The sequence below is a fragment of the Occallatibacter sp. FHG110214_02 genome, from assembly GCF_059115385.1.
In genome coordinates, this window is sequence record NZ_JBZYWK010000007.1 from 1 (window position 1) to 57,671 (window position 57,671).

At 51.9% G+C, this 57,671-nt stretch carries 41 protein-coding genes and 1 tRNA gene (1 of these 42 running past the window's edge); 13 read left to right on the forward strand and 29 right to left on the reverse strand.

Annotation, left to right across the window (positions count from 1 at the left end):
* Positions 1-414 precede the first annotated feature (414 nt).
* Complete coding sequence (locus tag AC5S3R_RS08180) at positions 415-1,539, forward strand: hypothetical protein (RefSeq protein ID WP_494266532.1); 1,125 nt, start codon at positions 415-417, stop codon at positions 1,537-1,539.
* Positions 1,540-1,636: 97 nt separating this feature from the next.
* Positions 1,637-4,723, forward strand: coding sequence for a TonB-dependent receptor (locus AC5S3R_RS08185; protein ID WP_494266533.1), 3,087 nt, complete (start codon positions 1,637-1,639; stop codon positions 4,721-4,723).
* Between the two features lie 144 nt (positions 4,724-4,867).
* Here AC5S3R_RS08185 and recN read toward each other — a convergent pair whose 3' ends face one another.
* Positions 4,868-6,550 carry a DNA repair protein RecN gene (recN, locus tag AC5S3R_RS08190; RefSeq protein WP_494266534.1) on the reverse strand — a complete coding sequence of 561 codons (1,683 nt, stop codon included), beginning with the start codon at positions 6,548-6,550 and terminating at the stop codon, positions 4,868-4,870.
* 138 nt (positions 6,551-6,688) lie between these two features.
* Between recN and AC5S3R_RS08195 the strand changes: the two genes are divergently transcribed.
* The 6 genes from AC5S3R_RS08195 (at position 6,689) to AC5S3R_RS08220 (ending at position 12,170) form a co-directional block, all read left to right on the forward strand.
* Positions 6,689-7,495: a MotA/TolQ/ExbB proton channel family protein gene (locus AC5S3R_RS08195; RefSeq protein WP_494266535.1), complete on the forward strand. Its 807-nt coding sequence runs from the start codon at positions 6,689-6,691 to the stop codon at positions 7,493-7,495.
* 5 nt (positions 7,496-7,500) lie between these two features.
* Entirely contained in the window at positions 7,501-7,923 is a 423-nt protein-coding gene (locus AC5S3R_RS08200) for an ExbD/TolR family protein (protein ID WP_494266536.1), read from the forward strand.
* A 5-nt stretch (positions 7,924-7,928) separates the two neighbouring features.
* Positions 7,929-8,762 carry a TonB family protein gene (locus AC5S3R_RS08205; protein ID WP_494266537.1) on the forward strand — a complete coding sequence of 278 codons (834 nt, stop codon included), beginning with the start codon at positions 7,929-7,931 and terminating at the stop codon, positions 8,760-8,762.
* A 97-nt stretch (positions 8,763-8,859) separates the two neighbouring features.
* A complete protein-coding gene (tolB, locus tag AC5S3R_RS08210; protein ID WP_494266538.1) occupies positions 8,860-10,230 on the forward strand; it encodes a Tol-Pal system beta propeller repeat protein TolB in 1,371 nt (456 codons plus the stop codon).
* A gap of 142 nt (positions 10,231-10,372) precedes the next feature.
* Positions 10,373-11,113 carry a peptidoglycan-associated lipoprotein Pal gene (pal, locus tag AC5S3R_RS08215; RefSeq protein WP_494266539.1) on the forward strand — a complete coding sequence of 247 codons (741 nt, stop codon included), beginning with the start codon at positions 10,373-10,375 and terminating at the stop codon, positions 11,111-11,113.
* Between the two features lie 115 nt (positions 11,114-11,228).
* On the forward strand, positions 11,229-12,170 hold the full coding sequence (locus tag AC5S3R_RS08220; RefSeq protein WP_494266540.1) for a tetratricopeptide repeat protein: 942 nt from the start codon (positions 11,229-11,231) through the stop codon (positions 12,168-12,170).
* Between the two features lie 86 nt (positions 12,171-12,256).
* On the opposite strand, the gene AC5S3R_RS08225 is transcribed toward AC5S3R_RS08220, so the two are convergent.
* From AC5S3R_RS08225 to galA, 4 genes are all read right to left on the reverse strand, one after another.
* Positions 12,257-13,291 carry a 2-oxoacid:ferredoxin oxidoreductase subunit beta gene (locus tag AC5S3R_RS08225; RefSeq protein ID WP_494266541.1) on the reverse strand — a complete coding sequence of 345 codons (1,035 nt, stop codon included), beginning with the start codon at positions 13,289-13,291 and terminating at the stop codon, positions 12,257-12,259.
* 3 nt (positions 13,292-13,294) lie between these two features.
* Positions 13,295-15,136 (reverse strand): 2-oxoacid:acceptor oxidoreductase subunit alpha, encoded by a 1,842-nt coding sequence (locus AC5S3R_RS08230; RefSeq protein WP_494266542.1) that lies wholly within the window; start codon positions 15,134-15,136, stop codon positions 13,295-13,297.
* Positions 15,137-15,348: 212 nt separating this feature from the next.
* Complete coding sequence (locus AC5S3R_RS08235; RefSeq protein WP_494266543.1) at positions 15,349-16,734, reverse strand: MATE family efflux transporter; 1,386 nt, start codon at positions 16,732-16,734, stop codon at positions 15,349-15,351.
* Between the two features lie 593 nt (positions 16,735-17,327).
* Positions 17,328-19,859, reverse strand: coding sequence for a beta-galactosidase GalA (gene galA / locus AC5S3R_RS08240; protein ID WP_494266544.1), 2,532 nt, complete (start codon positions 19,857-19,859; stop codon positions 17,328-17,330).
* A 228-nt stretch (positions 19,860-20,087) separates the two neighbouring features.
* On the opposite strand from galA, the gene AC5S3R_RS08245 reads away from it, so the two are divergent.
* The 4 genes from AC5S3R_RS08245 to AC5S3R_RS08260 all read left to right on the forward strand — a co-directional run bounded on the left by AC5S3R_RS08245 (position 20,088) and on the right by AC5S3R_RS08260 (position 24,109).
* A tRNA-Ser gene (locus AC5S3R_RS08245) sits at positions 20,088-20,177 on the forward strand.
* A gap of 505 nt (positions 20,178-20,682) precedes the next feature.
* A complete protein-coding gene (locus tag AC5S3R_RS08250) occupies positions 20,683-21,420 on the forward strand; it encodes a response regulator (RefSeq protein WP_494266545.1) in 738 nt (245 codons plus the stop codon).
* Positions 21,421-21,726: 306 nt separating this feature from the next.
* Complete coding sequence (locus AC5S3R_RS08255) at positions 21,727-22,038, forward strand: hypothetical protein (RefSeq protein ID WP_494266546.1); 312 nt, start codon at positions 21,727-21,729, stop codon at positions 22,036-22,038.
* 961 nt (positions 22,039-22,999) lie between these two features.
* Positions 23,000-24,109 (forward strand): sigma-54 interaction domain-containing protein, encoded by a 1,110-nt coding sequence (locus AC5S3R_RS08260; RefSeq protein WP_494266547.1) that lies wholly within the window; start codon positions 23,000-23,002, stop codon positions 24,107-24,109.
* 191 nt (positions 24,110-24,300) lie between these two features.
* On the opposite strand, the gene AC5S3R_RS08265 is transcribed toward AC5S3R_RS08260, so the two are convergent.
* From AC5S3R_RS08265 to AC5S3R_RS08290, 6 genes are all read right to left on the reverse strand, one after another.
* Entirely contained in the window at positions 24,301-25,191 is an 891-nt protein-coding gene (locus AC5S3R_RS08265; protein WP_494266548.1) for an exosortase/archaeosortase family protein, read from the reverse strand.
* Between the two features lie 48 nt (positions 25,192-25,239).
* Complete coding sequence (locus tag AC5S3R_RS08270) at positions 25,240-26,508, reverse strand: carboxylate--amine ligase (RefSeq protein WP_494266710.1); 1,269 nt, start codon at positions 26,506-26,508, stop codon at positions 25,240-25,242.
* A 5-nt stretch (positions 26,509-26,513) separates the two neighbouring features.
* Entirely contained in the window at positions 26,514-27,704 is a 1,191-nt protein-coding gene (locus AC5S3R_RS08275) for an FAD-dependent oxidoreductase (protein ID WP_494266549.1), read from the reverse strand.
* A gap of 23 nt (positions 27,705-27,727) precedes the next feature.
* Entirely contained in the window at positions 27,728-29,086 is a 1,359-nt protein-coding gene (locus tag AC5S3R_RS08280) for a polysaccharide deacetylase family protein (protein WP_494266550.1), read from the reverse strand.
* Positions 29,087-29,203: 117 nt separating this feature from the next.
* Positions 29,204-30,244, reverse strand: a complete 1,041-nt coding sequence (locus AC5S3R_RS08285; RefSeq protein ID WP_494266551.1) for a GNAT family N-acetyltransferase — start codon at positions 30,242-30,244, stop codon at positions 29,204-29,206.
* Between the two features lie 243 nt (positions 30,245-30,487).
* Positions 30,488-33,922, reverse strand: a complete 3,435-nt coding sequence (locus AC5S3R_RS08290; RefSeq protein ID WP_494266552.1) for an alpha/beta hydrolase-fold protein — start codon at positions 33,920-33,922, stop codon at positions 30,488-30,490.
* Positions 33,923-34,583: 661 nt separating this feature from the next.
* Here AC5S3R_RS08290 and AC5S3R_RS08295 point away from each other — a divergent pair.
* Entirely contained in the window at positions 34,584-35,309 is a 726-nt protein-coding gene (locus tag AC5S3R_RS08295) for a hypothetical protein (protein ID WP_494266553.1), read from the forward strand.
* Between the two features lie 103 nt (positions 35,310-35,412).
* Here AC5S3R_RS08295 and AC5S3R_RS08300 read toward each other — a convergent pair whose 3' ends face one another.
* The 18 genes from AC5S3R_RS08300 to AC5S3R_RS08385 all read right to left on the reverse strand — a co-directional run.
* Entirely contained in the window at positions 35,413-36,894 is a 1,482-nt protein-coding gene (locus tag AC5S3R_RS08300) for a lipopolysaccharide biosynthesis protein (RefSeq protein ID WP_494266554.1), read from the reverse strand.
* A gap of 138 nt (positions 36,895-37,032) precedes the next feature.
* Positions 37,033-38,106, reverse strand: coding sequence for a glycosyltransferase family 2 protein (locus AC5S3R_RS08305; RefSeq protein ID WP_494266711.1), 1,074 nt, complete (start codon positions 38,104-38,106; stop codon positions 37,033-37,035).
* Between the two features lie 3 nt (positions 38,107-38,109).
* Positions 38,110-39,462: a polysaccharide pyruvyl transferase family protein gene (locus AC5S3R_RS08310; protein WP_494266555.1), complete on the reverse strand. Its 1,353-nt coding sequence runs from the start codon at positions 39,460-39,462 to the stop codon at positions 38,110-38,112.
* Between the two features lie 101 nt (positions 39,463-39,563).
* Positions 39,564-40,901 carry a protoporphyrinogen/coproporphyrinogen oxidase gene (locus AC5S3R_RS08315; RefSeq protein ID WP_494266556.1) on the reverse strand — a complete coding sequence of 446 codons (1,338 nt, stop codon included), beginning with the start codon at positions 40,899-40,901 and terminating at the stop codon, positions 39,564-39,566.
* A 33-nt stretch (positions 40,902-40,934) separates the two neighbouring features.
* Entirely contained in the window at positions 40,935-42,065 is a 1,131-nt protein-coding gene (gene rfbG / locus AC5S3R_RS08320; protein WP_494266557.1) for a CDP-glucose 4,6-dehydratase, read from the reverse strand.
* Between the two features lie 2 nt (positions 42,066-42,067).
* Positions 42,068-43,405 (reverse strand): NAD(P)H-dependent oxidoreductase, encoded by a 1,338-nt coding sequence (locus AC5S3R_RS08325; protein WP_494266558.1) that lies wholly within the window; start codon positions 43,403-43,405, stop codon positions 42,068-42,070.
* 107 nt (positions 43,406-43,512) lie between these two features.
* Complete coding sequence (locus AC5S3R_RS08330) at positions 43,513-44,166, reverse strand: PIG-L deacetylase family protein (protein ID WP_494266559.1); 654 nt, start codon at positions 44,164-44,166, stop codon at positions 43,513-43,515.
* Entirely contained in the window at positions 44,154-44,990 is an 837-nt protein-coding gene (locus tag AC5S3R_RS08335; RefSeq protein WP_494266560.1) for a sugar phosphate nucleotidyltransferase, read from the reverse strand. Before AC5S3R_RS08335 ends, AC5S3R_RS08330 begins: the two co-directional genes overlap by 13 nt.
* A 71-nt stretch (positions 44,991-45,061) precedes the next feature.
* A complete protein-coding gene (locus AC5S3R_RS08340) occupies positions 45,062-45,592 on the reverse strand; it encodes a dTDP-4-dehydrorhamnose 3,5-epimerase family protein (protein WP_494266561.1) in 531 nt (176 codons plus the stop codon).
* 105 nt (positions 45,593-45,697) lie between these two features.
* Positions 45,698-46,636, reverse strand: coding sequence for a CheR family methyltransferase (locus AC5S3R_RS08345; RefSeq protein ID WP_494266712.1), 939 nt, complete (start codon positions 46,634-46,636; stop codon positions 45,698-45,700).
* A gap of 189 nt (positions 46,637-46,825) precedes the next feature.
* The gene (gene asnB / locus AC5S3R_RS08350; protein ID WP_494266562.1) at positions 46,826-48,736 is read right to left on the reverse strand and encodes an asparagine synthase (glutamine-hydrolyzing); all 1,911 of its coding nucleotides are present in this window, start codon (positions 48,734-48,736) and stop codon (positions 46,826-46,828) included.
* 17 nt (positions 48,737-48,753) lie between these two features.
* Complete coding sequence (locus AC5S3R_RS08355; protein ID WP_494266563.1) at positions 48,754-50,010, reverse strand: AGE family epimerase/isomerase; 1,257 nt, start codon at positions 50,008-50,010, stop codon at positions 48,754-48,756.
* A gap of 12 nt (positions 50,011-50,022) precedes the next feature.
* Entirely contained in the window at positions 50,023-50,946 is a 924-nt protein-coding gene (locus AC5S3R_RS08360) for a glycosyltransferase family 2 protein (RefSeq protein WP_494266564.1), read from the reverse strand.
* Positions 50,947-50,977: 31 nt separating this feature from the next.
* Positions 50,978-52,072 (reverse strand): GHMP family kinase ATP-binding protein, encoded by a 1,095-nt coding sequence (locus AC5S3R_RS08365; RefSeq protein WP_494266565.1) that lies wholly within the window; start codon positions 52,070-52,072, stop codon positions 50,978-50,980.
* A gap of 54 nt (positions 52,073-52,126) precedes the next feature.
* A complete protein-coding gene (locus AC5S3R_RS08370) occupies positions 52,127-53,653 on the reverse strand; it encodes a lipopolysaccharide biosynthesis protein (protein WP_494266566.1) in 1,527 nt (508 codons plus the stop codon).
* An 82-nt stretch (positions 53,654-53,735) separates the two neighbouring features.
* Positions 53,736-54,998 (reverse strand): glycosyltransferase family 4 protein, encoded by a 1,263-nt coding sequence (locus AC5S3R_RS08375; RefSeq protein WP_494266567.1) that lies wholly within the window; start codon positions 54,996-54,998, stop codon positions 53,736-53,738.
* 120 nt (positions 54,999-55,118) lie between these two features.
* A complete protein-coding gene (locus AC5S3R_RS08380) occupies positions 55,119-56,129 on the reverse strand; it encodes a glycosyltransferase family 2 protein (RefSeq protein ID WP_494266568.1) in 1,011 nt (336 codons plus the stop codon).
* Positions 56,130-56,195: 66 nt separating this feature from the next.
* Positions 56,196-57,671: the 3' portion of a hypothetical protein gene (locus AC5S3R_RS08385; RefSeq protein WP_494266569.1), read on the reverse strand. The gene runs 87 nt beyond the window's last position; only the last 1,476 of its 1,563 coding nucleotides appear in the window; its start codon lies beyond the right edge, outside the window; its stop codon occupies positions 56,196-56,198.

Here is a 57,671-nt window from a genome sequence, read left to right on the forward strand (position 1 = left end):
CCCCAAAATGCGCCCAAGCCACAGCGCATACCTGCTTAATCGAAAGGACTTAGCTAAAACACAGGGGAAGAGATTCCCTCCGGGATCGGGCTGCTTTTTGCTCTGAAAATATATAGAACACAACCGTCGAAATAACACGCAAATGCGGCGGAAAAATTTCTGTAATAGGGGCGCATTCCAGAACCACAACCTATATAGCTTGATAATGAAGTCAGTACTCCCCCGCGCCCTTCCTGTTCACCCCATGCAAGGCTCAAGCGAACCGGCATGTTCTTAAGGGGATCTTAAGGAAATTCAACTATTCTTTTAGTTGTCGTCCTTTTAGCACACTTCTACGTCTACATGTTTGGATGCAATGAATTTTTTAGTTGCAGTTGCGAGCCAGTTGTAAAGGGCTTGCCTGCAGGGGAAGCAATGACACGCAAGGCACGCATTACGACTTCCGCTACGGGGCTGGCTTCCCTACTGGCCGCCCTGCTGATTTTTGTCGCAACCTCCGGCGCGCATGCGCAGGCCGCCGCACGCTTTCTCGGCTCCATAACCGCCATCAATAACGGCACGCTGACCATAAAAACTGACGCAGGCGAAGTACATGATGTAGCAACTCCCGAAGCGGTGGTGGTCAAGCGCATTGAGCCCGGCCAGACAAGCCTGAGCTCTGCGGCAACCATTGCTCTTACGGATTTGGCCGTGGGCGATCGCGTGCTCGTTCTGCTGGACCCCAGCGCCTCTTCCCCCACGGCCCGTCAGATTGTCGCCATCAAGGCGGCGGACGTTGCTCAAAAGCAGCAAAAAGAGCGTGAAGAGTGGCAGCGCAACGGAATAGCCGGCCTCGTAAAGAGCGTCGATGCCTCCGGCGGCGTAATCACCGTTGGAACCGGCGCGGGTCCCACCGCGAAGACGGTCACCATCAAGACAACGGCCTCCACCGTTTTGAAGCGCTATGCCGCGGACTCGGTGAACTTCGACCAGGCGCAGGCAGCTCCCATCGGCGCCATTCATGAAGGCGACCAACTGCGCGCCAGGGGCGACAAGAGCCCCGATGGAGCAACGCTCACGGCAGATGCCGTGGTTTCCGGCACCTTCAAAAACCTTTCGGGAACGATTGCCGCGATTGACCCGGCGGCCAAGACTGTTTCCATTAAAGATCTGGCATCCAAGAAGAACTTCACCATTCACATTGGACCAGACGCGCAGATGCACCGCATTCCGGACCGGATGGCGCAGATGATTGCTGCTCGCCTGAAAGGTGGCACGGCGGAAGGCGGCGGAGGCCAGGGACAAAATCCCGGCGGCAATGGCCGCGGCCCCGGTGGCGGTGGCGATACTTCGCAATTTCTAAACCGCACGCCCGCAATTCAACTTTCCGATCTGCAAAAAGGCCAGGCCGTCATGGTCGTAGCCTCGGACGGCACAACGGACGTAAACGCCATCATGCTGCTGGCGGGCGTGGAACCACTGCTCGAAGCGCCCGCAGCCCGCGACCTGCTCTCAAGCTGGAGCATGGGCGGCGGAGAAGGTGCAGCCGGCGTTCAGTAATTCAGCAATACACCTTTGGTGGCCATTTTTCGTACCAAATTTTGCACGGCAACGTGCACTTGACTTGATTTGTCTCAAGAGAATAACGAGGGGAACTTTGCATTCCGCATTTCAACGTTTCTTTTTGCTTCCGCTGTCCCTGGCGCTAGCTTCCACTGCAATACTGACGGCGCAGGCGCCTGCGCCCGCCGCGACGGACACCGTATCCGCATCGCAGGCCGCTACTCCCGCAACCACGGTAACCATTCGCGGACGCATCACCGACCCCGATGGCGCACTGATTCCCGGCGCTAAGGTGACCATTGCCACTCCCGATGGTAAGACCGTAACCTCCACCACCGCTGACCAGTCCGGCAACTACGAGATTCACGGACTGAAGCCGGGCACCTACGTTGTGCGCTCGGATTTCGCGGGATTCGCACCCTTCCAGTCGCCGGGGATTCCCATCGCCGCAGGCGCAGCCAAGCGCGTCGATATCAAGATGGCCATCCAGGTGGAGCAGCAGAACGTAATCGTCACCGACGATGCTCCGACGGTCAACGTAGAGGCCAGCGGCAACTCGAACGCGATTACGCTCAAGGGCAAAGACCTCGATGCCCTTTCCGACGACCCCGATGAGCTTTCCAACGAGCTCTCCGCACTTGCCGGCCCTTCGGCAGGCCCGAACGGCGGACAGATTTATATCGATGGCTTCTCCGGCGGACAGCTTCCGCCCAAATCGGCTATCCGCGAAATTCGCATCAACCAGAACCCGTTTTCCGCTGAGTTTGACCGCCTCGGCTATGGCCGTATTGAAATTCTGACCAAGCCCGGCACCGACAAGCTGCACGGCCAGTTCTACATCCAGGGCAATGACAGCGGCATGAACACCGGCAATCCGTTCGTGCAGAGCGTGCCCTCGTATTACAGCTACCAGTTCAACGGCACGGTAAGCGGAGCCATCAACAAGAACACCTCGTTCTTTGCCAGCGCGGAGCGCCGCAACATCGGCGACGTAACCTCCTTTCTGCTGAGAGAAGCCGCATTTTTGCAGGATGGCAGCTACCAGGTTTTTGACAACTATTCCGTCGGACAGCCCACGCAGCATAATCGCACCAACGTCTCCGGGCGCATCGACTGGCAGATTGGCGAGAAGAACACCTTCACCGCTCGCTATGGCTTTTATGACGACGAGCAGGAAAACAACCTGAAATCCGGCGCACTGCCCAGCGCGGCCTATCACTCCTCTTCAACCGACCACACGATACAGATCAGCGATTCCTACGTAATCAATGACCACATCGTGAACGAAACGCGCCTGCAGTATCAGCGTACCAACGGGACGGTCACGCCCTACTCCACCGCCCGCACAATTCAGGGCGGCGGAGACTTCGTCGGCGGCGGCTCTTCCACGCAGGCCAGCAGCGACCACACAACGCACCTCGAACTGCAGAACCTGACCACGTGGAGCGCCGGAACGCACGCCATCAAGTTCGGCACGCGCCTGCGCGACGGACGCGATGCCAACTTTACCGACTCCAACTTCAACGGCTCGTTCGGTTTCAGTTCTCCCGACCAGGGCAAGACCACCGCAGGCCAGGTTTACGCCGCGCTGGCCAACGGCCTGCTCGCAGGCCAGACCTACCAGTCGCTGGTCAACCAGGGCTACGCGCCGACGACAGCCACCTACACCACTGGCCAGCAGCACGCCGTGGCGAACATGTTCGACCTCGCGCTGTTCTTCCAGGACGACTGGAAGGTGAACCAGTTCCTGACGCTCTCCGGCGGCGTTCGCTTTGAGTCGCAGAACCACGTTGTCGACCACAATGACTGGGCTCCGCGCTTTGCGCTTGCCTACGCGCTCGACGGCCACAAGGGCGGACAGCCAAAGACTGTTCTTCGCGCCGGATGGGGCATCTTCTACGACCGCTTCCAGACCACCAACCTGCTCGGCATTCAGCACGCCAACATACAAAACAAGATTGTGCTGAACAAGCCCATCTGCGGCGAAACAACTCCCTCCAGCGCAACCTCCTGCGCCGCTCCCGGCGTGTCGCTCGAAAACATGGACCTGAGCACGCTGGTCAGCACCGCTGGTGCAACCGCAAACAACAGCGGCATTCCGCTGCGCTACCGTCTGGATGCACAGTACAAATCGCCCTACACCGGACAGGCCGGTGCAAGCCTGGAACGCCAGGTGACCAAGACGCTGAGCGCGACGTTAACCTACCTGCACTCGCTCGGCGTGCACCAGATGGTAACCACCAACGCCAACCAGCCTGATGCCGATGGCGTCTACCCGGTCAATCCCGCGGGCGGTTATGTCTACCAGTACACGCCCGAGGCTGTCTTCAAGCAGGACCAGTTGATTGCCAGCGTCAATGCGCGCATCAGCCCCCGGCTGAACTTCGTAGGCTTCTACACGCTGGGCTTTGCGCACAGCGACGGCGGCGCGGGCTCGAATGCGTCGAACGCCTACAACATCAGCGAGGATTACGGCCCGGCGACCTTTGTTTCGCGGCACCAGATTTTCGCAATGGCCAACTACACAGGACCATGGCAGTTGCACTTCAACCCCTTCCTGATTGCGCAGGCTGGCAAGCCCTTCAACGTTGTTCTGCAGAACGACTTCCTGAACGGCTTTGGCAACCAGCGCCCCGGCGTAGCTACGGACGCGGAGTGTAACCAGGGCGGACAGTATGTCTCCACGCCGTTCGGCTGCATGGACGCCGACCCGGTATCCGGCGAACAGTTGATTCCGGCCAACATTGGCATGGGACCGGCAGCGGTTGCCTTCAACCTTCGCGTAAGCCGCAGCTTCGGATTCGGTCCGGAGACAGGCGGACGCAGAAATGGCCAGAATGGCGGCGGACCTCCTCCGGGCGGTGGTGGCCCCGGCGGTGGCGGTGGCCGTGGAGGCGGTGCTCCGGGAGGCGGCCTTGGTCCAGGCGGCTTCGGCGGTGGTGGTGGCCGTGGAGGCGGAGGCATGCGCGGAGGGGGTGATGGCGGCACAAACCACCGTTACTCACTGAACCTCAGCGCACAGGCCCTCAACCTGTTCAACAACATCAACTACGGCGGCCCCAATGGAACACTGGGCTCTGATGGCTTCCTGCACTCGACGACGCTGGCTGGCGGCATCTTCAACAGCCCGACAGGTTCAGCGGCACGGCGAATCTTCCTGCAAGCAGTCTTCCAGTTCTAACTTCCCTGCTTCAATGTGGGATAACAGCAAAGGCCGGAGCAATCGCTCCGGCCTTTGTTATTTAAAACTAGAAAGATACACCCTAAAACTATATGCGAATTCGCGAAAACCGCTACAATGTCCAGAAAATAAAAGCCTTCGCAGCTAGCGACTAGCTGCAATCATCTGCGCGGCATGCTGAAGGCTGGTATCGGTAACCTTGGCGCCGCTCAGCATACGGGCAACCTCATGCGTACTGGCGCGCTGGTCGAGCAGGCGAACATTCGTCTTGGTGCGGCCATCCGCTTCCCTCTTTTCAATCAGGAAGTGCTGATCCGCAAAGGCGGCAATCTGTGGCAGGTGGGTCACGCAAAGAAGCTGCTGCCCCCGGCTGAGAGCCTTGAGCTTTTGTCCCACGGCTTCTGCGGCACGCCCGCCAATACCGATATCGATTTCGTCAAAGACCAGCGTGCGAGGCGTGGGAATCTTCCTGTTGTTCTTCGACGAGTGCTCTTCAACCGCAACTTTGAGCGCCAGCATGACGCGGCTCATTTCGCCGCCCGAGGCAATCTCGTGCAGCGGCTTCAGCGGTTCCCCGGCGTTAGTGGCAATGCGGTACTCCACCTCATCCCAGCCGTTGGCGCTCCAGTTCTGCTCGTCGCGCAGGTCAAGAACAGCAATCTCAAACTTCACCTTCATCGCAAGCGAGTTAATCTCCGCTTCTGCCTGTTTCGCAAGCTTTTCCGCGGCGGCTTTGCGAGCTTCTGTCAGGGTGGAAGCGGCCTTTTGATACTCATCAGAAGACTTTTGAACCGCCGCACGCAGCGTCTTCAGTGCCTCGTCGCGGTTCTCCACTTCGCCCAGCTTGCGGCTAATCTCTTCTCCAAATGCAATCACCTCGGCAACCGACTTGCCGTATTTGCGCTTCAAGCGGTCCAGAGCAGCCAAGCGGTCTTCAATCTCGGAAAGCCGGTCAGGGCTGGCGTTGATGCCCTCGGCATAATCGCGCAAGCTGGAGGCAACGTCCCCCACAGTGGCACGCGCCGATTCAAGCTGCTGCGCAGCCTCTGAAAATTTGCTGTCATAGCGGGCCAACTCTTCCACGTTGCGCACAGCCGCACGCAGGCTCACCTCTGCTGAAGAACTGCCTTCATAAAGCTGCTCAAACGCGCCCATCGCGGCGGCATAGAGCTTTTCCGCATTCGCCAGAACGCGCTTTTCCGTTTCGAGCGCATCGTCTTCCCCGGCTTCCAGGTTGGCCGCTTCAATCTCCTTGGCCTGGTAGCTCCACAGGTCCACCATCTTCAGCCGCTCCGCCTCGCCCTGCTGCAAGTCACGCAGCCTGTCAGAGGCATCCTTCCACTTCGCATAAGCCTTTTCAACGGCATCCGTCGAGATGTTGTTAAAGCGATCCAGAAGATGCTTCTGCTGCCCCTGGTCAAAGCTGGTAAGCGTCTCGCTCTGCGCGTGAACCAGCGCAAGCTCCGGCGCAAGCTGCTTCAAAACAGTTACCGTTGCAGGCTGATTATTGATGAATACGCGCCCCTTGCCATTGGAAAGCACCTCGCGGCGCAGAATAATGTCCGCGCCCTCGGAATCGATGCCATTCTCTTCCAGCACAGCCTCTGCCGAAGCAGTGGACTCAAAAACGCAGGAAACGACAGCTTTTTCCGCGCCATGGCGGACGATTTCCGCCGACGCCTTGCCGCCCATCAGCAGCGCAAGTGCATCTACGAGAATAGATTTACCCGCGCCCGTTTCGCCCGTGAGCAGGTTGAGCCCAGGGCCAAAAACAGCGATGGCGTGATCGATAACAGCGTAGTTTTCCGCGCGCAACTCAACTAGCATTTTTTGACCGAATCCGAGCACAGCGTAGCATGAACGGCACAATGTTTTCTTTACGATAGGCTACGAATCGCACAAGATGCACCATCTCGATAACTTGGACGCACCCGCTGCGTCTGTTAACGTAAATCCGAGAGGTCTATGTCTATTTTTACCGCAGCATTATTTCTGTTCCAGCAGTCTGACAGCGATGCAGCAGCGGCTCCGGCAGCTCACAGCTCCGCCTTAATGGAGATGGTGAACAACATGGGTCCGGTTGCCATCTTCGTGTTGATTGTCCTGCTCATCTGCAGCCTCTATTCGTGGACAATCATCCTCGGCAAGCTTTCCCTCTTCAAAAAAGTTACGAATGAGAGCCGCCGCTTCGTCCGCTCCTTCCGCAAGGCCACGCGCCTGCAGGAGATTTCGACGCTGGCTGCGGATTTCAAATCCAGCCCCCTGGCCGCAGTCTTTGAAGACGTCTATGAGACCTACAAGCGCCAGACAGGCGGCTCAGGCCCGCCGCGCAACATGGCAACGCTGGAGCGCTCCGCACAGACCGCCGCAAGCGAGGCCGTCACCAAGCTGGAATCGCGTCTGACGTGGCTCGCAACCATTGCCGGCGTCAGCCCCTTCGTCGGTCTCTTCGGCACGGTCATGGGCATCGTGGAAGCCTTCCACGGCCTCGGCACCGCGGGCGCGGCCACGCTGCGCGCTGTGGCTCCCGGCATCTCAGAAGCGTTGGTTACCACCGCCGCCGGTCTCTTTGTCGCCGTGCCCGCGCTGGTGGCTTACAACCAGTTTGCGTCGCGCCTGCGTGTCTTTGCCTCCACCATTGATGACTTCAGCCGCGAGCTGTTGAACTCGATGGAAGAGATTCCCTCACGGGCCGCGGCTCCTGCTGCTCCGGCAGCCCCTGCGCCGCGCTTTAGTGCGGAAGGTGGGCGTGACCTGCCCACGCGAGGTTAAGCCGCATGGCCTTTACCACTGCCAATGGACGAACGCAGACCTCGCTGGCGGAAATCAACATCACTCCGCTGGTAGACGTGGTGCTGGTGCTGCTCATCATCTTCATGATTACCGCGCCAGTGCTGCAATCCGGCATTGAAGTAGCCGTGCCGAAGACGCGCACGGTAAAAGAAATCACCGAGCAGCGCATCGTGCTGTCAATTGACCGCGAAGGCTCGCTCTTCCTCGGCGATAAGCCGGTAAACATTCACCAACTGCCGGATTTACTGCGCGCAGGCACAACCGACCCGGCGCACAAGGTCATCTATCTGCGCGCCGATGAGCGCGTACAGTTCGGCGTCTTTGCCAGCGCAATGGACGCGGTGAAGCAAGCCGGCATTACCAATATCTCGATTGTGACGCAACCGCTCGAAGGCAAGACCCGATAAGGACGATGAGCACTCTATACGAAGGCGAGCATCTGGAGCGAGAGCTGGCGGGAGAGTCCTTTGCGGCCCCGGCCACAGGCTCCGTGTTGCTGCACCTTGCGCTTGTTGGCGTAGTGATTGCCCTCGGCCTGCTGCGCGGTCTCTTTCATCCTGCAACATGGGGCGGACCTGCCGCAGGCGGCGCAATTCGCGCACAGATTACAAGCACAATTCCCTTGCCCAACGACCAGCCGCCCAACGAGAACGTGCTGGCAACCGAGCATCCAAGCCCCGCGCCTGCTCCCCCTGCTCCTGCGCCTAAAACCAAGGAAGCGGTCGACGAGACAGCGATTCCGGTTCTCGGCAAACAAAAGCAATCCGCACCCAAGGCAGCGCCCAAGACGAATCCGGTCAAGCAGCCCGTCAAGCCCGACACGCGCCCCACGCCAAACAAGCAGCCCATTACAAAGCCCACCAACAAGGCCGAGTACGGCGAGCAGGCCGCCAATAATATTCCGCGCGCCGTGCAGGGCGTAACAACGCCGGGCCCCACATCCGTTACCGAAGGTGACTTCGGCACGCGCTTTGGCTGGTACGTAAACCAGATCAACCGCAAGATGGGGCAAACATGGAACAAATTTGAGGTAAACCCCGCTACGCCAAAGGGCGCGCGCGTTTACATGACATTCACCATCGCCCGCGATGGAACCCCATCGAACGTGCAGTTGGACAAGTCCAGCGGCAGCCCTACACTCGACCGCTCATGCGTCAACGCGGCTCGCCGTGTAGACACATTTGGTCCACTTCCTCCGGGATATGGACAGAGCACGTTGAACGTCTCGTATTATTGTGAGTATTGATTGCTTAGATACACCAGCAGACTTCACACGCTGGCACTTAAAGTTCTTGGCTCTGTTTCTTGAGGCCGGCCGTCATACAGGAAGGACCGCACTGAAGATGAATTCAGGCAAGCACTCCATCATGGATAAGAGATCTCTTCGCTTCCCCGCTGTTCTTTTCGCATTCGTTGGCCTTTGCGCCGCATCGCTCTCCGCGCAGGACTGGGTCCACGCAGGCACGAACCTTGGCAATGCGCGCATTCGCGTCGCCTCGGCAGATTTCAAGCCTGTAGGCGATGACCCGCAGACACCCGCGCTCAAGGCCACCTTCGACACGACGCTCTATAACGACCTGTCGAACGCAGGTATCTTTGACATGGTCTCCAAGAGCCTCGCCCCGCAGGAAACGCCCGGCTCGCCGCAGGAGATTCACCTGCCGCAGTGGTCCGCCGCCCCGGCCTCTGCATCGATGGTGGCCTTCGGTGCGCTCTCCGCAATGGGTGGCAAGCTGGTTGTCTACGGCTGGCTGGACGACGCAGGCAACGCCGCAAGTCCCGTCGTGCTGACCAAGCAGTACAGCGAGACCGCAAGCCAGGAGATGGCCCGCACCATTGCGCATCGCTTCGCCGATGAAATCATTGCGCGTCTCGGCGGCGGCATCAACGGCATTGCCGAAACCAAGATTTACTTCGTCTCAGCCCGTTCCGGCTCCAAAGAAATCTGGGTAATGGACTACGACGGACAGAACGCGCATCCCATCACGCACCTCGGAACCATCTCGCTCTCGCCGCGCGTCTCGCCTGACAACAGCCGCGTAGCCTTCGCCTCACTCGGCAAAGAAGGCTGGGCAATTCGCATGTTCTCGCTCGACCTTGGCCGCGTCGTAGGCTTCCCCGGCGGCTCCGCTGGCGGAAACAACTTCTCTCCCGCATGGTCTGCGGACGGTAGCAGGATTGCATTCTCTTCCGCACGCTCCGGCTCGCCGGAAATCTGGGTAACCGATGCCAATGGCAACGGAGGCCGCCAGTTGACCTCCTTCCGCAAGGCGGACGTTTCGCCAACATGGAACCCCAAGACCAACGCGCAGCTCGCCTTTGTAAGCGGACGCACCGGGTTGCCGCAAATCTACACAATGGAATTGGACGGCTCAAACGTGCAGCGGCTGACCGATGGCGGCTATGCCATCTCACCCTCGTGGTCGCCGAATGGACAGTTCCTCGTCTTCAGTTGGAATCGCAAGTACGGGCCGGGCGCGCCGGGCGGGCAGGATATCTATGTGATGGACATTGCCAGCAAGCGGTGGATGCAGCTTACGCACGAGTCAGGCTCCAATGATTTTCCAAGCTGGGCTCCCGATGGACGGCACATCGTCTTCGAGCGCGGCTCGGGCGGGCATGCCGAAATCTGGTCCATGCTTGCCGATGGTACCGAGCAGCACCAGCTCACCAGGGGCGGCAGCAACTTTATGCCGAACTGGAGCTGGAAATAAACAAATAATGCTGCCAGAGTTGCATCGTAACTATTCAGAACCGTTTCTCTGCTCCGTATTGCGGTAAATGTTGTTGCCAAGAGGTCTAAAATTTTAACGCGTGGGCAGCACACAAGATCGCTGCTGCGGAAGGAGATGCGTCGTGAGATATTCGTATCGTCTGGTAACCCCTGTTCTACTTTTGGCTTCCCTTGGTGCCGTCGCCGGCTGCAAGAAGAAGGAAAAGCCGCTGCCGCCTTCGTCAATGGCTCCCGTTGCCACGGCTCCAGCGCCAACAGCGCACATTTCGGCGTCACCAACCACGATTTCCTCCGGTGACCAGGTAATCATCTCCTGGCATACGACGGACGCAACGAACGTCTCCATTGACGGCATCGGCCCTGTTCCCTCTTCGGGCGTTAAAACGGTGCTTCCGACGGCTTCCACCAGCTACCACCTCGTGGCTCGCGGCGACGGCGGCACAGCCGACGACACGGCCCGCGTAACAGTCTCCGCTCCCCCGGCTGTTGCTGCTCCTTCCAGCGGCCTGAGCGAGGATGAAGAGTTCCGCCAGAACGTGCAGGACGTCTTCTTCGATTACGACACAGCCGAGATCAACGGACCCGGACAGGCAACGCTGCAGAAGGATGCCGCTTACCTGAACAGCCATCCGAATGTGCGGTTTGTAATCGGCGGCTACTGCGATGAGCGCGGCTCGAACGAGTACAACCTCGCCCTCGGCCAGAATCGCGCCGAGTCCGTGAAGACTGCGCTGGTTAACGCCGGCATCGCAGCCAACCGGATTCGCGTTATCAGCTACGGCAAGGAAAAGCCGTTCTGCTCAGAGTCGAACGAACAGTGCTGGCAGCAGAATCGTCGTGGCGGCTTCGCACTCGACAAGTAACCACGAGTAAACCTGATTCCGAATCAGGTCCGTCTAAAATTGAAGGTGAGAGAAATGGAGCGGTCCACGTTTTCGCAATAGCGGCGTGGGCCTCTCCATTTGAAATGGTGAAATCATGCAAAGTTTCCGCCCAACTTTTTTTAAGCTGACCCGTTCCCGCCTTGCCGCCGCGTCGCTGGCCGTGGCGCTGCTTGCCGTTGCTCCCTCGCCTGCCCACGCAGAGTCGAAGGACATGATTGAACTGAAGGCGCAGGTTGCGCAGCTCACCGACCTGGTGCAGCGGCTGCAATCCACCGTGGACTCGCGCTTTGGCGTGCTGCAGCACCTCATTGAGCAGACGGCTGACAACTCCAACCAGGTGGCAGCGGCCATGGGCACGCTGCAGCAGAAGGTGGCAGCGCAGAACGAAGCGCTGGGCGGCAAAGTAGACCAGACCTCCGGGCAGATGCAGTCCGTGAATGACTCCATTGATGAAGTCAAAGCGCGCCTGGCCAAGCTGGAGCGCTCCATTCAAGACTTGCAGGGACAGTTGCAGCAGCAACAGCAGCCTCAGGCCATGCCTTCGGGCGGTGGCGCTCCGGCAGGTGCCGGTGCCATGACAATGAATGGCGCAGGTGCTGCGGCAGCCAATCCAGCGGCCAACGCCGCTCCCCCGTTGCAGGAGACATACCAGGCCGGCGTACGCGACTTCAACGGCGGCAAGTACCAGGTGGCGCAAGGCGAGTTTCAGGACGTCATCCAGTATTACCCGCAGGACGACCTCGCAGGCGGCGCACAGTTCTACCTCGGCGAAATTGCCTACAAATCGCAGGACTATGAGAACGCGGTGAAGGCATACAACGGAGTGTTAGAGAACTTCCCTTCCAGTTCCAAGGCTCCGGCAGCACAACTGCACAAGGGATACGCACTGCTGGCCCAGAACAAGCGCGAGTCAGGAATCGCCGAACTGCGTTCCCTCATTCGCCGCAAGCCCAATTCTCCGGAGGCTATGCAGGCGCGGAGCAAGCTGAATGGAATGGGCGTGAAAACCACCGTAGCTTCAACACGGGAGCAATAACGTTCGTACGCATCTCCCCAAGGGGAACACCTGGCACAAAAGAAAAGCCCCGCTAGCGCGGGGCTTTTCAGTTTCTACTTCCTGCTTTACTGCAGATTCGCCATCAGCTTCGCAAGAACCTCTTTCGAGGGACGCGTAACGGATTCAGGCTGCTGCCCCAGCGGCTCTTCCACCACATTCAGCAGGTCGATAAAGCTGGGCTTTTGAGTATCGATGTAGAAGACGCCCGTCAGCACTTCGCCATTCTCGTGAGCTTCCATGAGAGTTTCCACGGCCTTGATCTTGCTGGTTGGGTCGTAGTCTTCATGCAGCTTCTTGAGGCGCAGGCTGGAACCATCATGCAGCTCCACATCATAAACCTGCCCCGAATCGTAATCCACTTCGATATCTTCAAAGCTGGCTACGAAACCAAGCTCATTGATGGGCTCGTCATGCTCCTGCATGAACTTGTAGCTCTTCGTCGAGCCTTCATGATCGTTGAAGGTAACGCAGGGGCTGATGACATCAATCATCACCGTCCCCTTGTGCGCAATCGCCGCCTTGAGCATGGTGAGGAGCTGCTTCTTGTCACCGCTGAACGAGCGACCAACAAACGTAGCGCCAAGCTGGATAGCAAGCGCGCACGTATCGATAGCCGGAAGGTCATTGATGACGCCCGTCTTGAGCTTCGAGCCAATATCAGCAGTCGCCGAGAACTGGCCCTTCGTCAGGCCGTACACGCCGTTGTCTTCAATGATGTAAATCATCGGAAGATTACGGCGCATAAGGTGAACGAACTGCCCCATGCCGATGGAAGCCGAGTCGCCGTCACCCGACACCCCCACCGTAGTCATGGTGTGGTTCGCGAGAATCGCGCCCGTCGAAACAGCAGGCATGCGCCCGTGCACGGAGTTAAAGCTATGCGCACGGCTTAAAAAATAAGCCGGCGACTTCGACGAGCAGCCGATACCGCTCATCTTCATCACGCGCTCCGGCTCAACACCCATCTCGTAAAGCGCATCAATAATGCGCTCCGAGATAGCGTTGTGACCGCAGCCCGCGCAAAGCGTGGACTTGCCGCCGCGGTACTCAAGGATAGGCAGGCCAATGTGGTTGACTTTAGGTGCGGGTACTGTCGCCATGGCTTAGAGGCCCTCCTTCGTAGCGAACTCTTCCGTAATGCTCAGAGCATCAATCGGCAGGCCGTCATAGTGCAGAATGCTGCGAAGCTTCACAGCCTGCTCCGCTTCAATGTCCAGCTTCAGCAAGCTAGCCAACTGCGCATCGCGGTCTTGCTCTACAACGTAGACGCGCTCATGCGAAGCGATAAAGTCGTGAATCTCCGTAGAGAACGGATAAGCGCGCACACGCAGATAATCCACATCCACGCTGTACTGCTTCTTAATCTGGTCGAGCGATTCCTTCATAGCAAAGTCCGTCGAGCCATAAGCAAGCACGCCAATCTTGGCGCCAACCTTGTGCTCATAAACCGGAGCAGGAACCAGCTTGCGGGCCGTCTCAAACTTACGCGTGAGGCGATCCATGATGTAGAGGTAATCTTCAGGCTTCTCCGAGTAGCCCGCCGAAGCATTATGCCCCGAGCCGCGCGTAAAGTACGAAGCCTTCGGATGCATGGTGCCCGGCAGCGTACGCCAGCCGATACCATCGCCATCCACATCCTTGTAGCGGGCAAAGCTGCCGGCCTTTTCCAACTCCTCAGCCGTAAGAACCTTGCCGCGATCAAGCGGCGTTTCGGGATACGCAAACTGCTCGCTCATCCAGTTGTTCATTCCAAGGTCAAGGTCGCTCAGCACAAAGACCGGAGTCTGCAGCCGCTCCGTAAGGTCGAAAGCATCATGCCCAAACTCGAAGCACTCCTTCACCGAACCGGGAAGCAGAACAACGTGCTTGGTATCGCCGTGTGAAAGAAACGCAGTCGAAAGCAAGTCTGCCTGCGAAGTACGCGTCGGCATACCCGTGGAAGGCCCTGTGCGCTGCACGTCGAAGATAACGCCCGGCAGCTCCGCAAAGTAACCAAGCCCCGCAAACTCCGACATCAGCGAAATGCCAGGCCCTGAAGTAGCCGTCATCGAACGCGCGCCAGCCCAGCCAGCACCAAGCACCATGCCAATCGCGGCAAGCTCATCTTCCGCCTGCACCACTGCAAAAGTAGCCTTGCCATCTGCGTTCACGCGAAACTTCTTAAGCAGGTCCGTAGTCGCTTCCACCAGCGAAGTAGACGGCGTAATCGGATACCATGCAACAACAGTCACGCCCGCAAAAACCGCACCCATACCGGCAGCAGCGTTGCCGTCGATAATGATTTTGCCCGACGTCTTATCCATCGCTTCAATAACGTACGGGTCCTGCTTGACCAGCTTTTCGGCAGCGTAATCATGACCAGCCTTGACCGCGCTAAAGTTGAGGTCAAACACCTTCTGCTTCTTGGCAAACTGCTTTTGAACGGCCTTTTCTACAACAGCAAGATCGATAGAGAGAAGCTGGGCAACAACACCGACATACACCATGTTCTTGACCAGCTTGCGCAGCTTGGCCACTTCGCACACGGCGGCGGTTATCTTGTCAAAGGGAACGGGATAACAGACAACATCATCGCGATACTGCTTAAGGTTGAGGTTTTCCTCGTAGATGGCGACCGCGCCGGCGGGGAGAGAGAGGATGTCGTCTTTGGCGGTTTCGGGGTTCAGCGCTACCAGTACTTCCGAGTTGCGCTTGCGGGCCACATAGCCGTCCTTGCTTGCTCGGATGGTGTACCAGGTAGGAAGTCCGGCGATGTTCGACGGGAAGAGATTTTTTCCGCTGACGGGAACTCCCATTCCGAAGATGCTTTTCAGCAGTACGCTATTGGCGGATTGCGAGCCGGACCCGTTCACCGTTGCTACGTTGATGCTGAAATCGTTGACCACGCGTTGGTGCGCGTGTGTTTCACCCTGCGCTTGACCCAGGGCCAGGTCTCCTGTCGCCATTTGGCGGGATTCCCTTCAAAAAGAGTCTACGCAACAGAAAAAAACCCGTTGCGCTAGCTGTAGAAAAATTATAGGCGTGTAAGTGATACATTGTCCCGCTATACGGGCCGAATTTCAGACACCGTTAACTTTGGTGAGTCCCGGATGAGAACCATTCTCAATTGCGTGATAGACGTGCTGAAAAACCGATTTACTTGATGATGCAATTGGGTTTATACGCTCTCATGCGCAGCGTTTTGCCGTGTCGCGGAGTCGCGATTCCAGCGCCACAGAAGTGTGCTCGCAATCACAATAAGAGCCACCGTCAAGCCCACCCATATGCCATGAATCCCCTGGTGAAAAACAAAGCAAAGGATAATGCCAAGCGGCAGCCCCAGAGGCCAGTAACCGATGAGGTTGGCCCACATCGGCGCACGTGTTTCGCCCAGCCCGCGCAACGAGCCGGTAGAGACTGTCTGGATACCGTCAAAGACCTGGAAGATAGCAGCAAGCCCAAGCAGGCTGGGGCCAACGGCCATGACTGCAGCATCGCGGGTATAGAGCGCGATGAGAGCCTTGGGAACAACAAAGAAGGCGATGGCTGTGCAGCACATAAAACCCGTGCCAAGACCAAGCGCAAGCCACCCCGCGCGGCGAGCCTTGGCGGCGTCTCCCGCGCCAATCGCATGCCCCACTGAGACCGCTGCAGCCGACGACAACCCAAGCGGCACCATGTAGGTAAAAGCTGCATAGTTCAACGCAATCTGGTGCGTAGCCAACTCAACCGGACTGAGCCATCCGGCGGCGATAGTCGCAAGATTCCACGCACCGACTTCCAGCACAATCTGCCCGGCGGCAGGCAGGCCTAACCGGCAGAGCTGCTTAATCTTGAGCAGGCTCATGCTGGCCCAGCGTGCAAAGAGCGGATGCCCACGCCGCCGCTCATAGCGCCATGCAAAGCCAAAGAGAATCACAGCCATAGAGATACGCGCAATCACCGTAGACAGCGCCGAACCATCGGTGCCAAGCCGCGGAAATCCAAGCTTTCCATAGATAAGAACCCAGTTGCCGAACCAGTTCAGCAGGTTCGCAACAACAAACGCAACCATGATGACACGAACCTGCCCCACGCCCTGAAGGTAGCGGCGGGCAGCGCCGTAAAGCAGCAACGGAAGCGTTCCGAAGAGGCTGATGCGCAGGTAGCTCGCAGCCGGCACCGCAACATCAAGCCCAATCCCCACATGCGTAAGAACAAGGCTCTCCGCAAGCCCCAGCAGCATCAGCGGCAGCGTGATGATAGCGACCAGATAGACACCCTGCGCCAGCCAGTGATGGCAGGCATCTTGATCGCCGCGTCCATATGCCTGCGAGACCAGCGTATCGAGCCCAAGCAATAACCCAATGCCAAACAGCGAAGGCGTGTAATAAACAGCATTACCAAGTGCAACCGCTCCAATGGCGGCAGGGCCAAGATTGCCGACCATCACGGTATCGACAATGCCCTGCAGCATCCAGCCAATCTCGCTGAGGACAACAGGAAGAGCCAGCGCAACCATAGCGCGCAGTTCCCTTCTCCAGTCTCCAGAAGCGGGATCGGCTTGAAGGATGGCTTGAGGCATGCTTCTACTTTAAATGGAAGAGCTTTATGCTTCGCTCTCCCATAAAAATCAGAGGTATCATCCTGAGCGCACGGGCCCCTGAGCGTCTTTCAGCTCAGAGGTGGTAAGCGAAGGATCTGCGGTTGCTCCTGCTTTTGCAGTTACAGTTGCCCTCTACTCCCTGCCTCTCTGTGGAAAATCCCTGTCAAGCCCTAAACCCGAAAATATTTTCTAACTCCTTTATCATCAACGCAAAAATCTTCAATCAGTTTGCGCTCAATTAACCCCATTTATGCCACACTAAGAATGAGCAAGAAAAACGGCCCGATTCCAAAGGAATCGGGCCGTTCTGTTTTTACCCGCTAACGCGCTAACTCAAAAGAAAGGAGAACCCGATGCTGCAAAGGACAAGCACGACCAACTGTACCCTGCCCCCCCCTGCCTCTTACACAGTTCCACAGTTCCGGAATAAAGAAACTGCACAGTCCCTGTGCAATCGCCCACAACCATCACAAAACAAACACACTGGAAAACCACCCCACTGTGCGCATACACACGGACGCATCAAATATCCGTAAAGAAGCAGTCCGCAGCTTTCTGGAAACCACCACCCATCAGGCAACAGAAGGACGCAGACTCACGCTCTTCGTAGTGATGGTAAGTTTTGCAGGCTTGAGATTGGTGCCCTCCCAGCCGTCCTTGGTGGCCTCAATCTCAATGGTCCCCGCACTCTTGGTCCCCTGCACAATCACCTGCGCAAGCCCATTGAAGATGGAACGCTTCGGAGCCTTGTCGCTCTCCTGGCAGTTGGGATCGCCGTTGCCCACACCAATCAACGCACCCGTTCCCGTCACCTTGAAGGCAAGCGCATTATTCGCAGTGGGAACAAGCCGCCCCTGTTCATCCAGGGCTTCCACCTTGATGACAGCAACATCCTCACCATCCGCATCAATCGTGGTGCGGTCGGCAGTAAGACGAATCTGCGTAACTTCCCCGGTAGTCTCACGCTTCTCCGTAAGAATGACCTGTCCGCCCTTGCTGCCGCGAGCCTCAATAACACCGGGCTCGTACTTCACCTTCCACTCAACATGCCCCAGATGCGGAACCTTCTGGCTGCCAACACTCTTGCCGTTCACAAACAGCTCCACCTCATCCGCATTCGAGTAAACCCACACGGGGATTTCATCGCCTTCGCGTCCGTGCCAGTTCCAGTGCGGAAACAGGTGCAGAGACGGCTTGGTTCCCCACCACGCACGGTAGTAGAAGTAGTTGTCCTTCGGGAAACCACACATATCTATAATGCCGAACTGCGAGTTGATGGAAGGCCAGCCGTAAGGTGTAGGCTCACCGCGATAATCAAAGCCGGTCCATGCAAAACCACCGGCTATCCAGTCACGCGAACCATAAAATTTCCACCACTCTTCCGCGGTTTCGCCCCATGGAACAACGCCGTCATACGAGTTGACGGTATTGCGAAGCTTGTCGCTGGCGTACTCGCCGCGCGTGCCAATGGCCGAGGAAGTTTCCGAACCATAAACAGGCTTATCAGGATGTGCCTTGTGGTAGTCGTCAGGATACTTGAGGTTGTAGTTGAAGCCAATGATGTCAAAGGCTTCGGAAACGCCAGCCTTGTTGTCGCCGTTCACAGCGGCAGAGACAACACGCGTAGGGTCAAGCTCATGGCAGAGACGCACCATGGTGCCCGCAATTTTCGCGCCTATATCAGGCTGCTGACTTTGCAGCACCGACTCCTCGTTACCGACAGACCAGAGAATAATCGACGGCGAGTTACGGTAACGCTTAATCATGGTGGTGAGCTGCGCAAGACCTTCGGGATTGGAGCTCATCATGCGCGTTTCACACATCATCATCATGCCCATGCGGTCACAGGCCGAGACCCATTCCGGCGTGGGCATGTTGTGCGAAGTACGAACAGCATTGCCGCCCATCTCCTTGAGCGCAGCCAGGCGGAACCACTGCAGCGCATCGGGAAGCGCGGCGCCTACCCCGGCGTGGTCCTGATGATTGCAGGTGCCCATGATCTTGATGTTCTGACCATTAAGGAAAAAGCCCTTGTCCCCGGTAAAGAGTGTGGTGCGCACACCGAACTGCACGCGCTCCGCGTCGATGAGCTTGCCTCCCTGCTCCACCGTTACAACAGCCGAGTAAAGATTCGGCGCATCGGGCGACCAGAGAGCTGGGTTCGCAAGTTTGGCCGTCGCAGTATAGGTCGCGGAGCCATCAGCAGCGATGGTTTGCGCGGCAGCTTCCGCCGTAGCCACAGTCGCACCCTTAGCATCAAAAATCTTCCAGCTTACCTTGGCGCTGGCAGAGTCCTTGGAGTGGTTCTCTACGATGGTTCCCAGCGAAAGCGTTGCCGTGGTCCCCTTAAACTCGGAGCGAATGTAGCTCTCCCACTTGCCAAGATGTACGGGGTTGGTTTTCGTAAGCCACACGTGACGATAGATTCCTGCGCCCTCGTAGAACCATCCGTCTCCAAAGGCCGCATCGACGCGAAGGACGATGGCATTCTGTTGGCCGAAGTGGAGAAAATCCGTAAGGTCGAACTGAAAAGGAGCATAGCCGTTATCATTGCGGCCAATGAAGCAGCCATTCACGAAGACAAGAACGGAGCGAAATGCTCCATCGAATTCAATAACAACGCGCTTGCCCTGATCTGAGGCAGGAATGTCAAAAACACGGCGATACCAGCCCACGCTGGTTTCAGGGTAGCGGCGTCCAAGGGGTTTGAAGCCGTGGGAGTTCTGCTCCTTGTCGTTGACGAAAGGCAACTCGACAGCCCAGTCGTGTGGCAGATTGACGGTGCGCCACTTGGATTCGTCATACTGCCACTTCGATTTGTCGTATTTGACTTTGGAGAACTCAAACTCGCCGGTTTTGGCAAAGTCGCCCTGACCGGTGCCAAAGCCCTGATCCTTGGCCGGATCGGAGCCATGGCCAAAGGTAAACTTCCAATCGAAATCGAAAAGAAGTTGTTCTCGTGGACTTTCCGCGGAGAGTGCGGCGGCAGGTTCATCAGCATTAGCGAAAAACGCAGCACGTGCCCAGGCAGAACGGGTTAAAACCGAAGAAGCAGAAAGCGCTATCCCTGCAGAAAGAAGATCGCGACGTGAAATACCAGACATAGAAGCCCCCGGGAACCTCAATCAGGATTCGTATAGTTGTGCGAGTGAACTATATAAGAGGTTACAAGTTACAGTAAACGATTTCAGCATTGCACGCCTCCACCAGGCTTTGCATTAGCAAGCTCCCTCCTCGCACCTCTATGCGAGATTTACTGTTATGGGTCTTCTGTTGGCCGGCTACGGCTTCGCATGTCACGATGGGTGGCTGTCTGGTATCATCAAAGAAACGGAGAGATGGGAGAGTGGTTTAATCCAGTCGCTTGGAAAGCGGCCGAACTCGAAAGGGTTCCGAGGGTTCGAATCCCTCTCTCTCCGCCAGTATTCTTCCCCCCTTCTGCAAGTCTGCGATAGCAATAATTCCCTTCTCAAATTCAGGGATACTTCAATTCCAGTTTTTCCTTCCTGTGATAGGAATTCCCAACAGGTGGCGCTTCTATCTACATAGGGGCTCTTTGGTGGGCTTGGTAGTTGTTTTCCCTTCCCTCTGAAGACGTGGAGTGAGCTCGAAGATGTTTCTGTATCGAAATAAGACGAGATTTGTGCTCGTAACCTCTCAGGGCACCTAAGATCCGCACGCTGGTGTAAACCATGGTTAGGGATAAAAACTGCAGATAGAACAGTTTTTGTTGACCGTCATTTAAGACGAATGTTAACTTAGCGAGGAATTTCAATCTTGAAATCCACCAGTTCCAAGTTATGCGTTTTACTTGACCAGTAAACGGGGCCACATGGGTTATGCAGTCAAAAAAATAGTCGCCTCAGAGCCTGGTTTTTGGAACAAAAACAAGAAACTCTGAGGGGGCATAACCACCCGGAGGAAACAATGCTGATCGGTGAGGATTTTCCCAACGGTCACTCATTTGTATCGACTGAAGTACATTTTCCCGTTTCTCCAGACGAGAAAAAGACGATTAGCATCCTGATCGCAGTCAGTCATGCGATATTTCGGGATGGTCTGCGTGCCCTATTGCAGATGGAAAGCGACTTTCATGTGGTCGGAGACGCTCCTGACGGTGAAACGGCTGTCCGTTTAGCTGCTCAAACTAAGCCTGATGTATTGCTGCTGGACATGATGATTCCGAAGCGTAACGGACTCGATGTTCTGCGGCAGCTTCGCCGCCAGAACCTGCCAGTACATGTGCTGGCACTAACAGCGGATGTGGGAAAAGATGTAAGCATGCAAGCGCTGAATCTGGGTGCGCGAGGGGTGATTCTGAATAGCTCCCCGAGTTCAACTCTGTATGAGGCGATTCGCAAGGTGATGGCCGGTGAATACTGGATATCGCCCGAAAGCGTTGCGAACCTGGTGGAACGTTTGAAAACCTCCACGCAGCGCCCCAATACGCCGAATCCCAGGTTTGGATTGACGCCTCGTGAGCTTGAGATTGTTGTCGCTGTGGTTTCAGGATACTCCAACCCTGAAATTGCCGAGAAGCTTGCTCTAAGTGAACAGACCGTCAAGCACCATCTAACGCACGTTTTCGACAAGCTCGGGGTTTACAGCCGCGTTGAGTTGGCGCTATTCGCGGTGAATCATAACCTCGTAGATAACGGGGCGTGACGGAAGCTGGAGCAGTGCAGGTAACATGTGTACGGGAGAAAAGTTACTTACTTTTGCGAGTTACTAAACCACGGGTTTACGTTACGCAAGAGCCATATATTTCACCCCTCATTGCAGTGCCGTTGATATGGCACTAGACGGCTATTGTGCGTTGATTTGCGGCACGATAGCTTGGCATTGCGTTCCAAAAATTTGCAGCGCACTACTTCTCCGGGCCCCCAATCAGATAACGGCAAGGCAGCAATGGGATATGTGCGCATTTGAGGGTTAAAGCCCTGGAGCAAGCAGTCCAGGGTTTGAGTTCCGATGGATCATGAAAAGCAGCATGATGATGAACGTGCCTTGGATTTCGCAATACAGACTGCATTGCGCTATCGCGTTCGTGGGGAACGTAAATGGCACGACGGGGTAACTGAAACGATTAGCCGCACCAGCGTACTATTCAGGGGAGAGCAAATGATTGAACCGAATACGCCGGTAGAGCTGACCTTTAACCTGCCCGTGAAACTGGCAATGGAAGGAGGCGTGAAAGTGATGTGCCGCGGAGTAACTGAGGCATCCGAGCAAGTTTCGATGATCTCAGTGCGGTTTTCACGTTTGCGTCTGCTTCGGCCTTAATGCAACCTGGACAGATATCGTTGAGTATTCCAGATTGCGCAGCTTGGGCCCTTGGAACATAGATAGCCTTCGCATACAGACGAAGGTAAAAGCAAGATCGATACGTGCGAATCGATTTTGCGGCAATTTCTGATTTGTAGTACTTGCGTAAGAGATGCGGTCGTTCTTCTTTTGATACAGACCGCTAGTTCGTGAGGTCAGGATTTGCACAAGGACCCAGGTTGGTAGTTCATCCTTGTTGAATTTGATGCTTTGGTTCCCTCCCGCGGCCGCTTCTGGCAGCTTTACTGCAGCATTTGCAGTAGTGCATGAAGCAAGTGCAGTACGGGAAAAAGAGAGGCTGATTATGGAAGAATCGTTCCTTGCCTGTACGGATGTAGAGTCCGGAACAGCCAGGTCAATTCTCCTTGCCGTTCTTAAACGGATACATGCGATCCGCATGGACCGCGATCGTAGCATATTGCCCGGTCTGCAAACGATGCTGCTTCATGTCTTCTGTTGTTTCCAGTTTGTCTGTAGCATGGCAACTCAACCTCCGAACTGCTACAACCTGCGGTGGTCTACGAACCACACGCAGAACATGAAGGGATTTGTAATCTCTTCATCCACTGTTGGTCTGTTCATTTCTTCACTGAATCTGAGTTGAGGTGTTGCCATGTGTTCTGTTGTGAGACTTCTAACTGTAAGCGAAGATGCTCGCGTTTGCGACCTGATTAAGAGTTCTTTCGAATCGGAGGGGCATCAGGCACATTGCGTATCGTCTATCGAGGAAGGAATCCGCGCCTTGTGCAATAGCACGGGCTGGGATCTTCTCCTGTATGACGCGAGCATTCGCCAGGAACCTAGCGTGCTGTTTTCTCACGCGCTCGAGCAGCGGATTCCAACAGAGGGATTGTGCGTTCTTATGGACAGCCGCGATGTGTCCTGGGAAGAACATGCAAAACGCTGGAAGATTTGCAATGTGTTCAGCCGGCCTTTCCAACGCCAGGATGTAGAGAGACTGCTTTCTCTTCCAGCATCTTCCGATGAGTTGCCACAGATCAGTTCTCCGTCTGCACTCTCATCGCAGAACGACCGTTACATCATGGAAGAACTGGGACCGTATGGTTTCTTTCTGGCAGCCAGCCCGTCTATGCGGCGGATTTACAAAGAAATCCGTATTCTAGCGTCCGTTGACTATCCGGTTCTGATTCTTGGTGAGAGCGGAGTAGGCAAAGAAGTTGTTGCGAGACTGCTGCATAAGCATCATAACCGTTCCAAAGAAAATTTCTTCAACATCAACACTGCCGCAATTCCGAGTGAATTGCTTGAGAGTGAGCTTTTTGGCTATGAACCTGGCGCTTTTACCGGAGCTATGAAGGCAAAGCCCGGCAAGTTTGAGCTGGCGAATAAAGGAACAATCCTGCTGGATGAAATTGGCGAAATGAACCTGCAGATGCAGACTAAGCTTCTGCATGTACTGCAGGATGGATCGTTCAGCCGGCTCGGCGCACAATCTTCTACGCGTGTGGATGTACATATTCTTGCGGCTACGAACGTCAACATGGAAGAAGCAATTGCGCAGAAGCGCTTCCGTGAGGACCTTTACTATCGACTCAGCACGTTCACTATGACGATTCCACCGCTACGTGAGCGCCGCGAAGAAATCCCCTTTCTGATTGAGCAGATGATTATGAGAGGAGCTGCAAGCACAGGGCTGGAGCCGTTTGTGCTGCAGGATAGATTGATGCAGGCGGCACAGGAATATCATTGGCCAGGCAATCTGCGTGAGCTCCGCAACTTTGTACATAGGTTACTTGTGCTTGGCGATCAGGATGCGGCCTATGAAGGTCTCCGCGCAAAGACGCGTGTGAAGTCTGCAGAGGTTAATCAGTATGTTATGAGCTATCCAGCTCCGAGTCGCTCTAACATGAAGAGTGTTGTAACTGACATGAAGTATGAAACAGAAGCGCGCATGATTAAAGAAGCGCTTTCTGCAGTGGGATGGAACAGGCGGCGAGCAGCTACTAACCTTAACATTAGCTATCGCTCATTGCTTTATAAAATGCAGCAGCACAAAATATCAGCTTAGATGAAGGAGTTGTGGAAGCGAGAGGCTGTTCCTGATGAGAGGATGGCCTCTCACTTTTGCATGTGTGAATGAAGAGCATAAAAAACGCCTGACTCCAGATAATCTGGATCAGACGTGCGTATAACACATGCTGTGTAATCTCTTTTATGGATACGTGAGATTCAAGTTCCCTGCTATAGATGTCTGCTTCGCTATGACGCTGCTCGTTTCCCGAACTTTCCGAACTTCCTGTCCGCTTCCCATCTTCTACCCAGCCACAGCAATACGAATATTGCAAACAGAGCGATTGCAAAAAAGAGAATCCCTCCGTGGTGATGGAAACTTCCCGTAAGATACCCCGGATCGACCCGTGTGCCCAGCATTGCTATTGTCCATACGCGTAAACCATTCTTTGCAATAGCAAGCGGAATAGAAGCGGCAGCTACTGCTATCTTCCACGATGGCGAGCGAAGAAGAAGATGAGACAACACAACGGTGATCAGCACAAGCATCGAGCTTGAGCGAATGCTGCTGCACTCCTGAGCTACCTGGATCGTGAGTCCTGGAATGATGAGAATGCTCCCGCTTTGAAGCGCCGGAACGCCAATGGCTTTAAAAAGCATGAGTGCGGCTGAAGCAGAGGTATATTGCAGAAAAGATACAATTACATCAAGCCAGTTTTGTGGAAGCGGAACGATACCAAATAGAAAACACAGCGGAAACCATGATAATCGCGAAGCCTGAGTGCCGAACCAGAATACAAAGGTTCCGATCCACCACACGACCACTGCGCTCATTGAGATTGAGAGTAAAACATCGGAGCTAATGGCTGCAGCATAGCCAGTGTGCGCGAAGATAATCGTTGCAATTGCTACAACCAGAAAAGAGCTACCGACAGGAAGATTACGCATCGCGACTGCCTGAATGGCTTTCCAATCTAAACACTGCATCGCTGCAAAGATTGGAATTACCAGAAGAATATAGGTATAAGCATCTTTATGAAGCGACAGAGAGAGTGTACTTAGGATGGGCTTCCAGCAAGCCCATAGCGATGCCAATAGAAAAGCTATTATGCCTAGTTGAATATTAAAAATCTTTGCCATGAAGTCCTTAATAAAGACGGTACCACCGCGACAAAAGCTTATCTGATTTTAAGTAGACTTGCTGTGCACGCCTGAGAAAGATGGACGCTTGGCTTGCATCTTCTTTTTGTACACAAAGTACGGGAGCTCCACTATTTCTGCCAGCCATGGCAGCGGATCGTCCCAACTAAACACAGCCTCTGTACGGACTGCCATCATCGATTGGATATATGCACCCAAGCTTAGATAGCCGTGCGCTAAGTCTGACACCGCTGTCGGGACATCGGTAAGAAGCCTCATCCAGCCGACTCCAGGCTTTGCACGTGCGGGTACGGTCGGCAGGCCCATTTGGTCGGCATAGGCTAAGTAGGGAAAATCCACTCCGCATGCTGCTCCCAGACCGTGAAATCCCCATGGTCGAGCATTCACATCAAGCAGCTTGTACTTTCCATCACGCGGGTCGCGCTTATATTCGATCTCTACCAAACCATGATAGTCAATTGCAGATAGAAACCGCTCGGAGAGTTCTTCGATTGCCGACTCCTCTACAGTTTCCACGTAGGTAGCGGCTCTACCAAATTCGCGCGGGTGCTGCCGCGCGCGCCGCGCCATGAGCGTGCTGTGTGGGCGTCCGTTTTGTACGAACGCACAATAAGAGTATTGCTCGCGTCCGCTTCCGGGAATAATCTCCTGGAGCAGGATCTCCTCCGTACGGATGTAGCTAGCTGCCTCTTCATACAACTGCTCAAGTTCTTCTGCGGTATTAGCTCTCCAAGCCTTTGCTCCCGTCGCATAAAAGAAGTTTTCTTTAATTGCAGGCTTAACCGCCAGCGGCAGTCGCGCGCATAGAGACCGCAGTTCATTCTTGCTGTTTACAACGAATGTCTCCGGGCGTGGGATTCCCAGCTTGCCGGCTAATTCGTAAGTCTTTGCCTTGTCCCATGCCCATTCCACACTCGCCCACTCGGCCGTTGTAACCTTGTAGAACTCAGCAAGAACATCTCGATGCCGTGAAAACACAGCCACCGTTTCATCGCGCGTGGGGAACAAAACCCAGTCCCTGAGCTGGAATCTCCGCCCTAGTTCCAGTACATCCTCAAGAGTCTCACGCTCGTTTAATATGTGGCGCGCCTTCACAACTTTAGCGGCGTATCTTGAATACGACGCAATACAGTGCTGATCCTCCAGAATGTAAACGGGAATCCCCCGTCGCCCTAAACTGCGCGCAATAGCTAATCCTGGATGGTCTCCACCTACTACAACTACACCAGCAGTTGATTGGTGGTCCGCTCCGACGATCACGTTTTGTGCTGTGGTCTTTGCTGATGGAACCGTCATTCGATTCACGATCTAACACTCTCTTTTTCATTACGATTTCGCGACAGGTGAGAAACGAGTTCCTTCGATGCAAACTCCGTCCCTGTGACGAAATAAAGTAGCGGGCCGAAACTCCGCGCAGCCGGCGCGCCGAGAAAGTGCAATCCCGGTACCGAACTGTGAAAGCCTGGTCCGACCTTTGGATACCCATCAAACTGTTCGATAGCTTGAATCAAGTCAGGAGAAAGAAACTCATACTTTGAAATATTCACGCTGTATCCAGTACCGAGCAACACATGATCCACGTGCCTTTCACTGCCATCATCAAGTATGAGCTTTACTTCACTTCCAGTCTCCGTCGCAGACACAACTTCGCGCCCAGTTGTGATCTTCGTATTAGCAAGCCTGGGCAATAGCCACGGTGCTCCCGCCGAACGTACAGCACGTGCACGAATGCGGTCTCTCCAGCCAAGCGGCGTGTGGTAAAGCACGTGAGGATAAGCAACCAGCCGGCTGATCCCAATCGGCCCAATGTCGTGCTTGGAATAGAGCATGCTCGAAATTGGACCGAGTCGATGCAGCCTTTGGTGCATTCCAATCCAGCGCAGTTCGGGAATTCGAGCGATAACTTCCACTTCCACCCCGGCTTCGCTGAGCAAGGCTGCGCACTCCAACGCACTCTGCCCTGCTCCAATTACCGCTACCCTCTTCCCCATTCCTGCAAACTTGCGGCCATCATAACAATGCGAACAACTGCTATCCGGTAGCTTCGCAAACAGCGCAGGAATCCTGCGAAATTTTCCGATGCCCGCAGCTACCACTACCCGGCGTGTTGCGAATTGTGTACCGTCCTCAAGAACGATCCTGAATGCTCCATTTTCCTTTCTTACCGCCCTCACATTCCTCTGATCGAGATCGCAACTGATCTGCTTTTGAAACCAATTTCCGTAATCAACAAACGTTTCTAGCGGAAGGCGCTTTACCGAAGCTACTCCATTCGCTGACTCATACGTTTCTAGCGTCAATCGGGATCTCGGATCGGAAATTGTGGAAGCTGGCCTAGGCGATCTAAGGAACATCCCTGCCGGCATTTTGTCGGCCCAAAACTCCATCGGTCGTCCGAAGATGCGTGTTTCTATTCCCGCTTCGCGCAGGTGGGCTGCTGCAGACAGCCCGTACGGTCCCGCGCCAATAATAGCGACGTCCACCATGCTCATTTGCAGTCACTTTCTGCCTTGCTCTAAGAGGCAACAAAATTTGTTTTGTTTGAAGGCCGCATGTAAGTCACATCATTACCGTTAGCACAGGCAAATGCGATGGTCGCGCGTTCCTTCCCTTCGCCCTCGATGTGCCATTCACCATTTTTCTCGACGAGTAGCATATTTCTTCTCAGGTGCCACCACTCGGCCACTTCTCGAGGTAAAGGAGTCCACACATGCCCTGTGCCTCGCAGCTCAGCAAGATGACGAAGCAAATCCTTGTAAACATCCTGAGCTCTAGGCTCGATGACGTAATCAGGATGCACGAGTATGCTAATCAACCCATTTTCCGCTACTATCCGTGCAATCTGGTTTTTCCATAAATCTATGGAATAGTCCTGCAGGATATGGAAGAGAGTGTAGTCTTGTGTGCAGGTCACCGGAAGCTCGACCATATCCCCGATGAAATATGGCTTCACGGTGCAGCATCCGCCTCGTTGCGGGTCCAGATGAGCAACGTTGGGAATTGACATGTCATAGAGGAAGTCGAACGAATCGTACCAATCAGCATTGCGGTAAAGTATGCCTGACCGAAATCCAACAGCACCAAAGTCGCGGCCATATTGATTGATGCGCTTTGCACGTCTCAGGAACTCGTCATATTTCGCATACAGACGCCCATCGTGCGTAAGGTCGTGAACATTCACCTCAAAGCCACGGGTGGTAATGGATTCGAGATACTCCCTCGAAACTGCATAACGCACCTCAGGCACCACTTGAAAGGAACTCCGAAAACCAAACGACTCATCAATGTCCATCAACTGGCCGCAAAAGTTTCTGCCAGGAGGATCCTCTACATCATGCGTAATGATGATTGACGTCTCATAGTTGTCGGGCCAGAACCAGATAAATGGGACCTTTTCTACTCCTTGAACACGCATAGCATTCGCCATCAGCTTGCGATGAATGCGGTCTATGGTGCAATCAACTGGCCATTGTGGAAAGGGTATTTTGGCCCAATTTCGAAGACTGGCCCTTTGCAAATGTTTGCGGACTGGCACAGCGAGAAAGGGACGAACCAGATAGTAGATTTTCCTTATGAGTGCATGGGATAACCGGCCAGGCTCACGAAAATGAGCCGTGTAACGCTCGCGTTGCAAATTTTCGAGGATTTCATCGGCACTAAATGGTAGCGAATTATCTGCCTTCTCAATGTCATCGAGGAAGCAGTGGGTGACAAGATCGGCCTCGTTTACGCCAACGCCGGGAACAGTGTGTGCATAGCACAGGGTGTCTTGTCCCCAACGAAAGAATCCAGGCTCACCAGCCAGAGGACCGCTCGTCTTAAAATCCGCATAATCTTTGAGACAACGATAGTAATCGAGAAAATGTTGGCTCACCCAAACCCCCAAGGGGCGTTTAAGAAACAACGCGCTGAAGAACCCTTTGGCCCATTGGATCAGTGCGGCATTATAACGCGCCTATTGTCTTTTTACACCTTAATATTATGAAAATATTTAACCCATATGGCGATATATAAGCGCGCCCGCTGCAGATGACAGAGCATCCGGCAAAACCGAGAAGATGGCACGGCTGGCTGGCAAATTCCGCATAACCAAAACACATTCGGGTGCAACCTTTTTGGTACGAAAATAGTTAAGCCTACGGCGCGTAGCTCCCAGGCGATCCTTGAACCGGATTAAGCCATGGTTATCGATATCTGTGCGTCCAAAATCGATATGTTCCGCACCTTCAGCTTTACTTTCCTCAATCAACTTCCAAAAGAGGTACGGCATCCCCGCGAGATGATGAAACTTTTCGTCGGAGCACCCGTATTTATAGATCACGGTTCCATGATGGCGTAATGTCAGGATTGCCGCCATGGCTCGCCCATCTTTCCGCAGCATTCTTATTTCAGCATTGCACCCCATGTAAGTCATGAGATTGCGAAACCAGGATCTGGGCTGCGGCAACAGCTGAAAGCGGCGCCTTGTCATGATGAGAAGCTCATAGAACTCATCGAGAAGCGAATCAGAAGAACTTCTCTCATAAACAAGTTTCTGATGTTCTGCATGCCGTACACGCCTCTGTATACAACTCCCGTGCAAATTACCAAATAGGCGCTCTATGGGAAGTGTCAGATCCAGTGTGTGTAACCAGAAGGACTGGCTTAGAGACATAGGGGACTTCGCCTGCAGAGGGGCGGAAACGGGGCGCAGTTCGATGTATTTCCAATTCCCAGCTTTCGACTCTTCGTCAATCCACCTTGCTATCTCGCACAAGATGCCTTGATCATGCAACAGCGGTTCGGCGTGGTCAGAGAATGGCAACGAAACCAGGCGATTGCCCGTAATCCAGCTTTTCACTTCACAGAAAACTACACCATCACGCAGTCTTTCTCCCGGCGGCGCACTGGTGAGGGCGACCGTGCGATAGCTATAAGTAGCAGCCAGAGCATTCAGCCAACCGACTTGATGAAAAGCTGAAGCATCGGGATGCGATGTAACAAAATCACTCCATCTACTATCCGTTAGTGGGTCCAGGCTATACAACTGCATAAACAAATTTCCCTTAAATTCAGAGGCACTAGTATAGCCGGTTTCCCCCCATAATCCCTGAGTTGGATAGCTGTTCCCGCCACGAAGCGTACGCGGTCGGAACAAGGTTCTCTTCAATAACTCCGACTGCGCTGGTAGTCCATATAGGTCTGCCCTCATTGAGGGCGATATAGAAAAATTGGCCGCCACTGATTCCGGTCAGCGCGGCCAATTTCACTGCGCAATTACTTTCGATAATCCGTGCTAATTGAGTGCGCCACCCGAAAAGGACAATATCTTGACAGTAGGTCCGCCAAAAACCGCATTCGCGATCCCCGGTTGGCCGGTCGTGTAGGTATTGTTCGTATCCGTATAAGTCAACATCAAGGTACCGTTGAAATATACACGGTGCGTCAAACCTTGCGACTCAAGACGCAAGCTGCGCGGCGCGGTTCCTACATCCACATTTGCCGATGCTAATACTGTGAAGCTGAGCCAGCCGTTATCGTCTGCTCGGTAAAGAATCACCTGGCCCGAGTACGCAATCGCCAAGTATCCGCTTCCGTGCGTAGTTCCCTGCACTCGTGTCATTACTCCAGGCCAGCTTGCCGTTCCAGGGTCCTGATCGTAAGTGATCTCCGCATACTGATCCGCACTCACTATTGGTGCAGCAAGACGCGCCCCACTCGTGGTCTGCGTCGAATACACGCCGTTGCTCTTCTTCAAACTTGTCCATGATCCGGTAGTAGTCCACATCCCGCCTTCAGATAACGGATCTTCTACTCCCGCAAAGTTGCTTGTCGCGGTCGTTAACGTGATTCCCGCATAGCCGCTGCCCGATGCAGCTACCGAAAACACAATCGGGTAATCGTCCAGATTGGCGTTGCCAGTGTTGCCCTGGCAGCGTACGTAGTAGCTGTAGCTGTTGCCATCTGTCAGCCCCGTTACCTGGGTCGTATGTGCCGTCCCCCCTGTCGTGCTAAAGGTACTGGTCATCGCACTGTACGAAACATCGGCGCTTGTTGCGTAACGACATGTCGCGCTTGCATTCGTTGTCAGACTCAGAATTGTCTGAGTTGTGCCCGGCGCCAACACGCCCGATGGAAGTCCTGCACTACGAACCGGAGCCTGAACGATACTGCCTCCGCTTCCTGTTAAAGAACCGCCCGAGAAGGACAGTATCTTGATAGTAGGTCCGCCAAAAACCGCATCTGCGATGCCCGGTTGGCCAGTCGTGTACGTATTGTTCGGGTCCGTATAAGTCAGCATTAAAGCACCGTTGAAATACACGCGATGTGTCGAGCCCTGCGACTCCAAACGCAAATCACGTGGTGCAGCCCCTGCATTGATATTCGCAGAGGCTACTTCGGTAAAATTCAGGCCACCGTTATCGTCCGTCCGATACAAGCACACCTCGCCAGCATAAGCAATCGCGAGGTATCCGCTTCCATTCGTAGTTCCCTGCACTCGCGTCATCACCCCAGGCCAGCTTGCCGTTCCGGGATCCTGATCGTAGGTGATCTCCGCATACTGATCCGCACTCACTATTGGTGCAGCAAGGCGCGCCCCACTCGTGATCTGCGTCGAATACACACCGTTACTCTTCTTCAAGCTTGTCCACGATCCGGTAGTAGTCCACATCCCACCTTCAGACAACGGATCTTCTACTCCCGCAAAGTTGCTTGTCGCGGTCGTTTGCGTGCTTCCTGCATAACCTCCACCCGACGCAGTTATCGAGAACGCGATCGTATAGTCGTCCGGATTGGCGTTGCCGGTGTTGTCCTGGCAGCGCACGTAGTAGCTGTAGCTGCTCCCATCCGTCAGCCCCGTCACTTGGGTAGTATGTGCCGTACCTCCCGTAGTGCTGAAGACGTTGGTCATCGTGCTATATGGCACATCTGCGCTTGTTGCATAACGGCACATTGCGCTTGTATTCGTCGTCAAGCTCAGAGTCGCCTGAGTTGTGCCCGGCGCCAACACTCCCGAAGGAAGTCCCGCACTCCGAACCGGCCCCTGGACACTGCTTCCTCCTCCACCCGCAGTTAAAGAACCTCCCGAGAAGGACAGTATCTTGACAGTAGGTCCGCCAAAAACCGCATCCGCGATGCCCGGTTGGCCGGTCGTGTAGGTATTATTCGGGTCCGTGTAAGTCAACATCAAAGTGCCGTTGAAATATACGCGATGTGTCGAACCCTGCGACTCCAGACGCAAATCACGTGGTGCAGCCCCTGCATTGACGTTCGCGGATGCCAGTTGAGTAAAGTTCAGAGCACCTTTATCGTCTGTCCGGTAAAGAATCACCTGGCCCGAGTACGCAATCGCCAGGTATCCGCTGCCGTTCGCAACGCCTTGCACCCGCGTCATTACTCCAGGCCAGCTTGCCGTTCCGGGGTCCTGATCGTAGGTGATCTCCGCATACTGATCCGCACTCACTATTGGTGCAGCAAGACGAGCCCCACTCGTGGTCTGCGTCGAATACACGCCGTTACTCTTCTTCAAGCTTGTCCACGATCCGGTAGTAGTCCACATCCCACCTTCGGACAACGGGTCTTCTATCCCCGCGAAGTTGCTTGTCGCGGTCGTTCCTGTAGTGCTGCTCGTGATTCCTATAGCAAACGTAATGAGGTAGTCATCCAGATTGACATTACCGGCGTTGTCTTGGCAACGCACATAGTAGTTGTAGCTGTTGCCATCTGCCAGCCCCGTCACCTGAGTCGTATGTACTGTCCCTCCCGTCGCGCTGAAGGTGCTGGTCATCGCGCTGTACGACATGCCGGTGCTCGTTGCGTAACGGCACGTCGCATTGCCGTCTGTCCTCAGGCTCAGAGTTGCCTGAGTCGTGCCCGGGGCTAATCCGGAACTTGGTTGCCCACCACTTCGCACTGGCGGCATTGAACCACTAGATGGCGCGGTCAGAGTCGCATTTGCATCAAGATCTGTGATAGCTCCATCCAACCATCCGCTATTCCAACTGTGAGCTCGGACGCCTCCCTGTATCCACGTATGTGGAATCGACGCCGCAGTCATCTGAGTATTCAACTGTGCCATATCCGCAGTCCACGCAGCCTGATCCCCACTGATCCACAAGCGATTCTGTTGCTGAAATGGAGCCGCATTACTCGACACCAAGCTGGGAATGTTATAGGTGTTGTAATTCACCTGAGTACCAAAATTTGATGGCAATGCTGAGAATGCCGAAAGGTCACTAAGCTGCGCAGGCGCATCCCATGCGGCCGCAGCATTAAATAATCCGGGATGTCTGAGGATTAGAAATAGAACGCCGTTTCCAGACTTGCTGAAACCGAGCAGGTAGCGCTGCGGAACACTATTGGCCGGAAGAAACGTGTCACCAAAAGGCACCAGGTCATCAACGATAAAATCATCCATCCGTCTTGTCGGATCAAGAATATTGTTGCCGTACCATGGCTCATAGTTGAATGACGGCGCAATCAACGTCATGTTGAAGCGATTGGGCACATCGAGGAGTCGCAGCTCTTCTAAGCCATCACTCCATGTTGATGAAACGGTATCTACTCCCGCATCGACAGGCAACACGTAGAGCACACGACGAGGCTTTCCCGAAACGGGATTGGTTGGCTCCAGAACTCGGATAATTTGCTGCTGCGACCCCTGATAAGCCGAGGTTACCGGGTAATATTTCACTCCGTTCGCATCCACTGTGGGCGTGCCAACGGTCATTGAATATGACCCGGAACCCGCCTGCGCATGGCAAAGGTGCACTCCAGCAGCTATTCCAAATAGCCAAACAGCCATCAGGTTCAGAAGTCTCCGAACCCAGGCATTATCGCTAAATAGCTGACAGACGACATGCTTGTCGTCAATAACAGAATCTGAAGAGATATGGTCGCCGCTGAGGCCGATTTTTGAGATCATTCAGAACCTTCGCATAGTACTGGGATGAAAATGCAACAAGATTGCAGGTAAGGACACTAGTAGATCCCCAAAAACGTAGGAACGACTCTACCCATGTTTACAAAATCCGGAGACCCAAGGCGCATCATTGGCGCTTGTGGTATCAGGAATTGTCGGTTTAAGAAACGCGGAATCCAGGCTCAGAAACCTGTGCGCACAAATCGGGACAAACCTATCATGAGACCGACCATTTTTTAGCCACGGGCGCTAATATATCTGCTAGGCTGCTATGCAGAGCGCACTTTGCGGCGGTCGGGCCCCCTACCCATAGGTAAATACTCTTGTCTGCCAGCTGCTTCACTTAGCGACCTGGTTGTTATCAGGCCCGAATATGCGTTGCCCTGGCTCGGAGATTACACTTTGTGGTTTGCCATAATTACTTCGATGAGAGCCACGAGACACGCATAATCAAAGGTCGAGGAAATAAATGAAGACTCTGATGTTTTTGATTTCCCTTATGTTCACGGCATCTGCGTGGGCGCAGAACTCATATTCAACCACTTTCCCGACAACCGAGGATCCCATTTCGCAGAGCGGAAAATGGCTCAACGGACAAGCAAATGGTGTCTCGTGGACCAATGTTCAAACGACACCGGGCCGAGCTTTTGGTACACAAGCAGGCAACGGAGCCGGCGACGCGCGCTATGCAGACTCCGCTGCGGTTCTAACCGGATCGTGGGGGGCCAATCAAGAAGCATCCGCCGTAATTTTCGTGGCAGATGCTTCGACCTCTTCTTCAGTTTATGAAGAAGTAGAGATTCGCCTGAGAACTACCATCACGGCAAACTCTATCACTGGATATGAGATTAACTGCTCCGTTTCCGCGAATTCCAATAATAGCTATCTACAAATTGTGCGCTGGAACGGCCCGCTTGCAAGCTGGACACAGTTGAATGGGTCCAGTGTTCACTGCGTGAATGGCGACACTCTAAGGGCAACAATCAAAGGTTCTACCATTAACGTGTATCTCAATGGAAAGTTAGTGGAAAGCGCAACAGACAGCACATACTCCAGTGGGAGTCCTGGAGTTGGATTTTTTCTTCAGGGCACAACAGGCACAAACGCAAATTATGGATTTAGTTCATTTTCCGCGGATGATACCGGCAGCCCTGCACCACCTACTAATCTTAAAGGAACCGTAAATCAGAAATAGGCAAAGATAGCTGGCCACTGGAAACAAGTTAATGTTTCCAGTGGCGTCGAAATCACTTTCAACAAACATTACAAAAAGTACAAAAGTGGAAAAATTCTGACAGCTATAGGGCTGAGAGCATGTCCTTCTTCGTGTCAGGCATTGTTCCTCGTATACCGCGATACAGTTCCAGGTACAACGTTTTTTCACCTGCGACAAACAACAACACCCAAGCGTATGTCAGAAAAAGAATTCCACCCTCCAGCAATAACCTTGGAAGTGGAGTCAGCATTGGTCCTAGAAGTATGCTGGCTCCCATCGCAAGCCCTGCAGCGGGGATAACCGACCCCAAAGGCCGACTTATAACACGTACGATATCCCAAAAAGAGAACACCGTCCCATGGACGCACCACCGAATAGCAGGAATAGCCCACAGCGTCATCACGACTGAATAAGCAAGAGCAACGCCTTTAGGCCCGTAAGGCAGACCGATAAAATAACTAGCGATCATCAGCGGAGCGGCTACCAGAGCTATCTTAAGTCCACGATCTACAAGCCCTAATGAAGACAGCAGCCAGCCGAGTGGATTAGCAATTGCGAAAGCCAAAATTGTAGGCGCCAACAATCGAAAGATTGGAATGGCTTCCTTCCACTTAGGACCAAGCAATACGATAATTAGATCATTCGCAAAAAGACCACAAGTGATCGTCAAAGGCAACGTACACCCCAAAACCAACGCATAACCTTTAAGAAAATAGCTCTTGAGTCTACTAGGCTCGTCTTGCAGTCTGGAAAGAGCCGCAAAAGCCACTTCACCAACTCCAGAGTTCATGGTGTCGGTAGGAATTCTAATCAACTGATAGGCTCGCCCATAGATTCCAAGAGCCTCTGATCCCCAAAAACGACCGAGCAATACTTTATCAAGATTAGAGGCGAGATATACGACAAAGCTGTTTAGCGTAACAGCGCCACCAAAGCGCATGAGTGCGCGAATCCCTATCCCCCGTCTTGGCATTCCAGGAATCCACCGTGCGTACGCCCACAAACCACAGGTAGTGACGAGAGGGAGACATATAGTCATTACCACCAGGGACCAGTATCCATAGCCAAGCTCAGCAGCGCAGATAGCAGTAACAGTGCTCACTATTAATGCAATAACGTCAATTGCCGCCAGCGCTCCAAAACGCATCTGGCGCTGAAGAACAGCAGAGTGTTGAACCCCTACTCCATTAATCAGGAAACTAATGGACACTGCCATCGTGACTAAAAGAAGTCTCGGCTCATGATAAAAACTGCTGATGATTGGAGCGAAGATCATCGCGGCACCTGTTAGCACCGCTCCAGCCAGCACATTAATCCAAAACAGTGTTGAAGATTGTTCCTCTGACAAGGTGGCAACTTGAATTGCTGCCGCCGAAAGCCCAAAATCCCGAAATAAACTCAGAATCCCCGTGAAGGCTGTGACCATCCCCAGTAATCCAAAATCCCTGGGCTCAAGCAATCTTGCCAGAATCATAACCGACGTCATGCGGAGCACGAAGTTCGCTCCCAGGGCAGCACCTTTGGCGAAACCGCCTCGAAGTGTTCTAGATTTTAGGTCCTTCATTGTGCTGTCACATCCATATGAATCGTCATTCCAATCTTCGGTCTACTGTGCTGGCCAGCCGCGGCATAAACGCATTACACCAGGAATCCTGAGTACCGCTATGGCCAGCGTGTTACGTGAAGCATTCGTTCACATGCACTACGCGATGATTCTTTCCGTGTTTGTAGGTGCTGGAGCAAAGCGTCTCCATACTTTCCGTAGTGCGCCAACAGGATTCATTAGCTCCCTAGCTCCCTTTCTTAAGGCAGCCCACACCAAGGTGCTTCGTTTGAGCGGGAAACCGAGTTCCTCAAGCCTGCCTTCGTGATATTTCCAAAATTCCTTTCCGCGTGACCTCGCAAACAAGTTCACTCCGAGAAACTCTCTATAAGCTTCAAGGTTGGCAGTCAGCGTCTTTGCAAATTCTGCTTCATTCAGGTAGAAGCGCCCATATTCGATAAGATCATTCAAGTACGCGGAGGAATATCGATTCATATCAGCTGACTTTGTGCTTTGCGTTTCCGCATGAGTCGTTTCAAAAGAGAGCACCTCGTATACAAACCCAAAATCACTCCGCTGCAAGTCCCTGAAGCAAGCGCTGGTATCAGAATGAGGCGATGGGTTTGGGTAGTATGCCTTACTCTCTCTCACAAGGTCAGCTCGGTACAATAGTGAAGTCGGGCTACCAAAACCGAATTCCGGATCTCCTTTAAGAAATATCCGGCGGCATATCTCCTTGCCGGTAAAAACAGTCTTGGGATATTCAAACCCCTGCCATCGTACATAACTCCCGCTGAGTTGATAGCACCCTACAATACCAACGGAAGGATTCGCCTCCGCACATTGAACCAACTGCGTAATACAGTTTGGAGAGATATAGTCATCGGCAGACACAATCTTGCAATACTTCGATGATGGCGAAATTAGGCCAAACGCAATGTTGTGATTGGATATCACATCCACCAGACTATCGTTGGTATGTATTCTTATCCGCTTGTCTTTCTTCGCATAGTCCTGAGCTATTTCGAGAGTTCGATCTTTACTATGATTGTTTATAATCACATATTCAAAATTCTCGTATGTCTGGCTGAGGACGCTTTCAATACATTGCGCCAGGAATGCCTCGCCGTTGTAAACAGGAGTAAGCACACTGACCAAAGGTTCCGCATGTGAATTCATTGCTTCCGCTCCCTGGAATTTATTTGTTGTGACAGTGCTTAAGCGCCGATGCAGCTATCAGTCCATCCCAACTGGTGAATAACTTTCTGAGTTTGCTTTTTGTCCAGCGGTTATCCCTTGTGTTGTGTTGGGAAATAGCTGATCAAATTGCATCGACAGCTCTTCCCTGTACGATGCAAGCTTCTCGGCCATCTTTTTCTTAATTGCTTGCCTGTTATCTACAAGAGACGCAAATTTCTCTATCAACATGTCAGCACTACAGGTATGCATGTCAACGCAATACTCTGACAGTCCCAGGTTGTTCATTAGGGTGCTCATCTTCGGATGATGGGATATTGCGATAACAGGTTTATTCAGGATATGAGCGAACACCACTCCATGAAACCGGCAGGTCACCACATAATCCATTGAACCGATATTGACCAGCAAATCAGCTCCAGATTTCAAAGACGGAACAGAAACAACGTCTTCTGAAGGAGATTTGCAACTGTCCATTAAGCGGCTTTTCAAATCCGCAATTGCAGGTGGGTCAACACCGATGTCACTACAAAATAGCTTCACAGAGCATCCATTACGGACTAGCCATGAACCCAGTGAGTTAAGCGAGCCGATTAGCTGAGAATAGACGGCTGGGTCATGATCTGGGTAAACATTCGGATCAGCATACGCCATCGGGGCAATACCCACAACCGAAGCATCCCGCTTTTCTTCGTGCACGAACTCAGTAACATCCAAGCCGTACGCACAATCAGGAAAGACTTCTGCTTCTCCACTGAATCCAATATTACGGACTAAGTTCAATGACTTTCTGTCGCGAAACGACACGTAGTCGGATATGGATAGCGCCGACTTAATAAAATACTTGCCCAATCGATGTTCGATGGGACCAGCGCCTACGTTCAAAACAATACATTGAACACGAGCCAGTTTCGCCAGAACGATCCATTTAAAAATGGTGTACGGAAAGCCCCATGCTCCACCCCAGAGGTCCATAAGCTGGCCCCCGCCACTTATAACCAATAGATCGAAGGAACGAACGATTGAAAATGATTGAATGAGGAATAAAAATTCGCGATAGAGAGTGCGCGGCAACCTGAATGCGAAATAGTTAACTAGCTGTAAAGCTTTATAGACGCCCCCATACCTCTCAACAGCAGTCTTGAACCTGGACTTGAAATCAGCTTGCTTATCTGCTTTTCCTCCACCTAAAGTCCAGACCTGTGCCCGCAATGGATAAGAACGCACAGCATGTCTTGCTTGCGTATCTGCAGGATTCATAGAGAGTGCGCATATTTCACAGTCAGGCCATCGTTTCAACACATTTTCAATTACCGCAGTCTGAGTCGCATCATCTCCGAGGTTTCCACCGCCCATGTGGTCTAAAAGGCCTATTCTCTTGCGCCGTTGCATAGCGTCTATCTCTTTCGTATGAAATACCAGATATTTTCAATCGACTGCCGCTCACGGACTAGAATCATGCTGCTTCTAGTCCGCCACAACAGCGCTATTGGTTACGTCTGCGATAAAGGGGCCAAGTTCCGTACGCTTGATTGATCGATGACCTTCTGCGCAGCTTTCTCGCCACTGATAAATGACTCATCGGTCCACATATAGCCCCAATCTCCATAGCGGCCGCAGTATGCAATTCCGATTTCGTCGAGATAGCCATGTACTGTTTTAAGCGCCGCAGCCCGATCAAGATCAAAGATAATGTTTGCGTACTTCAGTAGCATCGCGCCACGAGACAGTATCTGGTCGTCTTCTCGTAAGAGACCACAGCGGCGAAGATCACGGATCACCGGTTCAATCCAATCCTCAGGAGAACCAGTAAGGGGCTTGTACTTATCGGAGAAGTATACTTCTGCCTGGATATTCCCACACCCTTCAGGAACGTTTGTGGCAGAGAGCATGTGAGGAAAACCAAGCCGTGTAAAGCAGATATCCTCATCATAAAAATAGGTCATATGAGCGTTGGAAATATCAGCGCGATTCACGCCTATATTTACAAGAACACAAGTAGAGCAAGCCAGTAGCTTAGATGCCTCAACAACTTCCTTCGGCGCACCCTGAATCATGGCAGTAAGATCGGGAAGCGGGACAGAAGAAACCAATCCATCGTACTGCGTTACATGCCCATTGGAAAAAGTCAGTTGCTGAGCGCGAGGATCGATGGAGACAAGCTTGTGATTCAATTTGAGATTCCCAAGCGGAACAAATTTATTCAAATACGACATAAATCCACCATTGCTCGGATAGCGAAAGTGAGTGATGTAATGGACGTGTGGCGCAGAAGGAGAAATAGCCCCCCGTAACACTTCTTCCAGGCTTGGACGGTAGATACGTGGTCCCAGCCAGTCTGTACTCATGTTCTCAGCTGTCGTTAAATGATATTTCCGCGTGTACTGCATCGGAAATAGCTCTGCAAATGTTTTGCCTAAACTTGATACCAACCAGTCAGCATAATTATTAATTGGACGCTCGGGAGCTTTGCTCTCTTCAACGAAATCCTTAATCACATTGATAATGACATCTTCCGGAAGTCCATGAAGATGCACTTGTACTGGATGCTGTGGCCAATAACCACGCCAATAATTGTTGAGTTGTATCTGGAGAGTCTCGTATTGCTGATTCACGCTGTCGGCAAAAATCTCCTGAATCCGAGAGTCCTTGGTAAACGAGATGTGCGGGCCTACATCAAACAGGAATCCTGTATCGGATCGAAATGACGCTGTATGGCCGCCATAATATGTGTTCTTGTCATACATCACGGGCGTAATGCCTTCGGCATGGAATCGATAGGCGGCTCCGAACCCGGCCATTCCAGATCCGATAATCACGACATTAGACATTTACAAGCTCCTCTTGTTTGAAGTACACAGGTTCTATTTAGCGACCGTTGCAAGATCACAACTGCTTGAACATTCTTCGTAGCGCTCGATTTGAGAGAGAGTTATAGAGCGCAGATCTGCGCCCGACTGAAAGACGCGGTACCATTCAACAATCCATCCCAGGGCTTCACTCAGTGGGAGAATGGGATGCCATTCAAGAATGGATCTTGACTTTGAAGTATCCAACTTTAAGAAGTGAGCTTCGCGTGGATGCACAGCACCATCGAGGCTCCACGATGCAGCTCCTCCCCACAACCTGGTGACCTCATCAGCTATCCATGAAACAGGCTTGGCGTCTTCTTCCGCAGGGCCAAAATTCCAGCCGGATGCAAAGCGAGATGGCTCTTCAGCAAGCCGCTCAGCAAGCAGAAGATATCCGCGAAGTGGTTCAAGCACGAACTGCCATGGCCGAATAGCGGAGGGATTACGAATCAGGCAGGACTGGCCAGTCAGAAATGCACGCAGCAGATCAGGAATGAGTTGATTACTTGTCCAATCTCCTCCCCCGATTGCATTGCCGGCACGCGCGCTTGCCAAAGCAACACCATGATCCTCGAATGTGGCAGAAGAAAAAAATGACTCCCGATAGGCCGTAGTTACGAGCTCCGCACATCCCTTCGAGTTTGAGTATGGGTCTTTTCCTCCCATTGGCTCATTCTCGCGATACCCCCAAACCCACTCCTGGTTTGCATAGCATTTGTCGCTGGTGACATTGACAAATACACATGGGTGCTTGAGCTGCCGAACAGCCTCCATGACATGTACCGTGCCCATAACATTCGAAGAATAGGTTTCGACGGGGTTCTCATATCCATGACGCACAACGGACTGTGCGGCCATGTGAATAACTACATCAGGGCGGCGCTCAGCCACCACGTCTCTCACCTTTTCAAAATCTCTGACATCGGCAAAAACGGAGCGAACCACATTAGCAACTCTTGCCTGCTCGAACAAATTAGCTTGAGTCGGTGGGTCAAGTGCGTATCCGGTAACATTTGCGCCCAATGCATTTAACCATAGGGAGAGCCAGCTTCCTTTGAAGCCTGTATGCCCGGTCAACAGGACCTTACGCCCTTTCCAAAAAAAACGATTCGGCATGCCTGATTCCACTTTGGCGAATTCCATTCTCACAAGGACCTTCCTGCTGTAACCAGCTGTGTCGAAGTGTCCTCAGATATCTCGGACTGAACTGCCCATTTTGCCATTTGCTCACGCCAAAGCGATTCAGCAATCCCGCCTGGAAGATTCTCTACATCGTTGAATGTGACGACTGAGTCTTTAGCAATATCGCGCTTCAATATGCATCCCGCAGAGAGGCCAATTGGCAATGCTGACACTGCACGAGCTTCCAAACTATTTTCGATAAGCCCATAGGAACAGAAACCTCCGATACCGTCGAGCTGCTCACCTGCTTTTAGATCACGTTTAGCGACTGCCACCACTTCGCAAACTGGTCCATCAATAGGAGCAACCGTAGGATCACGATGAACAAATGCACGGCCGATCGTAGATGCTATCTGGATATGGGGCAGATGAAACGGCGTATAAAAAACATAGAATGGCCCATCGCCAATTTTGTAATAAGAAAGTTGAGCTCTCTTGAGTGGAGATTCTTCATGAACAATAACGAACGCTCCTGTGTGGGGAGCTGCGCCAAGAGCATAATCAACAAGGCCAGTGCTCAGTAGCTGTTCCGTAGGGAGCAAATTCGCCATTTCCCGAACATATTTGCAAGCTGGACCATACATTCCTCGGCGTCCTGCCCGAAACCCAGTGGCATTAGCAAGAACCGTTGCCTCCATGGATAACTTTGTTGCATCCGCAAACGATGTCACCTTTCGCGCATCCTGGTCGTTCTTCTCCGCGAATGCGCGCTGAGTTTCCGGGTTTCGATAATAATCGACCATGCCTTTGAGATTGCCGGCAGCTACTGGACGGAGCCCTAACGAGCGAAGATAGCGAAGCAGAGTCATAGCAACTCCTGGCTCGTCTCCATCTGTATGCGTCAGAACTACTCCTGCCTCGTCTGCCTTGGCCTTAAGAATTGGGCCTATCAGAGAGTCCAACTCGGCGTTCACGAGAACAACATGTTTACCGTGTTTGAATGCATCAAGAACTACACCGGCTGCAGGTTCAATGCTGCCTGTCGCTTCTACCAGTAGATCGATGGCATCGCAGGATGTCAGTACGTACGGATCATCAGTCAGTACTGGCGTCTGATGAGAAATTGCTGCATCCGCATCTGCAGATGACGCCACATTGCGCCACTCGGTAATCCCTGCCTCCAGAAAGGCTCGTTCACCATGCTCCAAAGTTCGATTTGCGATTGCAACCAATCGAATCCCAGGAACAGGAGTGCCGAGTTGCAGTGCAATAGCACGTCCGGTTGCACCAGCCCCAACCATTCCTACGCGAATCGGGTGTCCTGAATTTTCCAACGCCTGCAATGCTGTGTCAACATTCATAATGAGCTCCGGTATTTAGAAATGCCATCGGCCGAGATTCACCATTACCTGGTGCCGACTCAGCAATCTAAAACTTATTGTGTAAGGAATTGTGTTCTTAATCGCGATCAGAGAACCATCTTGCGACAATAGAAAGCCTCTGCGTAGCCACTGGGAGAATTACATTCCATTCCTCGCAGACGCATGAGGGAACGGAATGTCTCTGGCTCAAACCAACGCTTTGTTTGCTGCGACTGAAAGGCTTCCATTAAAAATGTAACTTTTTTCTCGTACTGCTCTGCAGACAACGGAACAAACACGCATGGTTGCCCCATATCACCATCGTATTTTGGAATTTCATATTCGAGAATCAGATGGTCACGAAAAGTATTCCAGGTAAGTTCAGCAAGCAGTTTATGGTCTTGATGTGAATCTTTCCGACTATGCGTAAAGATTAAGTCCGGTGAAAACTCTTGCTTCACCTTCTCAAAGACAGCCTTTATATCGGCGCCAACAAATGGCATAAAGCCATCTTTAAATGCCTCAATCTGTGGCCCGCCCGCAATGGATTTCCCCGCGAATAATTCCGCGGCATGCTGAGCTTCGCTGATCCGCCCCCCCCCCGCACTAAACACAACCCAGCGAATGATGCATTGCGGATACTCCTGCAGCAGTCGAAGAATTGTGCCACCACAACCAATCTCGATATCGTCTGAGTGTGCCCCCAAACACAATATCTTAAGCGGCTCCGATCTTTCCTCTGATAATTTTAGGCGACGCATAAGGCCTGAACCGATGCTGTGTTTTTATGATGACCATTGCCATTTTTCTTCCAAACTTCCCACGGAGCAACTCCAGCCGTGCACAGGCTATCCAGATGTTGCTTATCTTTGAAAGTGTCCATGCTTGCCCAAAATCCATCGTAGGTGTAGCCAAGCAGTTGTTTCTCTGCAATCAAACGCTGGAACGGCTCAACAACCAGTTCTTCTTTCTCGTGGATGTAATCGAAGATTTTCTTCTTGAAAATGAAGGAACCTCCATTAATTCGCAACGAACCGTTATTGATGGCATCTATCCCCGAAACCAGGTTTCCGGCACTTTCCTCCACTGATACGACGTGATAGCTGAGGTTTGGCCGGACACAAAGGAAGCTCGCTACTTTGTCATGTCCGTGGAAGTGATCCAATTGCTCAGTGAGCGGAAGATCTGTTAGACCGTCACTGTAGTTGGCTAAGAATTCATCTTCGCCTTCTAGGTATTTCTCGACCGCCTTTAGACGCTGGCCAATATTGGAATTGATTCCAGTATCCGCGAAGGTAATCCGCCAGTCGTGAATATCGCTATTGTAGAGCTCAAGATTTTTTCCGCCAGCTGACAATACAAAATCATTCGAGACGCATTCACTATAGTTCAGGAAAAAACTCTTGATAGCATCTGCACGATGTCCAAGGCACAAAATGAAATCTTTGTGCCCATAGTGAGCGTAATACTTCATCACTTGCCAAAGAATCGGCCGATTACCTACCGTCACCATTGGCTTGGGAATTGTCTCCGAATAGTCACGAAGCCGCATGCCCAAACCACCACAGAATAGTACGACTTTCATTACTGCCTCCTTCTTGTGTTTTCCTTAGAGGAAGAGAGAACCTGCTTATGATTGGCTGAAATTATGGCTATCTATTTCTCGATCAAAGGCCAACTGGAGTCTTGACTGGAGATCGCAGCAACAGGAAGTGGCCAATGGATATTAAACGCTGGATCATCAAACCGTACGCCCCGCGCTGCGCCTGACGTGTAATAGGCAGATGTCATGTAGTGCATCTCGGTGTTTTCTTCAAGTGTCTGGTAGCCGTGTGCACAAAGTTCAGGAACATAGAGCATGCGGCCATTCTCAGGAGTCAACACCACTCCATACCATTTGTGATACGTGGGAGACTCCGGCCTGAGATCGAGCACAACATCAAACATCGCTCCTCGTGTGCAGCGTACGAGTTTGGCTTCCGATGCTGGTTCCTCTTGAAAATGCATGCCTCGGACAGTTCCTCGGAGAAAACTAAATCCCATATTTGCCTGCACAGGGCTAAATTCCAGACCATTCTCCTCAAACTCGCGCATACACCATGCGCGCATGAAATGTCCTCTGTCATCCGCCCGCGGATCCGGATCAATTAACTTTGCACCTATGACATCACAATCAGAGAATCGCATTTAGCCACCATTTATAACTGGGAATGAATAAAGGATAATCAGTCTGAGGAACGACAAAAGAAATTGAACAGCACCGTCGCTACGCAACAAGATATTGACCTCTATTTACGCTGCTATCCCTACCTGAAAGACTGACGCATAGCGAATTGCATGATCAGGATTTTCATTACGGTATGGCTCAAGCCCCCAATATTCCAGTGGCCATCCCATTCTTATCGATGAATCCCCGTCATGAATCTCTTGTATTAATTTGGTAACAGGTTTCCAGTTAAGCGACCTGGCTACCTTGGTACGAACATCTAAGTCAATCCCCGACACGAAAATGAATCCGCCCGGTTTAACCATGTTCGCGATGTTACGTAAGCATTTCTCAGCATCGTCTGGCTGCATATGACAGAGAAATCGATTGGCAACAACAATATCTTGGGGGCCAAGTACATCTACAAGTTTCGGATCGCCGGCGTCATCATTGCGCCATGTAATGCCTTGACGTAACCATGGCTTGATCCTTGCTTCATCCCCATCTATGTCACAAATAGTCTCCAGTTCCTCTGGAGTCATTCGCTCAAAGATTGGCGCACCTTGATCGCGATGTGTATTCCGAGCAACATCTTCAGCATTCACCGCACTATTCTGGCTCTTCCCTGCTCCTGCGTCGAGCGCTCCACGAAAATATATGCCCTTCTCTGCAAACGAAAGAATTTCATCCGAGATATCGATGGCCTGCACAATAACATTCAGGTCGGGTCGTGCCTGTCGGATTGCCCAAAGGGCGGAGTATACCTCTGCACCTTTACTGCAAGCCAGCACTGTTATCTTTAACGTAGACTCGTTTGGCCTTGCATCTGCGAGAGAGCGCATTAACTCCAGTTCTGGTCTATTCCTAAAAAAGAAAGTCGCAACATACTGCTTTCGTTCTGCCTTCTTGCATACCAGGCGATGAAGATGGCGTCCAAAGGCGTACCCAATCGATGTACGTCGAACGGACCCCGGCAAGTACTTCCAGACACGTATCGCTTGATTTGAGTAGAACCTCGTAGACATGTTAAAAACCGTACGCCCCCCCTTGAGATACACGTTCTCTCTTCACATCATGCTGGTGATACCTGTAGCACGTGTGCAGATTGCCCGATTTAGTTATGTTTTGTGTTCTTGATTAGCCTTCGCCTTTAACGAAGGTATTTCCAGACACAAATGCCGTTATTTTTTGCCTCTATAACTTCATTTGTAAGCTCAACATGCCGGCATAGAATCAAGCACTGGTGACACGCGCTGGAAGCTTTGTATTCTGAGCCATTCTTCAAAAACCATAAGGCTGAAAAGCACCTTATGATAGTCTCCCTGTCCAGACTTGTGTATCCGAAACATCTGCTGAACTGCAGATGGACGCAGGTATTGATACAAGAGCGAATGAGAATCCATAACAATGTCCGCGAGCTTCGATTGCATGGAGCCGCGGAACCAGTCATCAACTACATTTACTGCGAAGCCTCGCTTCTTTCTCCGGAGAATCTCACTCGGGAGATACCGCTCAGAAACCTGACGGTGCACCCACTTCTGGGCTCCGTTTCGAACTTTAAACTTTGCCGGAAGCCTTTCAACATATTCAACAAGCTCTCTGTCAAGATATGGAACTCTTACTTCCAGACTATGAGCCATCGAAAGCTTATCGCCAAACATTAAAAGCTCATCTGGTAGCGTTGAGCGCATTTCAAGAAATTGAAATCCGCCTAAATCATCTATCTCCTGGGAAAGTGGGATAGCATCACTCCAGCACGCAATCAGGGCATCTCCTGCATCACCATTCAGCAGCCCGTCTTGGAATAAGCTTTCAATTTCTCTTCCTGGCAACAGAGACAATACCTGCTGATATCTTTGTATACGGTCCTTCGTATTCAGCGAATAGATGCCTCTTTTCAGCATTTCGTTGCGCGGAAGAGCATTGATCGCCGCTGTAACAGGAGTTCGAAGACATGCAGGCATCGAACTCCAATAGGCGCTATAACGAACCCCCAGATGCCGTCGATAACCTGCAAAAAGCTCATCAGGGCCTTGCCCTATCAAGGCAACTTTCACATCTTCTCGCGCTCGTTTACAGACGAAATACATAGGCACAATCGAGGACGATGCAATCGGCTCTTCCAAGCAAGAGACAATAGCAGGCAATGCGGTCTCGAATGTTTTCTGGTCAAGCAGAACTTCGGCATGCTGTGATAAAAAATGCGATGCTGTTCTGGCTGCTCCTATCAATTCATCGTCAGCAAAGCTGCTTCCATATCCAACGGTATATGTTCTCCAATCTTTTCCGTACAGATTCATCAAGGCCAGAAGAAGCGATGAATCAATGCCCGCACTCAACAGGAGCCCCACGGGAACATCACTGATTAGGTGCCTTTTCATGGCACTTTTATAGAGTTCTATAAGTTCGTCACAGACTTGCTCATCAGATTTCGGAGGAGAGAATGGCGTCGGTTTGTATTTGTACCAGTGACGAATGTGAGCGGTTCCCGCTTCACATATCAGCATCGTACCCGGCCCGAGTTTGCCGACCCCCTGAAACATAGTATGAGGAGAGGGGGTATAACGATACCGCAAAAAAAGATTTAGAGAAAGCGGATCTACCTCTGGAATTTCATTCGTGCCAGCCAGAACAGCACGAATTTCCGAGCCGAAATAAAGACATTCAGCCGTCAGCTTATAGTAGATAAGCTTAATTCCAAATGGATCTCTCGCTAGCACAAGCCTTTTAACTCTGGCATCCCAGATGGCAAGGCCAAACATCCCATTCAAATGATTTAATACATCGTCGCCCCACTGTTTATAGCCATGCACAATGACTTCCGTATCTGACTTAGTACGAAAAACATGCCCATAGCTCTCCAGCTCACGCTTGAGTTCCAGAAAGTTATATATCTCGCCGTTGAAAACGACCCACACTGACTTCTCAGCATCGGACATTGGCTGATGCCCGCCGGCCAAATCGATAATAGAAAGCCGCCTGAATCCCAACCCTAATGAGCCGTCGATGAAATAACCAGCATCATCGGGTCCGCGGTGCGAAATGCTATTCGCCATGCACTCAATATCGCGGCGAGATACTGGCGCATGGTCGGCAAAATTGTATTGACCGCATATTCCGCACATAGCAGGCTGCCTTGAAATTAGTTGATGAAGTTATCAGTTGTTTTATCTGCGTCAACGTACAACAAGAAGCAGAGGCTTCGGAAGAATTGAGATTGCGCCCAGCGATGCATCGGCGTATTGTCCCAACCGAACAAGAGCTTGCGGGAGCGGAATGAACCATCAGGCTTTTGCCATTCTGAGAAATTGATGGTCCGCTGCAAGGCCGCATCTAATAAAGGAAAACGCCCCTTCAATAAGACAGCCAGATTGATGCACTCTGCACAATCGTAAAGCTCATTCCGATATACGGTAAGACGAGGTCTACGGGAGAAAGGCTTAGGCAAACCATCTTTGTCAAAAAGATTGTTTACGTAATAATTGACACCGCGTTCAATAGCCTGAGTACAGGCCTTATTTCCATTGATTGCTTCTATCTTCGCAAGAGCCTTCAACACAAAACATGTGTGAAAATGATCGACAAAGTCCCTTTGACCATCCGTAGAGTAATACCATGAACCATCGGCGTTCTGGGATTCCAAAACAAAATTCAGATTTCTCTGCGCAACAGATTCGTATTTTTCTTCTGAAAAATCCACTGCCGCTCTCATTAAGAGAAATGCTCTATATGCGCTGGCATTGATAACTCCCCCAGCATCCTTTGGATCTGGATTATAAGAACAACTGGACGCACTCTCCGAGGTACGATAATCATGGTAATCATGAAGTGCATGCTCCGCGATTGACCGCATGATTTCTCGCCATTTCTTATCTCCATCTATCTGATAGACATTCAGAAACGCTTCATAGGCATAAGGAACTGTCGTAATGAGTGGAGTTCCGGAGCGCATGGTTCCGGTCCGTGTCTCCCAATCAAACGGATAGCCCCAGCAATAATGTTTAAACCCTGGGCAGCGTGTTTCTTCTAATACGTTGAGAAAATGAACTGCGCGCCTGTAGTAGCGTTCATCTTTGAGAGCTGATGCGAGGAACGCAAAGCCCATTGCATAATGCGCATCGGCAATAGGTAAGCGCTGCTTCTTCCAGAAAAGGCAGCGTGCAGATGGCACAAAGGCCTCTGCAAAAATCATGGGAGCAACTGCGAGTGTTCCCAGGCGAGGCTTTCTGTAATACAGTGCTTTCGCTTTACGGCCCAAACTGCTAGCAAAAAAGCTCTGATGGTCATAAGATGTCTCACCATAACTATCGAGCCAGTTGATAAAGCGCAGCATAGCATCTTGTACAGACGCATATTTGTTATGTGAAATATTCTCTTGTTGAATCGCTACTGAAGCCATTGTTCCCTCCTGTTAGCTCTCGGAACTCGGCCGCGGCTGAAGATTGTTGATACGCTTCAATGTGAATACGGAGATGAGAATAGATTTAAGTTTCTGCATCTGCTCTTTACGATGGAATTGCATCAGTTCTTTTGAGACAGAGCGTTGTTGGCGAGTCAATATAGCCCAAAGAAACCCCAAACCTAAGGCAATCCCGTCGACAATATACGGCGGCTTCGTCATGCGATAAGCTACGCGGAATAGTTCCCAAATTGGATGCCCTCCAAGGTAATAATCTTTCTCTCCATATGAAAAACTCGAAGCAAGACGACTACGCTCTGCAGTTCCGAGCCTTCTATGGTGAAAGAAAGATTTTTCCCGATAAGAACGTGTTTTCCATCCAATCATTCGCGCATGTGTAACAGCCATCCAGTCGATTCCACCCGCTTTGTTTGGCTTGTAGCCGCCAATCTGCTCAAAGCATTCTTTGCGAAACATCTGGCATTGCCCGGAAACATGTATTTGTCCCTCAAAGCTGTCAGAGTTAGAGCTGTATCCATGTTCCTGGAATGCTGTTCCGGCAACACCAAGGTCAGGATTCTGAATGAACTTATTCATCAGGAATTCAAAATGATCAGCATCCAGTGAAACGTCCCCGTCCAGATTACCTATAACTGCATAATCTATGTCCTTCACTTTTTCCTGCCCCATCTGGAACGCATATACCTTGGCTGCGAAATTTCGCTCCAGGCGAACAGGAAGGTCTACTAGCGTAATCCATGGATTATTTTCAAGATATGGACGGACCTTTGCCGATGTATTATCGGTCGAGCCATCATTAACAATCACCCACCGCTCTGGACGAACTGTCTGCTGAATGACAGACTCAAGAGTCTTCTCAATAAAGGCTTCCTCATTGCGAGCGGGAGTAATAAGAACGTAGGGGCAGTTAGTCATCGTTTCACCTCAAGGAGCTTCCCACTCAACGTTAGCTCCGCGCCAGCGCAAGCTTCCCAGAATTATCGTTGAGCGTTGTAGAGAAGTTGTGGGCATAAATTGAGTCCCGGTGATTGGCAAGCGACTTCTCATATTCTTCTTCGGGCTCATACACTGCGACATGGCTGCCTCGTGTAGAGAAGGAAAACGGAACACATAGCAGATTCTTGAGATTCGCCTTGAGTGCTTCTTTCTGTTCAGGCTTCACATAAAACAGCATGAAACCTCCTCCTCCTGCACCCAGAAGCTTCCCACCCAGGGCTCCCGCACTCAATCCAGCCTGATAAATCTCATCTATGGCGTTGTTAGAAATTTTGCTGGTAAGAGAGCGTTTAATCTGCCAGCCTTCATGCAGCAGCTTGCCAAACTCATTCAATGACCGATTCCGATTTGTCAGAATCGCTTCTCCCTCACTTACAAGCTCAAGCATCATATTTAGTTCCTGCTTCTTGTGTGGCGTTACCTTGAGCTGCTCTTGAGCAATTTCTGAGGCTGTTCTGGAAAATCCTGTAAAGAAAAGAACCAGATGTTGTTCCAAGTCAGCGAGTCGCTCTGAAGAAGCCAATACAGGCTTAACTTCAATAGAGCCGTTAGTCGAAAAGTTTATCCGATTAAATCCGCCATAGGCCGCACTTACTTGGTCTTGCGCGCCCACCGCCTCTAAGAGCAAGTTCTGTTCTACGTGAATTGCTTCAGCAGCCAAGGTACGCTTATCGCGCATCTGATTTTTAAGCGCATAGAGCGCGTGCAATAGCCCAACTGTAAAAGCTGAGCTCGTGCCTAAACCAGTACGAGCCGGAAGGTCAGCTACGTGATGTACCTCTACGCCCTCGTCGATATTGAGAAATTGAAGGCATGCACGTACCGAGGGATGTGCAATGTCTCCATTTTTCGCAACATTTTCAACCTTCGAATAGGACACCCTACTGTGATGTTCAAAAAAGGGAGGCAGATATCGACACGTTATGTAGCACGACTTATTGATAGTCGTTGACAGTACAGAGCCCCCATATTGTTGATACCAGACAGGGTAGTCAGTGCCGCCGCCAAAGAACGATATTCTCAAAGGGGTACTTGTGATAATCATTTTCTTATCCTTTAGTCTGAAAGAAGGGTCTGTGCACGGGTCTGGATTCTGGCATCAGTCCAGATTTTCTATGAGCGAGGCTTGCACTGGCATTGCTCTATGACTAAGAAGCATGAGTAGTGCTCTAGTCTCTTCTCTCACTGGACGGAGAAGAAGCATACTCAAACATCCGCCTGTAAAGGTCAGTGCTATAAGTAGCAACTGAATGACGGCTGATGAACTAGCGATGCGAGACAAAGCTAGTTCGCCGGCAGCTATGCCTGCCAAACAAGTTATCACCGGATACAGAAGTTTCCATCCTAGCCGCTGTAAAGTTATCGAGGTTCCACGGAAGCTATAGCTCAATACCCAGGGGAAGATGAGGAGCGTCACAGAGGCTCCTGCAAAGGCTACCTCTTTGACGCCGAAGGGAAGAGCGAGTGCGTAACTCGCAATCATGATGGGACAAACAGCTCCGGCGAGTTTTAGTAGACGCTTAGATTCTCCACGGCTAATTAAGAGCCAGACCAATGACTCATATATAAGTTGACCAATTGCGGAGATGGAGAGAATCTTGAAAATGGGTGCTGCCTCATACCATTTCCCTCCAAGGGTGAGCACAATGATAGGCGCAGCAGCAACAAATAAAAAGCCGAATACTGGAGCCGCAATCCACATAATCAAGTTAGCTGTTCCCAGATAAAACTGAGCCAACCGCTCCGGATCATCCTGGGATCTGCTAAATGCCGGAACAGCAACGTTCCGCGCGGGCCCAGTAATCTGCCGAACTGGCAGAAGAAGTAAATTAAGTGCTCTCGAATACAGTCCCAGCGGACCTGCTCCCCAATACCATCCAATCAATACGCTATCTACACTGTGAGTGGTGTTCAACACAAGATACGAAGCAGCAACATTTCCGCCAAAAGCTACCAGTGAGCGAATCTTTGCCTTTCTATCCGGAAGCCCGGGAACCCAGCGAGCCATTCCCCATGAAAGCACCATCTGTATTCCGTTCAATATTAAAGGCATGATAACGATTGCCCAATATCCCGCCCCTTTCCATGCAGAAAAAATAGCAATCGGCACAGCCACCATATACGAAATCACATCTCGGATGGCCATTAAACGAAAGCGCATCTGTCGCTGTAGGAGCGCATTGTGTTGTACGCGCAAGCCGCCTATAAGAAATGTGATGGAACTGATGAACGTAATGTTTTCTAATCTCGGATCTCGATAGAACCAGGCCAGCACAGGGGCCAGTGCTACTGTAATGACAGTCAGTAAACAGCCAATGCCTAAGTTAATCCAAAAAAGCGTGCTGACCTGTTTGTGATTTATATCAGGATGTTGAACTGTCGCCTCAGAAAGTCCAAGTTCTGCAAAGGCCTGGCCAAGACCTGTGATAACTGTAATCATGGCCACTAACCCAAAGTCCGCAGGCACAAGTAAATGTGCAAGAACCACAGTAGAGATGGACTGCATGATGAATTGCACCCCCTGGGAGGCAAGCGTCCATAATCCACCACGAATAGACCGCTGTTTTAAATCTGCATGTAAATGATCCGTGCTTAATGGATCTAGCATTATGTGCGAAGCCGACATCAGTAACTCATTAAGACAAACGCGAAGACATAAGTGAATCGATACTCATTGTTCGTTTAACAAACGCTGTGCATTCCCGCAGCTAACCTTCACTCACATCTGTCGGGACGGTACGCTGCCCCTGCTTAAATACCTTGGGGACTGCATTCGCTTTTAACAATCCAGAATATGTGTGCAGCAGAATTCTGCTCACTTCTTTCCATGAGTGCTTAGCTTGCGCCATAGTCTGGATTTCTGTACGTAAATTGCTTAGGTTCTTATAGAGTGGGCTTGAAAAGTATTGCTCGATTGCCCTTGTCAAATCTTCAGAGTCACTTGCACGAAAGAGAAATCCGTTTGCCCCTTCGATAATGTCATCTTTGAATGAGCCGATATCAGCAGCAAGCACAGGCAATCCAAAACTCTGACCAAGAAACAAAACTCCGCTTTGATAAATGTCGCGATACGGCAAAACAATGGCATCGGCGGCTTTGAAGTATATTTCCACTTCGGAATCAGGAATGAAATCGGCTCTCACAATCACCTTGCTTAAGAGCGAGTCATTCTTAATCTCCGTTTGAATCGCGTTCCAATATTCTTCACAGCCATCCGGTCGCCCTGCAATTAGTAGTCGATAATGGCCATCATTAGCTTGAATTTTCCGAAAGGCCAAAATCAGATAGTCGAGCCCTTTATATGGAGTGATTCTTCCAAAAAAAAGAAGCACTTTTTCGCCATGCTGTATGTCTAGTCTTTTCCTGGCTTCAACTGGTGTCAACGAGGAATGCGGTACAGCATTGTTAATGCCAAATGGAATAACTGTAACTAACTTATCAGGGACATCAAACTGTTCAATCAACTCCGACTTCATCTTCTGGGTATGCACAAATAAATGATGAGATAGTTTGTATTGAAGACCTAGCGTGAGCCTATTAAGAACACTATCTTTGTTATCACGCTTTCCCTCATTTACATTATGCACAGTAAAAACAATCTTCTTCCCCAAAATCCTGTAGTACAGCATAAGCAGCGTGCGGTCGAATATCTCGAACTTATTGTTCCAGAGTATATGGAATATCTTTGGTCTTGCTTTCGCTGCGTAAGCTACGAGACGGATGTAATACTTGGAAATGCGCAGCGTTTTACTCAAGATGCTCGCATTGGATTTGGTGCTTCCCCGCAGGTTCAGAAAATTCAGTGACGGAGAATCTCCAAACTCGGGGAAAATCAGCTCATCGCTCCCAATCATCTCCAATGACACTCCGTCAGCTAGCAGCGCGTCTGTAAGTCCAAATACATAAGGACGGTCGCTTCCACCTGTAAGGAGGGAAATCGACATCATTGCAGACGACTCAAGCGCGTCCATAGCTGTTCCTTGTGCTGGTCTCATTTTTTATGCGGGTATAAAAGAGGGAATGCCGAGAATTGTTGATACGTCAGGCAATGACTTAATCTCCAGGAGAAAAGTCTCAATCTCAAAAGAACGCTAAGAAACGTGCCGCTTCTCCATCTGGTACATGACTCCATCCCAGTATCTTTCGTATGTCGCTCTGTACTGAGGAAGTGTCATTTGCACCCACTCTGCGGCCTGTAAACCGAAGATTGGTTTTATCCACGCGTACTTCCAGCGAAGCCGCGGCTCGTTCAGTTGACCACCGAATTCGTGAGCCAGACTATCCGCTTGCGCAGCAAGATCTGGCCGGCTCGGGAAAAAGGCGTCATACCAATTCTGCAGATACGTCACACAGGCTTTGCGAACCCTCTCGCTCTCTTCAAGCGAGCGAAGATATTGGATATGTAGCTTCATTGAAGTTAATAGCGATTCCTTCTTGCGGTCAGAACTTCCAATGAAGCTGATGCAGTTACCGCCCGCCGCCCTATAGTAGACACCAGTTTCAGGAACAAATCTGGTACCTTCCGAAGCACACAATACCCTGGCAAAATACTCCCCATCTTGGTCGAAGTGAAGTTTTTCGTTCCAGGGCCCCGCAGCCTCGGCCAATTCCCTGCTTACCAGGTAGGTTGCATTCTGCATATGCAGGTTGTTGTTCAGCTTACGAAACAACCATTCAGCGGGAGAGAGACTTTCGCAGAGCGGACTGCTAATAAATTGAGCCGACTTGGTACGGAAGTAGAATCGTGCCCACGGAGAAGAGAGCAATACCCGCTTACTGTCTCCTGACTTTAGTGAAGTTAGCTGTCGTTCAATTTTGTCAGTAGCCAGAACGTCATCTGCATCCAGCTCTTGAATATAGTCTCCCCGGCTGATGCGATAGCCATAGTTCACTGCTGCTGACTGTCCTTGATTCTTTGTCTGAACCAAGGTGATCTGCGTGCCAAAACTATTTGCAATTTCTGCAGTTCGGTCCGTCGAACCGTCATCAATCACGATGACCTCTTTATATGGCCACGTTTGACGAACCGCAGATTCAATGGCTTCACGAATCCATCGTTCTGCGTTGTATGCAGGAATCAGTATGGAAACAAATGTTTTCACAAAATGTCCAAATCTTATAGAACTCTAAAATTTGCCCGTACTGGCTACGTCAGTCCTACCTGGACGCTACTGAGCGACCGCTTTTCCTTGAAGAGACGTCGGAGCCGAAGGCGTCGAGTTTACCAGGGGATGTGGATAAGCATACGGAGTGTAGTAGACACTCCAAGTGTTTGTAGGGTTGCATACGTATAACTTGTTCTGGTCTGTGGCCCAATATGCAACTCCAGAAGTATTGCCGCCGGGACCCGCAGTACAGGTCGATGGAATGCTCGCATATGCGCCGTACCCAGTTCCGCTGGTGCCATTAAAGCCGGTAGCGGGAGCATAATAGTCTTGATTCGCCACAATGTTTCCATTCGGACTAGATATAGTTACCAGCGAGCCTGCCCCGCTGTATGTCTCCATCCAAATGTAAACAGGTTGAAGAACTTGATGCGGCCAAACTCCCGTATAAACATTTGGGGATGTATTGTTTTGAACCTTAGGCCAATAGCCGCTCAGCATATCCCCTTGCCCGCGTCCAACCTGGTCCAGGCAAGGATATCCCGTTGCTGCATTCGTATTTCCGTCCCAACTAGATCCCGTCCCATTGAACTTCGTTCCGCAATACCCCCATCCATTCGGAGGAGCACTTTGCGAATAAGTTGTCGTGTTATCACGGTCATCGGTGAACTGTAAGTCGTGTTGCGAATTGCTTACAGTATTCCCCCAGTACAACCCGGTACCAGAGGTAAGAAAGCCCGCTCCATCTGTAATGGAGCCGCCATTTACGCCTTGAACTACGTTCTTATAAAACTCAAACGCCCTGCATCCACGCGCTCGTGCCTGTGAACCCGTCGCATGGCTTTGAAAACCAACATTGGCATTCGCCCCTTCTGCATTCAGGGTGTTATAGCGAATGACGAAGGTGCCGCCCAATTCGCAGTCATTCATGAAACCGTTGTTGAAGGTATTGTTTTCCAGAAAGATGAAGGAACTGCCACCGAAACCGGGTCCAACCGTCCACGGTGTATCCCCATAGCCTGCGTCACTAATGTTATAGATACGAACTCCGTTATAGACCGAGCCAACAGGAGCATCAAAGAGACTGTGGTCAACCACCCCGCTCATAGGCTGATACATACTAAGAGTAAGGTCATTGATATTGATGAAGTGGCAGTGGTCGACCCGGCCTTGTCCCTGCGCGCCTCGCAGACTAACCTCGCCGTTGTAGACGACATTCCCCCCTTTAAAACTCAGTCCTGAAACCCTCGCAACCTGAGTAGAACTGCCCGTCATTGTCACGCTAAGGATCGGATTATTTCCACCTGTGCCCGACTGGCCATCAATAATCTCAGTCGCGTCTGTAAATGTAGCTGGATTTCCCTGGCTGTTGGTTGAAGCAACACTGCTCTGCCCCTGAAGCGTAAACGTATATTGAGTCGAAAAATTAAGGGGCGAGGTCCACGTACAATTACCTGCGGGAATTGCAACAGTCGTTCCGTTAGCGGCTATTTTATTTAATGCGCTCGATACATCAGATTCACTACAAGACGCTGCATT

Bases quoted from the DNA above. Each gene is read 5' to 3' on its own strand.
- AC5S3R_RS08180 (WP_494266532.1), top strand. From the start codon at position 415: ATGACACGCAAGGCACGCATTACGACTTCCGCTACGGGGCTGGCTTCC.
- recN (WP_494266534.1), bottom strand. From the start codon at position 6,550: ATGCTAGTTGAGTTGCGCGCGGAAAACTACGCTGTTATCGATCACGCC.
- AC5S3R_RS08195 (WP_494266535.1), top strand. From the start codon at position 6,689: ATGTCTATTTTTACCGCAGCATTATTTCTGTTCCAGCAGTCTGACAGC.
- AC5S3R_RS08200 (WP_494266536.1), top strand. From the start codon at position 7,501: ATGGCCTTTACCACTGCCAATGGACGAACGCAGACCTCGCTGGCGGAA.
- AC5S3R_RS08205 (WP_494266537.1), top strand. From the start codon at position 7,929: ATGAGCACTCTATACGAAGGCGAGCATCTGGAGCGAGAGCTGGCGGGA.
- tolB (WP_494266538.1), top strand. From the start codon at position 8,860: ATGAATTCAGGCAAGCACTCCATCATGGATAAGAGATCTCTTCGCTTC.
- AC5S3R_RS08220 (WP_494266540.1), top strand. From the start codon at position 11,229: ATGCAAAGTTTCCGCCCAACTTTTTTTAAGCTGACCCGTTCCCGCCTT.
- AC5S3R_RS08225 (WP_494266541.1), bottom strand. From the start codon at position 13,291: ATGGCGACAGTACCCGCACCTAAAGTCAACCACATTGGCCTGCCTATC.
- AC5S3R_RS08230 (WP_494266542.1), bottom strand. From the start codon at position 15,136: ATGGCGACAGGAGACCTGGCCCTGGGTCAAGCGCAGGGTGAAACACAC.
- AC5S3R_RS08235 (WP_494266543.1), bottom strand. From the start codon at position 16,734: ATGCCTCAAGCCATCCTTCAAGCCGATCCCGCTTCTGGAGACTGGAGA.
- galA (WP_494266544.1), bottom strand. From the start codon at position 19,859: ATGTCTGGTATTTCACGTCGCGATCTTCTTTCTGCAGGGATAGCGCTT.
- AC5S3R_RS08250 (WP_494266545.1), top strand. From the start codon at position 20,683: ATGCTGATCGGTGAGGATTTTCCCAACGGTCACTCATTTGTATCGACT.
- AC5S3R_RS08255 (WP_494266546.1), top strand. From the start codon at position 21,727: ATGGATCATGAAAAGCAGCATGATGATGAACGTGCCTTGGATTTCGCA.
- AC5S3R_RS08265 (WP_494266548.1), bottom strand. From the start codon at position 25,191: ATGGCAAAGATTTTTAATATTCAACTAGGCATAATAGCTTTTCTATTG.
- AC5S3R_RS08270 (WP_494266710.1), bottom strand. From the start codon at position 26,508: ATGACGGTTCCATCAGCAAAGACCACAGCACAAAACGTGATCGTCGGA.
- AC5S3R_RS08275 (WP_494266549.1), bottom strand. From the start codon at position 27,704: ATGAGCATGGTGGACGTCGCTATTATTGGCGCGGGACCGTACGGGCTG.
- AC5S3R_RS08285 (WP_494266551.1), bottom strand. From the start codon at position 30,244: ATGCAGTTGTATAGCCTGGACCCACTAACGGATAGTAGATGGAGTGAT.
- AC5S3R_RS08290 (WP_494266552.1), bottom strand. From the start codon at position 33,922: ATGACCGTTGGCACGCCCACAGTGGATGCGAACGGAGTGAAATATTAC.
- AC5S3R_RS08295 (WP_494266553.1), top strand. From the start codon at position 34,584: ATGAAGACTCTGATGTTTTTGATTTCCCTTATGTTCACGGCATCTGCG.
- AC5S3R_RS08300 (WP_494266554.1), bottom strand. From the start codon at position 36,894: ATGAAGGACCTAAAATCTAGAACACTTCGAGGCGGTTTCGCCAAAGGT.
- AC5S3R_RS08310 (WP_494266555.1), bottom strand. From the start codon at position 39,462: ATGCAACGGCGCAAGAGAATAGGCCTTTTAGACCACATGGGCGGTGGA.
- AC5S3R_RS08315 (WP_494266556.1), bottom strand. From the start codon at position 40,901: ATGTCTAATGTCGTGATTATCGGATCTGGAATGGCCGGGTTCGGAGCC.
- rfbG (WP_494266557.1), bottom strand. From the start codon at position 42,065: ATGGAATTCGCCAAAGTGGAATCAGGCATGCCGAATCGTTTTTTTTGG.
- AC5S3R_RS08325 (WP_494266558.1), bottom strand. From the start codon at position 43,405: ATGAATGTTGACACAGCATTGCAGGCGTTGGAAAATTCAGGACACCCG.
- AC5S3R_RS08330 (WP_494266559.1), bottom strand. From the start codon at position 44,166: ATGCGTCGCCTAAAATTATCAGAGGAAAGATCGGAGCCGCTTAAGATA.
- AC5S3R_RS08335 (WP_494266560.1), bottom strand. From the start codon at position 44,990: ATGAAAGTCGTACTATTCTGTGGTGGTTTGGGCATGCGGCTTCGTGAC.
- AC5S3R_RS08340 (WP_494266561.1), bottom strand. From the start codon at position 45,592: ATGCGATTCTCTGATTGTGATGTCATAGGTGCAAAGTTAATTGATCCG.
- AC5S3R_RS08345 (WP_494266712.1), bottom strand. From the start codon at position 46,636: ATGTCTACGAGGTTCTACTCAAATCAAGCGATACGTGTCTGGAAGTAC.
- asnB (WP_494266562.1), bottom strand. From the start codon at position 48,736: ATGTGCGGAATATGCGGTCAATACAATTTTGCCGACCATGCGCCAGTA.
- AC5S3R_RS08355 (WP_494266563.1), bottom strand. From the start codon at position 50,010: ATGGCTTCAGTAGCGATTCAACAAGAGAATATTTCACATAACAAATAT.
- AC5S3R_RS08360 (WP_494266564.1), bottom strand. From the start codon at position 50,946: ATGACTAACTGCCCCTACGTTCTTATTACTCCCGCTCGCAATGAGGAA.
- AC5S3R_RS08365 (WP_494266565.1), bottom strand. From the start codon at position 52,072: ATGATTATCACAAGTACCCCTTTGAGAATATCGTTCTTTGGCGGCGGC.
- AC5S3R_RS08370 (WP_494266566.1), bottom strand. From the start codon at position 53,653: ATGTCGGCTTCGCACATAATGCTAGATCCATTAAGCACGGATCATTTA.
- AC5S3R_RS08375 (WP_494266567.1), bottom strand. From the start codon at position 54,998: ATGGACGCGCTTGAGTCGTCTGCAATGATGTCGATTTCCCTCCTTACA.